49 protein-coding genes, 2 tRNA genes and 3 pseudogenes (1 of these 54 cut by a window edge) are annotated in these 53,609 nt (G+C 61.7%); 25 read left to right on the top strand and 29 right to left on the bottom strand.

The window, feature by feature from the left end; genetic code table 11:
* Positions 1-824: the beginning of an ABC transporter permease gene (locus tag AC0L17_RS16565; protein WP_473516615.1), read on the bottom strand. The gene continues 1,585 nt to the left of window position 1, outside the view; only the first 824 of its 2,409 coding nucleotides appear in the window; it begins with the start codon at positions 822-824; its stop codon lies beyond the left edge, outside the window.
* Positions 824-1,480, bottom strand: coding sequence for an ABC transporter ATP-binding protein (locus tag AC0L17_RS16570; protein WP_473516616.1), 657 nt, complete (start codon positions 1,478-1,480; stop codon positions 824-826). Before AC0L17_RS16570 ends, AC0L17_RS16565 begins: the two co-directional genes overlap by 1 nt.
* Before the next feature lie 152 nt (positions 1,481-1,632).
* On the opposite strand from AC0L17_RS16570, the pseudogene AC0L17_RS16575 reads away from it, so the two are divergent.
* Together AC0L17_RS16575 and AC0L17_RS16580 are read left to right on the top strand one after the other, a co-directional pair.
* Positions 1,633-1,833, top strand: a pseudogene (locus tag AC0L17_RS16575) (protein-L-isoaspartate(D-aspartate) O-methyltransferase); the annotation flags it as partial.
* Between the two features lie 224 nt (positions 1,834-2,057).
* A pseudogene (locus AC0L17_RS16580) lies at positions 2,058-2,939 on the top strand (hypothetical protein); the annotation flags it as partial.
* Between the two features lie 169 nt (positions 2,940-3,108).
* On the opposite strand, the gene AC0L17_RS16585 reads toward AC0L17_RS16580, so the two are convergent.
* Positions 3,109-3,477, bottom strand: a complete 369-nt coding sequence (locus AC0L17_RS16585) for a DUF2934 domain-containing protein (RefSeq protein ID WP_236369215.1) — start codon at positions 3,475-3,477, stop codon at positions 3,109-3,111.
* 109 nt (positions 3,478-3,586) lie between these two features.
* Here AC0L17_RS16585 and AC0L17_RS16590 point away from each other — a divergent pair, with 109 nt between their 5' ends.
* Together AC0L17_RS16590 and AC0L17_RS16595 are read left to right on the top strand one after the other, a co-directional pair.
* Positions 3,587-3,727, top strand: a complete 141-nt coding sequence (locus AC0L17_RS16590; RefSeq protein WP_473516617.1) for a hypothetical protein — start codon at positions 3,587-3,589, stop codon at positions 3,725-3,727.
* Positions 3,728-4,518: 791 nt separating this feature from the next.
* Entirely contained in the window at positions 4,519-4,743 is a 225-nt protein-coding gene (locus AC0L17_RS16595) for a hypothetical protein (RefSeq protein WP_473516618.1), read from the top strand.
* Positions 4,744-4,764: 21 nt separating this feature from the next.
* Here the strand turns inward: AC0L17_RS16595 and AC0L17_RS16600 are convergent, their stop codons facing one another.
* The 3 genes from AC0L17_RS16600 to AC0L17_RS16610 form a co-directional block, all read right to left on the bottom strand.
* On the bottom strand, positions 4,765-5,502 hold the full coding sequence (locus AC0L17_RS16600; protein ID WP_473516619.1) for a DUF4336 domain-containing protein: 738 nt from the start codon (positions 5,500-5,502) through the stop codon (positions 4,765-4,767).
* A 180-nt stretch (positions 5,503-5,682) separates the two neighbouring features.
* Positions 5,683-9,516: a hypothetical protein gene (locus AC0L17_RS16605; protein WP_473516620.1), complete on the bottom strand. Its 3,834-nt coding sequence runs from the start codon at positions 9,514-9,516 to the stop codon at positions 5,683-5,685.
* Positions 9,517-10,026: 510 nt separating this feature from the next.
* Positions 10,027-10,103, bottom strand: a tRNA-Met gene (locus AC0L17_RS16610).
* 329 nt (positions 10,104-10,432) lie between these two features.
* Between AC0L17_RS16610 and AC0L17_RS16615 the strand changes: the two genes are divergently transcribed.
* The gene (locus tag AC0L17_RS16615) at positions 10,433-11,398 is read left to right on the top strand and encodes a Gfo/Idh/MocA family protein (protein ID WP_023797942.1); all 966 of its coding nucleotides are present in this window, start codon (positions 10,433-10,435) and stop codon (positions 11,396-11,398) included.
* Positions 11,399-11,452: 54 nt separating this feature from the next.
* On the opposite strand, the gene mnmA is transcribed toward AC0L17_RS16615, so the two are convergent.
* A complete protein-coding gene (gene mnmA, locus AC0L17_RS16620) occupies positions 11,453-12,643 on the bottom strand; it encodes a tRNA 2-thiouridine(34) synthase MnmA (protein WP_473516621.1) in 1,191 nt (396 codons plus the stop codon).
* A 274-nt stretch (positions 12,644-12,917) separates the two neighbouring features.
* On the opposite strand from mnmA, the gene sciP reads away from it, so the two are divergent.
* Positions 12,918-13,193 (top strand): CtrA inhibitor SciP, encoded by a 276-nt coding sequence (gene sciP, locus AC0L17_RS16625; protein ID WP_006203587.1) that lies wholly within the window; start codon positions 12,918-12,920, stop codon positions 13,191-13,193.
* 416 nt (positions 13,194-13,609) lie between these two features.
* Here sciP and AC0L17_RS16630 read toward each other — a convergent pair whose 3' ends face one another.
* Positions 13,610-13,987, bottom strand: coding sequence for a flagellar export protein FliJ (locus AC0L17_RS16630; RefSeq protein ID WP_029349790.1), 378 nt, complete (start codon positions 13,985-13,987; stop codon positions 13,610-13,612).
* A gap of 450 nt (positions 13,988-14,437) precedes the next feature.
* Between AC0L17_RS16630 and ctrA the strand changes: the two genes are divergently transcribed.
* Positions 14,438-15,133 carry a response regulator transcription factor CtrA gene (ctrA, locus tag AC0L17_RS16635; protein ID WP_006203583.1) on the top strand — a complete coding sequence of 232 codons (696 nt, stop codon included), beginning with the start codon at positions 14,438-14,440 and terminating at the stop codon, positions 15,131-15,133.
* Between the two features lie 119 nt (positions 15,134-15,252).
* On the opposite strand, the gene AC0L17_RS16640 is transcribed toward ctrA, so the two are convergent.
* Complete coding sequence (locus AC0L17_RS16640; protein WP_027150933.1) at positions 15,253-15,621, bottom strand: response regulator; 369 nt, start codon at positions 15,619-15,621, stop codon at positions 15,253-15,255.
* A gap of 243 nt (positions 15,622-15,864) precedes the next feature.
* Positions 15,865-16,494 carry a histidine phosphotransferase ChpT gene (chpT, locus tag AC0L17_RS16645; protein ID WP_473516622.1) on the bottom strand — a complete coding sequence of 210 codons (630 nt, stop codon included), beginning with the start codon at positions 16,492-16,494 and terminating at the stop codon, positions 15,865-15,867.
* A 357-nt stretch (positions 16,495-16,851) separates the two neighbouring features.
* Here chpT and AC0L17_RS16650 point away from each other — a divergent pair, with 357 nt between their 5' ends.
* Both AC0L17_RS16650 and AC0L17_RS16655 read left to right on the top strand, forming a co-directional pair.
* On the top strand, positions 16,852-17,460 hold the full coding sequence (locus AC0L17_RS16650) for a DUF1134 domain-containing protein (RefSeq protein WP_023797936.1): 609 nt from the start codon (positions 16,852-16,854) through the stop codon (positions 17,458-17,460).
* Positions 17,461-17,609: 149 nt separating this feature from the next.
* The gene (locus AC0L17_RS16655) at positions 17,610-18,758 is read left to right on the top strand and encodes a coiled-coil domain-containing protein (RefSeq protein WP_473516623.1); all 1,149 of its coding nucleotides are present in this window, start codon (positions 17,610-17,612) and stop codon (positions 18,756-18,758) included.
* 29 nt (positions 18,759-18,787) lie between these two features.
* Here AC0L17_RS16655 and AC0L17_RS16660 read toward each other — a convergent pair whose 3' ends face one another.
* The 6 genes from AC0L17_RS16660 to AC0L17_RS16685 form a co-directional block, all read right to left on the bottom strand.
* On the bottom strand, positions 18,788-19,591 hold the full coding sequence (locus AC0L17_RS16660) for a TrmH family RNA methyltransferase (protein WP_473516624.1): 804 nt from the start codon (positions 19,589-19,591) through the stop codon (positions 18,788-18,790).
* Positions 19,592-19,900: 309 nt separating this feature from the next.
* Positions 19,901-20,239 carry an ArsR/SmtB family transcription factor gene (locus tag AC0L17_RS16665; RefSeq protein WP_473516625.1) on the bottom strand — a complete coding sequence of 113 codons (339 nt, stop codon included), beginning with the start codon at positions 20,237-20,239 and terminating at the stop codon, positions 19,901-19,903.
* A gap of 173 nt (positions 20,240-20,412) precedes the next feature.
* Positions 20,413-21,174, bottom strand: coding sequence for a HugZ family pyridoxamine 5'-phosphate oxidase (locus AC0L17_RS16670; protein ID WP_473516626.1), 762 nt, complete (start codon positions 21,172-21,174; stop codon positions 20,413-20,415).
* 38 nt (positions 21,175-21,212) lie between these two features.
* Entirely contained in the window at positions 21,213-22,403 is a 1,191-nt protein-coding gene (locus AC0L17_RS16675) for a CaiB/BaiF CoA transferase family protein (RefSeq protein ID WP_473516627.1), read from the bottom strand.
* Positions 22,404-22,409: 6 nt separating this feature from the next.
* Positions 22,410-23,171, bottom strand: coding sequence for a 3-hydroxyacyl-CoA dehydrogenase (locus AC0L17_RS16680; protein ID WP_091594631.1), 762 nt, complete (start codon positions 23,169-23,171; stop codon positions 22,410-22,412).
* Positions 23,172-23,342: 171 nt separating this feature from the next.
* The gene (locus AC0L17_RS16685) at positions 23,343-23,879 is read right to left on the bottom strand and encodes a GNAT family N-acetyltransferase (protein ID WP_473516628.1); all 537 of its coding nucleotides are present in this window, start codon (positions 23,877-23,879) and stop codon (positions 23,343-23,345) included.
* Positions 23,880-24,160: 281 nt separating this feature from the next.
* Here AC0L17_RS16685 and AC0L17_RS16690 point away from each other — a divergent pair, with 281 nt between their 5' ends.
* Positions 24,161-25,150 carry a glutathione S-transferase family protein gene (locus tag AC0L17_RS16690; protein ID WP_473516629.1) on the top strand — a complete coding sequence of 330 codons (990 nt, stop codon included), beginning with the start codon at positions 24,161-24,163 and terminating at the stop codon, positions 25,148-25,150.
* A 1-nt stretch (position 25,151) separates the two neighbouring features.
* Here the strand turns inward: AC0L17_RS16690 and AC0L17_RS16695 are convergent, their stop codons facing one another.
* Entirely contained in the window at positions 25,152-25,652 is a 501-nt protein-coding gene (locus AC0L17_RS16695; protein ID WP_287303515.1) for an NUDIX domain-containing protein, read from the bottom strand.
* A gap of 53 nt (positions 25,653-25,705) precedes the next feature.
* Between AC0L17_RS16695 and AC0L17_RS16700 the strand changes: the two genes are divergently transcribed.
* Positions 25,706-26,620, top strand: a complete 915-nt coding sequence (locus AC0L17_RS16700) for a metallophosphoesterase family protein (protein WP_023797927.1) — start codon at positions 25,706-25,708, stop codon at positions 26,618-26,620.
* On the opposite strand, the gene AC0L17_RS16705 is transcribed toward AC0L17_RS16700, so the two are convergent.
* The 4 genes from AC0L17_RS16705 to leuA all read right to left on the bottom strand — a co-directional run bounded on the left by AC0L17_RS16705 (position 26,610) and on the right by leuA (position 32,138).
* Positions 26,610-27,233: a hypothetical protein gene (locus tag AC0L17_RS16705; protein WP_473516630.1), complete on the bottom strand. Its 624-nt coding sequence runs from the start codon at positions 27,231-27,233 to the stop codon at positions 26,610-26,612. The two genes, AC0L17_RS16700 and AC0L17_RS16705, sit on opposite strands and share 11 nt — an antisense overlap.
* 125 nt (positions 27,234-27,358) lie before the next feature.
* Entirely contained in the window at positions 27,359-28,162 is an 804-nt protein-coding gene (locus AC0L17_RS16710; RefSeq protein WP_473516631.1) for an alpha/beta fold hydrolase, read from the bottom strand.
* Between the two features lie 102 nt (positions 28,163-28,264).
* Positions 28,265-30,037 carry a hypothetical protein gene (locus AC0L17_RS16715; RefSeq protein ID WP_473516632.1) on the bottom strand — a complete coding sequence of 591 codons (1,773 nt, stop codon included), beginning with the start codon at positions 30,035-30,037 and terminating at the stop codon, positions 28,265-28,267.
* A 424-nt stretch (positions 30,038-30,461) separates the two neighbouring features.
* The gene (gene leuA, locus AC0L17_RS16720; RefSeq protein ID WP_208602512.1) at positions 30,462-32,138 is read right to left on the bottom strand and encodes a 2-isopropylmalate synthase; all 1,677 of its coding nucleotides are present in this window, start codon (positions 32,136-32,138) and stop codon (positions 30,462-30,464) included.
* Between the two features lie 765 nt (positions 32,139-32,903).
* Between leuA and AC0L17_RS16725 the strand changes: the two genes are divergently transcribed.
* The 4 genes from AC0L17_RS16725 (at position 32,904) to AC0L17_RS16740 (ending at position 35,788) form a co-directional block, all read left to right on the top strand.
* Positions 32,904-33,836, top strand: coding sequence for a complex I NDUFA9 subunit family protein (locus AC0L17_RS16725; RefSeq protein ID WP_473516633.1), 933 nt, complete (start codon positions 32,904-32,906; stop codon positions 33,834-33,836).
* Positions 33,837-33,969: 133 nt separating this feature from the next.
* Positions 33,970-34,206, top strand: a complete 237-nt coding sequence (locus AC0L17_RS16730; protein WP_023797920.1) for a hypothetical protein — start codon at positions 33,970-33,972, stop codon at positions 34,204-34,206.
* A 308-nt stretch (positions 34,207-34,514) separates the two neighbouring features.
* Entirely contained in the window at positions 34,515-35,204 is a 690-nt protein-coding gene (locus AC0L17_RS16735; RefSeq protein ID WP_473516634.1) for a hypothetical protein, read from the top strand.
* Positions 35,201-35,788 carry an RES family NAD+ phosphorylase gene (locus AC0L17_RS16740; RefSeq protein WP_473516635.1) on the top strand — a complete coding sequence of 196 codons (588 nt, stop codon included), beginning with the start codon at positions 35,201-35,203 and terminating at the stop codon, positions 35,786-35,788. The genes AC0L17_RS16735 and AC0L17_RS16740 overlap by 4 nt, the downstream gene beginning before the upstream one ends.
* Before the next feature lie 19 nt (positions 35,789-35,807).
* Here the strand turns inward: AC0L17_RS16740 and AC0L17_RS16745 are convergent, their stop codons facing one another.
* Together AC0L17_RS16745 and AC0L17_RS16750 are read right to left on the bottom strand one after the other, a co-directional pair.
* The gene (locus AC0L17_RS16745; protein ID WP_287219980.1) at positions 35,808-36,197 is read right to left on the bottom strand and encodes a rhodanese-like domain-containing protein; all 390 of its coding nucleotides are present in this window, start codon (positions 36,195-36,197) and stop codon (positions 35,808-35,810) included.
* Positions 36,198-36,199: 2 nt separating this feature from the next.
* Complete coding sequence (locus AC0L17_RS16750) at positions 36,200-36,769, bottom strand: peroxidase-related enzyme (protein ID WP_128174323.1); 570 nt, start codon at positions 36,767-36,769, stop codon at positions 36,200-36,202.
* Between the two features lie 100 nt (positions 36,770-36,869).
* Here AC0L17_RS16750 and AC0L17_RS16755 point away from each other — a divergent pair, with 100 nt between their 5' ends.
* The gene (locus AC0L17_RS16755; RefSeq protein ID WP_473516636.1) at positions 36,870-37,094 is read left to right on the top strand and encodes a hypothetical protein; all 225 of its coding nucleotides are present in this window, start codon (positions 36,870-36,872) and stop codon (positions 37,092-37,094) included.
* A 164-nt stretch (positions 37,095-37,258) separates the two neighbouring features.
* On the top strand, positions 37,259-39,031 hold the full coding sequence (locus AC0L17_RS16760) for an SLC13 family permease (RefSeq protein WP_473516637.1): 1,773 nt from the start codon (positions 37,259-37,261) through the stop codon (positions 39,029-39,031).
* 896 nt (positions 39,032-39,927) lie between these two features.
* On the opposite strand, the gene AC0L17_RS16765 is transcribed toward AC0L17_RS16760, so the two are convergent.
* A complete protein-coding gene (locus tag AC0L17_RS16765) occupies positions 39,928-40,242 on the bottom strand; it encodes a hypothetical protein (RefSeq protein WP_473495364.1) in 315 nt (104 codons plus the stop codon).
* 271 nt (positions 40,243-40,513) lie between these two features.
* Positions 40,514-40,588 (bottom strand) — tRNA-Gln (locus tag AC0L17_RS16770).
* 502 nt (positions 40,589-41,090) lie between these two features.
* Here AC0L17_RS16770 and ppdK point away from each other — a divergent pair.
* Entirely contained in the window at positions 41,091-43,769 is a 2,679-nt protein-coding gene (gene ppdK / locus AC0L17_RS16775) for a pyruvate, phosphate dikinase (RefSeq protein WP_473516638.1), read from the top strand.
* A 91-nt stretch (positions 43,770-43,860) separates the two neighbouring features.
* Here ppdK and AC0L17_RS16780 read toward each other — a convergent pair whose 3' ends face one another.
* Together AC0L17_RS16780 and AC0L17_RS16785 are read right to left on the bottom strand one after the other, a co-directional pair.
* Positions 43,861-44,250: a DUF427 domain-containing protein gene (locus tag AC0L17_RS16780; RefSeq protein WP_473516639.1), complete on the bottom strand. Its 390-nt coding sequence runs from the start codon at positions 44,248-44,250 to the stop codon at positions 43,861-43,863.
* A 165-nt stretch (positions 44,251-44,415) separates the two neighbouring features.
* Positions 44,416-44,772: a hypothetical protein gene (locus tag AC0L17_RS16785; protein ID WP_023797902.1), complete on the bottom strand. Its 357-nt coding sequence runs from the start codon at positions 44,770-44,772 to the stop codon at positions 44,416-44,418.
* A 196-nt stretch (positions 44,773-44,968) separates the two neighbouring features.
* Between AC0L17_RS16785 and AC0L17_RS16790 the strand changes: the two genes are divergently transcribed.
* Both AC0L17_RS16790 and AC0L17_RS16795 read left to right on the top strand, forming a co-directional pair.
* Positions 44,969-46,597, top strand: coding sequence for a fatty-acid--CoA ligase (locus AC0L17_RS16790; protein WP_473516640.1), 1,629 nt, complete (start codon positions 44,969-44,971; stop codon positions 46,595-46,597).
* A 75-nt stretch (positions 46,598-46,672) separates the two neighbouring features.
* Complete coding sequence (locus tag AC0L17_RS16795; RefSeq protein ID WP_473516641.1) at positions 46,673-47,458, top strand: DUF1499 domain-containing protein; 786 nt, start codon at positions 46,673-46,675, stop codon at positions 47,456-47,458.
* Positions 47,459-47,547: 89 nt separating this feature from the next.
* Here AC0L17_RS16795 and AC0L17_RS16800 read toward each other — a convergent pair whose 3' ends face one another.
* Positions 47,548-48,303 carry a substrate-binding domain-containing protein gene (locus AC0L17_RS16800; RefSeq protein WP_473516652.1) on the bottom strand — a complete coding sequence of 252 codons (756 nt, stop codon included), beginning with the start codon at positions 48,301-48,303 and terminating at the stop codon, positions 47,548-47,550.
* 159 nt (positions 48,304-48,462) lie between these two features.
* Positions 48,463-48,597, bottom strand: a pseudogene (locus tag AC0L17_RS16805) (hypothetical protein); the annotation flags it as partial.
* Between the two features lie 146 nt (positions 48,598-48,743).
* Here AC0L17_RS16805 and AC0L17_RS16810 point away from each other — a divergent pair.
* The 5 genes from AC0L17_RS16810 to AC0L17_RS16830 all read left to right on the top strand — a co-directional run bounded on the left by AC0L17_RS16810 (position 48,744) and on the right by AC0L17_RS16830 (position 53,470).
* On the top strand, positions 48,744-49,784 hold the full coding sequence (locus tag AC0L17_RS16810; RefSeq protein WP_473516642.1) for an ABC transporter substrate-binding protein: 1,041 nt from the start codon (positions 48,744-48,746) through the stop codon (positions 49,782-49,784).
* 28 nt (positions 49,785-49,812) lie between these two features.
* On the top strand, positions 49,813-50,850 hold the full coding sequence (locus AC0L17_RS16815; protein ID WP_473516643.1) for an ABC transporter ATP-binding protein: 1,038 nt from the start codon (positions 49,813-49,815) through the stop codon (positions 50,848-50,850).
* Positions 50,847-51,734, top strand: a complete 888-nt coding sequence (locus AC0L17_RS16820; protein ID WP_473516644.1) for an ABC transporter permease — start codon at positions 50,847-50,849, stop codon at positions 51,732-51,734. Before AC0L17_RS16815 ends, AC0L17_RS16820 begins: the two co-directional genes overlap by 4 nt.
* A 70-nt stretch (positions 51,735-51,804) precedes the next feature.
* On the top strand, positions 51,805-52,518 hold the full coding sequence (locus tag AC0L17_RS16825) for an ABC transporter permease (RefSeq protein WP_473516653.1): 714 nt from the start codon (positions 51,805-51,807) through the stop codon (positions 52,516-52,518).
* A 97-nt stretch (positions 52,519-52,615) separates the two neighbouring features.
* Positions 52,616-53,470: a phosphorylase family protein gene (locus tag AC0L17_RS16830; RefSeq protein WP_473516645.1), complete on the top strand. Its 855-nt coding sequence runs from the start codon at positions 52,616-52,618 to the stop codon at positions 53,468-53,470.
* The last annotated feature ends 139 nt before the right edge of the window (positions 53,471-53,609 follow it).

A 53,609-nucleotide genomic window follows, 5' to 3' on the forward strand; every position in this document is an offset into this window, starting at 1 on the left:
ATCAGCAAAAGGACCAGCACGCGGGCCGGCAAGCCCAGTGCGCGCAGTGTGCGAAACACCGGGCGGCGCTGTTCAAAAGCCAGACCGATGGCGGAATGCACGATGAAGAGCCCCACCGCAAAGGCAAGAAAACCGAAAGCCGTCAGGTTCAGGTGAAAACTGTCGGTCAGCCTGGCAAGATCCCCCGTTTCGCTCGGCTCGCGCAGGGTCAGGCCGGGGGCTGTCACCTTTAGAGGGGCACGGCCAATCGGTTGGTCCGGCCAGAGCAAAAGACGAGAGATCTTGTCCTTTGCCCCAAGCAGGACCTGCGCCTGCCCGATGTCGGTGAGGACTGTGCCAGGCGGCAAACCCTCGGCCACGCGCACGGGAGGTGTCGCTTGCTCGGTTAGTCGTGCCGCGGTTTCCGGGGCTGCATAGAGCACACCGGGCGCCGTGATGAACGGCAATAGATCATCACCCACCGCAATATCCACCTGCTGCGCCTGCGGCGGCAAAGTCAGTGGGTCAATGCCAAGGACGCGCAAACGCACATCCCCAAACCGCATTTCACCTTCAATCACCGGCGAAGCCAGCCAGCCTGCTCGCCGCAGTCTCACAAACTCCTGTTGATCCATCCGGGCCCCGTCCTCACGCACTAGTTGCGCGAGCCGGTCCTGCCCAAGGATCGCCGCTGCACGGTCATAGCTCGCCCGCGCCTCACCGTTGATCGCCTGAACCGCTGACCACAGCGCCGTTGCCAGCGATAGCCCCAAAAGCAGCATCGCCAATTGGACAGGCCGCCTGCGCCAATGCGACAAGAGCGCTGTCAGCCCGGTCCACACCATCACACCAGCCGGCCCGCGTGCAGGTGAACGCGGGCATTCAGCCGGTTTGCCAGACGGTCGGAATGGGTGACCATTAACAGGGCGGCACCCGTTTCAGCCACCAGCGACAGCATAAGATCGAGTACAGCGTCCCCTGTTGCCTCATCGAGATTGCCCGTGGGCTCATCGGCCAAAACCAGCCGGGGCCGAGCGGCTAGGGTCCGCCCAATCGCCACCCGCTGTTGTTGCCCACTCGACAGTTGTTCAGGGTAGCGCGTTAGAACCTTGGCCAGGCCCAGCCGTTCAGCAAGGACCTTCAGCCACGCCGGATCAGGACTGCCGGCAAGTCGAGCCTGAAAGGCAAGGTTGGCTGCCACATCAAGCGAAGGGATCAGGTTGAACTGCTGGAACACAAGTCCGACTGTTCCCCGCCGCAGGGCGGCAAGGGCCGTATCGTTCAGCCCCACAATATTGATACCGCCAAGGTGGATTTCTCCCGCATCAGGGCTGTCGAGCCCTGCAACGAGGTGCAAAAGCGTGCTCTTGCCGCTGCCCGACTCGCCGGTCAGCGCAAGGCTCTTGCCCGCCTCCAGCGAGAGATCGATCCCGTGCAGAACATGCAACGGCCCCTCGCCAGTGGAGTAGAATTTGTCGATCCGGTGCAGCCTCAGCAGCATGTTACTATCTTACTCCCCCGGAGGTCCGCGTGCATCTGACACGGCGGGTGGATCGAGTGAGTGGTCGAACCACGGTGTCGGTCGTTACTGTGACAGACGAACAAGGCATAAAGCTATCTGGCAGCAGACTGGTTGAGGAAAGCCCCACCGTCATGAAGCCGATGGAAGAAGAGCACCTCGCCGTTCTACGCAGGCACATGGTCGAGGTGATTGCAATCCATACCGACCTTGCAAGCGAAGAACTCGGCAAGGCGACGCTCGATGAGCGGGTAAGGGCGGCGATGAGGCGGATGCCGCGGCATCTCTTCGTGCCAGCATCGGTTGCTCCTTATGCCTACCAGGGCATGCCGCTGCTCCGTTATGCCGGCGAAGGGAGTGGGGATTCGAGCTAACGCCGAGTTTGCAACCCGTAGGGACGCCTGCGAAGATCGAGCGGCTAGCAGCTGCTACATTGGCGGTTTAGCGGTCCGCCTGGCGACCTTCAGTCGCGAAGGGCAGTTGCGTTCTGGTTCGCGTGTGAACCATTAGGGCCGGCGGGACGTTTCTCCGCGAATCCAACACCATTGACGGCACGACCGTGGAGGAATCCAAGCATCAGCCTGCGCTGCAGAAACAAGACACCCCCGGTGCCTTGGCGAACTTTCCTTACGACCGGATGACGGTCGAACGATTTCGGGAGGAATTTCCGCGAGCGAGATGGAGCGACGAGCGCAGGAGCTGGTTTGTACCAGGCAAGACGGCAGCCCGCCGGATCGACCGCTGGCTGGCGCGTGAGGCCGAATTGCTGGCGATCCACGCCGACAGCAAGGGACGCGACGCCTTCGCTTTTGACCCGATCTCCAGTCGCTATCTCGAGATTGCCGACGACCTGCGCATTCGAACACCCTATTCCAAGACCGTCCTTCGGGAACTACACGAAATTCCCTGGGCAAGTTGGGACGATGACCTCCGCGCGTGGCGCGTGCCGTTTCGGTCCTATGAGGAACTGCGGCGCCGATGGCCGACAATCGAAGAGGCTGCCAAACGTAGCGAACCCGAGGAAAGGAAGCGACGACGAGAGGCGGAGAAGGACTCGGAGGCTCAAAGAGCCACACGGTTGCGATATGCGGAACGCCGCCGCCAACGCTATCCGTTGTCGGCTGAAGACTTGCCTCCGATGGGCCGCCCCGTCGCAACAGAGCAGTACGGCGTCGTCGTCTTTACCGATGTGTCAGGCGAAGTCGCCGAGCCGCCAGTATTGGCCGCCTTCTATCCACATGCGACGCGGACGGACATCGATTACGTGTGGGGAACGTGGTGCTCGGCGACGCTGACGGAACTCATCAGGACATGGCCGGCTCGTCGTGAGGCCGGACCGATGGAGCACGCCCGGGGCTGGTGGCGGCCGACGCTTGGCGAACTTAGAATTGCTCGCCGAAACGCACGCATCATCGAGCGTCGAAGGCGAAACCGCGTCTCAGTCCAATGTCGTGAAACTCAGACCGCGACCCGACCGGCCCGCTCTCTCCGCCAGGGGCGCGGGCTTTCATTTGTTTGGCCGATGCGGCGGTCCGCTGGCGGGGGGCCGAGGTTGAAAATCTGTGGTGATGTGTCGAGTACAGCGATGGGCTGCCTGAGAAAGCCGGCGGTTACCTTTCGGATGCCCTGAGGCTCCGCGCCGCCTCATCGAGTGCCAGCGGATCGTCACCGAGGCGGTCGATGAGGTCTTGAGCTTGGTCGCCGGTGATGCCTGTTCTCATCGCCAGTGCTTCCGCCGCCTCAACATCCGATTGACCAGCAGCGCGCTTGCCTTTCTTCTCTCGGCTTTGGGTCTGCGCGGGAGCTGGTACATCGGCACCAGATATTGCCGGTGGCCGAGCACCGAGCAAGCGATCTTCGGTCTCGATCTCCAAGATCGCCTGATTCCAATGGCGCTCATGCAAGCCGTGCGTATGGCCTTCTCGTTCCCATATCTCATAAGCGCGGCGCCTAATGCGTTCGTGTTTCTCGTCTGACATGTTCGTTCCTCCCGTTGCGTTTCTCCAACGCGTGGGGCTACGGAACGATCCGACCCTGCACGCCGATTTCGGACAAAAGAGGGACCGAAAGACTGGCTTCCGGAGGACCGTGCCTGCCGCGTTTTGCGACGCCGCGATGCGTGAGGTGGCCTTCGCCGAGTTCCAAGCCGCCTTCGTCAAGGGCCGCTTCTTCAACGGCCACATCCGAAATCACTTCCGCTACCGTCTGGTTGGACCCGCGGTCGACTGAGCAGCATCAGCGGACGATCTCTCTTTTGGCAGGGATGCGGCTCATTCGTCGCGGCCGTCCGGCCAGCTTTTGCGAGGGCAAGGTCGGACATCGGAACGAAAGGCGGATTCGCGAATTTCTACTGCTAGATAATCGGAATCGTCGCCCATGAGGCTCGCGACCCTCCACCTTGAAACTGCCAGATACGGCGATGTATATCGCGCGGAAAGGCTCGCGCGGTTGAGGCAGCAAATGATCCGGCACATCAAGCGCACTGACGCCTCGGCTCAAAAAGTCGAGCAAGCGCTGGCTAGTTTGGCCGAAGCAAACGCACCCATGGACCGGCTCGCGCGGCATCAGTAGAGCCGCGCTCAAGCGCGCCCCGCATCGGCACGATGTGCGGCGGTCGCTGCGTGTGGCGTCCTCTCCACATCCGTTTCGCGATGCCTGTCCTTTACCCCCCTTGGGGGCGCGGGCTTCATTCGTCCATGGTGGCTAAGACCAGAACGGCCCGAGGACGAACACGGCCATTAGCGCAACAAAAAGCAAAGCGGCGATCACGGCGCCCCACATGAGGACCCTTCCGGTGCCGCGTTTCTCTTCCTCGCGAGATAAGTCTCTCAACATCGCGCGAATCCTTTTGTGAAGTTCGATGACTTAGCAACGTGTTCTTGTCGACGCCGGTTCCCTCACGCGATCCCTCTACCAACGCGCGGCAAAGGTCCGGCTCGCCGCCACACCTTGCTTGATTTCGATGGCCTCTCGCTCACACTCTGATCCGGGCGCTCGCGCGGGCGTTCCGGTGGAAACACATGCTGGAAACAGGCGAGTTCGCCACAGTGATCGAACTTGCCGCGGCCGAAAGGCTTGACCGCTCCTTCGTATCCCACGTGCTCCAGTTGACGCTGCTCGCGCCCGATCTGGTCGAAGCCATACTCGACGGACGGCAGTCCATGGGGGTTCAGCTCCAGGCGCTCGTCAGGGGTTTGCCCGTCGAATGGGAACGGCAACGGAAGTTGATGGCTGCTTCCTGCTGACCATCTTCTCTGCGGCCGCCCTCAGAGAAGCCAGGCCAGCGACTGGCGAAGTAATGTCGTCCCATCCTTGTGGAACCACCGGCCATGGCTGAAGATCACGCGCTTTGGCTGAAACGCCACGAGGCGCTCCGCGGCGGCCTTCGCCTGCTCATGCTTCCGTTTGATGGTCATCCGCAGGTAAATGGGGGCCTTCCCCACAGGTGCCGTGACGCCTAAGAGGCGCGCCGCGGGCCTGATGATGAACGGCAGCTTTTCCGGCTCGAGATTCAGAACTAGATCCGTAAGCACCATAGTTCGGCTGTTCTTGTGATAGAACGCGATTTCGGTGAAGCCACCGGCTCCTGGAACGACAACCTGATCGAGATCTTTCGACCAAGCTTCCGGCGCCGCTGCGGCCAGATCGTGATCGATCCTGACGCCAGCCCGGCGGACCTTTGCCCGATGGCGCAAGCCCGGAGCGGCCCAAGTCGACGCTTCCCGCACATGGTTCTGCCACTCCTTGAGGAAGGTCCAGTGGGCACTGTTTGGTGCAACCAGATGCACTATCGGACCAATCTGCTCGAGCTGCTTTCTCAGCTCAAAAGCGAACCGTGTTGGTGAATGCAGCAGGAGACCGCCATTCCCGAGCTGGATAACCGTCATGCGCACCGGGACTGGAATGCCCATCACGCTCAGCGGTCCGCTGTCGACGATCCAGACCCCCGGAGCGACAGGCTTGGCGACATCAAGAGGAGGGTAGGTGGCGTCTTCGGGCTTCATGGTTGTGCTCCATTTAGCTTGGAGCTGGCGCAACACACTTCGAGAGGATCTGTTCCGGGGAACAGCGTGACGGCTTAGTTCGTCTGGCCAAGCAAATCATTATGTTGCAACGTACCAACGGCAGCTTTGCGCCTAATATCGGCCGGAGAGGTGAGCTTTGCCGCTTCCTGAGAGAAGACATCATTCGAACCGGTTGTTGCGCGCCCGATCTTCTTCCTGCTCGTGCCGACGTTCGGCGTCTATCCGCTCTTGGAGCCTCCTCTTTGCTTCAGCCAGGCCCTCAGCAAGAGCGGGGATATCGGCCCCGGGCAGGCCGTTCAGGAGCTTGAGGCGCTCTTCCAGCTTGGTCGCAAGCGAGCCGCTCCACCCTGAGGGATGGAGACGATTGACGAATTCGGCCAGAACTGGGCCTGGATCCGGTGCTCTTTCCAACAGATTCCCTGCGAGTGGTGTCCATTCGTGTGGCGCGCCCTGCTTCGGTCTGTTGAAGAGCAAAACCACCGATGCTGCCAACGGATAGCGCACCGTGGGATCGCGGTCGCACCAATTGATTACGATTTCGGCGGACAGTACATCTAGGACGTTCTTGTGGAAGCGTAGGAGATCGTTGAGAAGGCGTACGCTTGCCCGTTGCGACTTCAGATCGTCGGAAAACAGTTCATCAAGTGTCGCGAGTGGCTGGGCCTTCAGCAGGCCCTTTACTAGGTCACCGTAGTCGTGCCCGCTGACATTATGCCTTCCGGCCGCAACCATGAGCTTGCGGCAAAGCGCTTTCGCGACAGGAGCGCCTTCTTCTCCGACCAGAGAGGCTGTGACGACAGCTCCTAGCTCGTGGTCCTCGCGCGTCGTGCGGCTATCTTTTGTGCTGAATTCAAACCCAGCGAGTATCAGGCGTCCGGCCTCGCGGACCTCAGGCAGCGGCTGGCGCGTCGCGCTACCGTCCGAGTGCAGGCGCATCCAGACTATCTCAAGTCCAACCGCGCAGCCGTCGGGCTTACGCGCGATGGCGAGCACCAAATCACGGAAGTCCGGCCCCGGTACGTTGTCGGAGACACGGCCATATGCAAGACTGTAGTAAGTATTGATCTGTGCCTTACCGAGCTCAATCGCGCGATGCAGCCGCTCAAGAGCACGCGCGTCGATCTCTACTGTTGCCTGCAGAATCGGGAACCACGCGGCAAGGGCTGGGTGCTCCAGCGCTTCATTAAGGACGGCGTCGGCAAGCGCAGCGTCGCGCTTGTTTAGCCCGCCTAAGAAACCGCTCAGGAGCCGCAGGCTCGCGTTTTCGGTTGCTGCAAACTGTACAACGATAGTGTCCCACATCGCGCGCGGGCTTTCAGCGGCCTCCGCCAATGCCGCACCGAAGGGAGCCGCATTAGCGTTCTCGCCCATCAACTCCAAAAGCACAGTTTTGAACGTATCCTCGTCCGCCGCGACGTCATGGCCGAGCTCACGTATCGCCGCCGCCGAGCGCGCACCACGTTCAGCGTAGCACGCGGTCGGGTCGCTCCCGCCTTCGTCCTCGTCATCATCGTCATCATCGAAGTCGTCCAGGTCGAGGCTTCCGGCGCGCGCGCCGATGACAAGCCCGAGCACTTTGCTGACGAGATCCTTGGGCCGAAGAAAATCCTCCAGCGCCGTCAAGCGGTCGCGAATCTCAGGGTCCATATCCTTGCCGCCATAGGCGCGGGTCTGGCGTGCCGCGATCCAGCCGTCGCGCCAGAACGACGTGGCGTTGATCGCGCGGGCGAGTTGGTCCAACTCCTCCGCCCGACCCGTATCGCTCCAAAGGCCACGAAACTCCCGCGCGATGGCCTTCTGCACCTCCCCAGCCACTTGGCTGTCCGACAGGGCAAACTTTCCTGCGAGTTTCAGCACGCGGTCGAACCATGCGCGCACGTCCGCGCCGGTGGGGGGATAGTAGCCATAGTCCCGGGAGCGCGCGCCGAAGTCGAATTCATAGTGTGAGGAGAAGTGGCGTGTTTTCATCATCGCTTCGAGCGCTTTGATGCCGAGTGGGCGCACGGCCTCGTCCTGGGAGGCCAGCAGCGCTTCCGCGGCCTTCACACGCATCTCGACCGGCGCATGCGTGCCGGACAGAGCAATGTTAAAGAGCGATTCCACGACCCGCGTCGCTTCGTTGTCATTGGTATCGCCGCTTGGAAGCGCCGCGAATTTCACCAGCAAGGCGAGGGCGCGCTCGAAGAAGGCAGGTTCGTAAGCGAGCAAGCGCAAGAGCCGAACGAAATGCGTGCAGCGGCGGAGCGTGGTTTCATCGGCGCCCGACAATGCATTCGCCAGCGCGGCCAAGACGGTCTCCGGCGCGACCGGTGCGATGTTGGCAAACATCGCGCGGCCAAGCTCGGTGAAATTCGGCAGGTCGCTGAGCAGACCGTCCGGCGCCACCCACGTCTTCACGATGGCTTGGGCTTCCTTGCTGTCATCAAGATACCCGAGACGCCGCGAGAAGGAGCGGAGAAGACGTTCGGACGCATTGTCGACAAGCACCGACTTCACCTTGGCCGGCGCAATGGTCTGAAGTGCCCTCTTGGCGAGGCGATTGGCAATGGCATGCGGCAGCACCGCGCGCCATTCTGCACGCGCCTGCACGAGGTCCCGTTGCTTGAGCTCTGCCACCCCGGCGTACATCTCGTCGGCCGATTTGCCGACGATGCTGCCGAGGACTGGAAGCTCCGCTTCGCCGCCTTCGAGCGTCTCGCCGTCGAACGAATAGACCAGCGAGCACCCTTGCGCGACCAGAAGGAGCGAGGGGTCTGGGTCGTGGCGCTGCTGAAAGAGACGCTTGAACAGCTCTTCCTCGTTCAAGTCTGCAACGGTCTCGGTTTTCTCGATCCGCGAGGCCAGCGCCAGGGCAACCCGGGCATTGCCGCCGGAGAACTCCGCAATGGTGTGCGCATCGATCTGCGAGAGGTGGGGGTACCGCCGGCCCACCAGCTTCTCGATCAGAGGTACGGAAGACGTTTCCAAGACGAAGACGTCGGTGCCCTCCGGCTGGTCCTCCCGGATGTCGTACTCGATGGTGATCACGCTGATTGTCGAACTGCTCGACCGCGCGACCTCCGAAATCCGCCGGTGCAGTTCGGGCGTGCAATTATCGACCACCAGGATAGCGAGGGTCCGTCCGGCGATCAGGTCCGAGGCAAGCCCGGCGGGCGGCGGCTTGGGCTCGTCGGCTTCATTGGTGTAAATCGCAAGTGACGGATCGAGCGCGCCTTCGCCAACGCTTGCGTCAAACAGCGCCTCGGCGAGTCGCGTTTTGCCGACACCAGAAAGCCCGACAAGCCGCACCACATGCCCCGGCGTGGCAAGCACTTTCCGGATACGGTTGATGCCTTCGATAGCGGAAGCCCCGTCGCCTTCATCCTTGTCGCCCGTCAAAATGCGCGCCTTGTCATCGACGATGTAGTTTGCGTCCACGCCCGCAGGCGCAAACGACCATGAACCATGAGACTGCCATCCCGGCATCGCTTTGCCGATCCGCGCGCGCACCCACGGAATCTGCCCGGGATGATTCCGAACCCATGTCGCGATCCGGTTACGGTCATAAAAGTCGAGCGTGAGCTTGCCTTCGGCAGGCGTGCCCTTGATAGCTTCGGCCATCGCGTTGCGGCGGTCGGTCAGCGCCGAGTCCGATGTCGAGCCCGTAGAACTCACGATAATGTAGGCGCCGCCGGCATCAGCGAGCTCATTGATGACGGGCCGCAAGACGCCCTTCGGCTTCATCTCCTTCAGAATCTCAGCCCGCGGCATGTCCGGCTTCTTGACCTGCACGCCGGTTGCTGGCTTCGGCACGAAGCCGTCGATTGCCGTCCCGGCCGGGAGCGCCACGCGAACATCAAGACCGCCGTCGCTTGCGTCTTGATTTCCACCGTAGGTGATGGCGGACGTGGGCAGGCCTCCTCGACGCATCTCGGTCTCGCAGAGAAGGCCAACTAGGGTGCGCAAATCTGCGTCGCCAAGAGCGGCGATGTCGTCGCCAGTGATATCGAACATGGGAGCAAGCTAGGAAGCGCTCATCGGGCCGTCAATCGCAAAGAAGGACGGCCGACAACTCGTGCGAGTATTACCTGTGCGTCGCCTTTGCCAGACAGAGGGTTTGGTTACACCTGCTGAATGTCTGTTGTCGCGGCTAGGAAGCGTGGAGCTGCCGGTCGGCTTACGATCCCATTCCAGACATTTGAAGTTCGGCACCGGGGCCCTGCTCCTAGGCCGAAGCGGCTGACTAATTGGTCACCGATCGGTTTGCTTTCTGTGTTCTCCGCATAGCGACCTTGCACCAAACGACCCCCAAGCTTTCGAGCCGGAAAACCCTGTGATTTCAATGGGGGAAAGCTAGGGAGCAAAAAAGGCGCACTCCCCAGCTTTGGAGAATATGGGCTGACAGAGAGCAAAAAAGGCACCTTCACTACCAGCAACAGTCCCCAGCTTTCGGCCGAAAGCCAGCAGTTCTGCGGGGTTTCTGAGCCGCCAAGTCTACGCAGAGAACGTTCTGGGAGAATTGAGTGGTAGCGGGAGAGGGACTTGAACCCCCGACCCCAGGATTATGATTCCCGTGCTCTAACCAACTGAGCTACCCCGCCAGGGCGGCGAAAGGCCCGAAATCCGCCTCAAATCAGAGGGCATGTCGAAGCGTTCGCCAAGGTCGGGCGGATATAAGGTTGGGACGCCAAGCCTGTCAAGCATCGATGCAGCCGGTGTCGATGCAGCCGGTCTGGCACCACACTCTATCGCATCCTGTCGCGTCGCCAAGCTTCTCGGTCTTGAGACGTACTTTGTGTGTCCAGGCGCACGCACGTCGCTCTGATGGCCGAAAAGCTTTGCCGGGCAGACAATCGGGCACAGAAATGCCGGGTTGAGTTCGGCGGGGCGCGCCGCTATGTCTCGGCCACGAAATTCTAGAGTTGGAATGATGAAACCGCGCATTGCAGTCCTCGGTTGCGGATACTGGGGCAGCAACCACATCCGCACCCTCAAGGCGCTCGGCGCGCTGCACGCGGTCTCGGACGTCAACCCTGCCCGCGCCGAAGGTTTCGCCAGTGAGCAGGATTGCCTGGCGATCGAGCCGGAGGCGCTGTTTGTGCGCAGCGACATCGACGCCATCGTGATGGCGCTGCCGCCGCAGTTCCACGCCGATATGGCGGTGCGCGCCGTCCAGGGCGGCAAGGACGTGCTGGTGGAGAAGCCGATCGCGCTGACGGTGGCCGATGCCGAGCGTTCGGTGAAGGCGGCGGTCGACAATGGCCGCGTCTTCATGGTCGGTCATGTGCTGCGCTTTCATCCCGCCTTCGAGACGTTGAAGGCGCTGATCGACAATGGCGAGCTCGGCGAGGTCCGCTATATCCATTCGCACCGGCTCGGGCTCGGCAAATTCCACACCGAGAACGATGCGCTGTGGGACCTGGCGCCGCACGATCTGTCGATGATCCTGGCCATCACCGGCACGGAACCGATCGAGGTGCGTGGCGAAGGGGCAGCGCTCCTCGACAATCTCAGCGATTTCGCGCATCTGCACATGCGCTTTCCCAACGGTCTGCGCAGCCACCTCTTCGCGTCGCGGCTCAATCCCTACCGCGAACGGCGGCTGACCGTGGTCGGCACCAAGGCGATGGCGGTGTTCGACGATGTCGAGCCGTGGGAGCGCAAGCTCGCCGTCTACCGCCACGCGGTCTGGCAAGACAGCGGCCAATGGGCCTTCACCACCAACGAGCCGTCCTATGTTGCAGTGGGCGAGGGCATGCCGCTGACGCGAGAGCTCGAGCATTTCATCCAGTGCATCGAGACGCGGGCAGAACCGCGTACCAGCGGCGAGGAAGCCATCAGGGTGCTGCGTATCCTGACCGCCGGCACCGTTGCCCACACGGGATCGTCTTCCTGAGAGGAGTGCGGCTGTATCAGAGCCTGATCGATCCCGATAGATCGGGATTATCGTCTATTCGGCGGGAATCTGCGCCGGCCGGGCTGCCAGCCGCGTCAGCATCGCCTCAGCCTCGGCGCCGCGTTCGGAACGCTCGATGAAGCCGCCGCCGAAAACGCGGGCTTCGTTGCCGTCGTCGGAATAGAGCACGCAGGCCTGGCCGGGCGCGATACCGGACTCGCCGTCGACCAGTTCCACCGAAGTGATGCCGGCGTTGTGACGCAGCACAGCCGGGCGTGGCGGGCGTGTCGAGCGGACCTTGGCGAAAAGCTCCAGCCCGGCGGCCGGGATATCTGACAGCGCAGCCTCGCCCAGCCAGTTCATGTCGCGCAAATAGATCTTGTGCGTTTCCAGCGCCTCGCGCGGGCCAACGACGACGCGGGCCCGGTCGGCGTCGAGATGGACGACGTAGAGCGGCTCGCCCGAGGCAATGCCGATGCCGCGGCGCTGACCGATCGTGTAGCGCAAAATGCCTTCATGGCGGCCGAGCAGGCGGCCGTCGATATGGACGATGTCGCCCGGATTGGCAGCAGTCGGCTTCAGCTTGGCGATGATATCGGAGTACTTGCCCTGCGGCACGAAGCAGATGTCCTGGCTGTCCTGCTTGGCAGCGACCGTCAGCCCCATTTCCTCGGCGATGGCGCGAACCTGCGGCTTCGACAGGCCGCCGAGCGGAAAGCGCAGATAGTCGATCTGCGCCTGTGTGGTGGCGAACAGGAAATAGCTCTGGTCGCGATCCGCGTCGACCGGCCGGTACAGCGCGCGATGGGCGCCGTTGGCGCCGGAGCGGATGTAATGGCCGGTGGCCAGCGCCTCGGCGCCGAGTTCCTTGGCGGTCGCCAGGAGGTCGGCGAATTTCACCGTCTGGTTGCAGGAAACGCAAGGGATCGGCGTTTGGCCGGCCACATAGCTCTCGGCGAAGGGGTCGATCACCGCCTTGCGGAAGCGCTCCTCGTAATTGAGCACATAATGCGGAATGCCGAGCGTTTCGGAGACGCGGCGGGCATCGTCGATGTCCTGGCCGGCGCAGCACGAGCCGGCCCGGTGCGTAGCCGCGCCATGGTCGTAGAGCTGCAGCGTGACGCCGACGACATCATAGCCTTCATGCTTCAAAAGGCCGGCAACAACCGACGAATCGACGCCGCCCGACATGGCGACAACGATGCGGGTATCTTCGGGGCGTCCGGGAAGGTCGAGGCTGTTCATGGTTCTTTCGTTCTGCACGGCGCCTGGATGACGGCGCCTGAATGCCAATGGCCGGAATATAGGTCAAGCTTTCCGGGTGCGCCAGCTTCGCGAACCGGCCGATTTTTTTGAACGGATTCGGGCGCTTGCTGGGCAGATGCCTCAAATGCCGACGAAAAGACTAACGCGGCGTTCATGATCCTTACCTAGCTATTAGGGATCGCTTAGGCAAATTTTAAAGCTGTGGCGGTAATGTGGTGGGGATTGGGTCTTTGAGTTTTTAGTAGAGAGTACGATGACCGATCTTGTTAGACCGCGCGTCAAATATGTTATCGGGCCTGACGGCAGCCCCCTTACGATTGCCGATCTGCCGCCGACGAACACACGTCGCTGGGTTATCCGGCGCAAGGCGGAAGTGGTGGCGGCTGTACGCGGCGGGCTGCTGAGTCTCGAAGAGGCATGCCAGCGCTACAAACTGACCACCGAGGAATTCCTGTCCTGGCAGGCGTCGATCGATGAATATGGCCTTGCCGGCCTGCGCACGACGCGCATCCAGCAATATCGGCATTAGGGCTGGTTCAAGGATGTCAAAAGGCGCGGCAATCCGCGCCCTTTTTGCTTTGCCGACAGGGTTTTCTCTGCTTCAGACGGTCAGCACCACCTGCCGATCGGGCTGACAAAAGGCATGAGCAGCGCCTGCTTCCTGGAGCAAGCATTTTCGCGTCGACCTTGCCGCGTTCCACAAGCCTGCGCGGTCGGCCCCGAGCCGAACTCGGCCGGAACCTGGTGGGCTGCTCAATCAGATAAGGTCCTGGCCGGAATCGCCTGCGCCCGACATCAGGATGCCCAGGTGCGGGCGGTCGCGGAGCATCAAGGGGATTTGGCAGCGTAGGCCTGAAACTGGCAGTTGCTCGACCAATGAGCGGCGACATTCCAGATGGGCAACGACCTGATCGCTGGGTGCTGACCGGCCTTAAAGCTTTGTTTTCAGCCGATCATGGCGCTGCGGCCGCCGGTCTCGGCGTCGCGGATCTTGGTGTCGCGTGATTCGAGCATTTCTGCCTTGGAAAGCTCCGCTTCGGCTTCGCCGAGCAGTGATTCGGCAACGCTACGCTGCTGGGCGAGGTCGCTTTGCGAATTTCTGAGATTGTCGCGGCGCAAGCGTGCTGCCTTGGCGAAGGTCGGATAGGCAAAATGGTTGATGTCGGTGATGCCGGCTTTCTTTTCTTCGGCAGTGATCTGGAGTTCCAGTTCGACAGCCATGCGCTCGAATTCGGCGATCATCATGTCGAGTTGCAGCAACTGCCGCCGCTTCTCGTTCACCTGAAACTGCTTCAGCCGAACGAGGTTTTCACGTGACTTCATGATTCGGTACTCCTGGAAACGCACACCTGCACATATCGTCTAATCCGCCTGGCAAACTCAGGCTTCGACCCGCTTCCACCGACTTTACCAGAACTATGGGAAACAAATTCCTAAAGTTTTTTGCCGGCGGTAACCATTCGTTTACGGGCATTGTTAATCATACGGCTCAGGACTTAAGGCCGGGTAAAAATTCCGGCCCCGACGCGGAAGCACGGCTAGCGAGTCCCTGGAGTCACTTAGTCTGGCTTATTAATGTTTTGCATTAGCGGTTTGGTTCTTAGATTCGCTATTAGATTCAACAAGGTGTAGAAAAGGGTTAAAAAATCTGGTACCGTCGACGGCACGGAATTAGGTTTTGTTAACCATTCGATGGCAGCCTCTGCTCAGGCAATCACTGCTCCGGTCCTGGACGGGTCGTGAAATGGTCCGGCAGCAGAAAAGGGGAATGAAATGCGTGTTCTGCTGATAGAAGATGACAGTGCGACCGCACAGAGCATCGAGCTGATGCTGAAATCGGAAAGTTTCAATGTCTATACGACCGATCTTGGCGAAGAAGGGGTCGATCTAGGTAAGCTCTACGACTACGACATCATCCTTCTCGACCTTAATCTCCCCGACATGTCGGGATACGAGGTGTTGAGAACACTTCGCCTTTCCAAGGTGAAGACGCCGATCCTTATCCTCTCCGGCATGGCCGGCATCGAGGACAAGGTACGTGGCCTCGGCTTCGGCGCAGACGACTATATGACCAAGCCGTTCCACAAGGACGAACTGGTCGCCCGCATCCACGCCATCGTGCGGCGTTCCAAGGGCCATGCCCAGTCGGTCATCACCACCGGCGACCTGGTGGTCAACCTTGATGCCAAGACCGTCGAGGTCGGTGGCCAGCGCGTGCATCTGACCGGCAAGGAATACCAGATGCTGGAGCTGCTCTCGCTGCGCAAGGGCACCACGCTCACGAAGGAAATGTTCCTCAACCACCTTTACGGCGGCATGGACGAACCGGAACTGAAGATCATCGACGTCTTTATCTGCAAGCTGCGCAAGAAGCTCGACGCTGCTTCCGGCGGCCAGAACTACATCGAGACGGTTTGGGGTCGCGGCTACGTGCTGCGCGAGCCGGAAGACATCCGCGTCAGCGCCTGAGCTGACGACGTCGATCCGATCGATTTTTCCGACAAAAATCCGGCTTCGGCCGGATTTTGCGTTTTTATGTCGCAGACATTGAGCGCCGATTTCCGCGGCCATGCGCCAGCGGCGGCGAATCAGGCGGCAAATCTCAAGGTGCGGAAGCGCTCGAGAAGTTGCGGCCGAGTGAACGGCTTCAGCAGATAGCCTTGGGCGCCGGCGCGCTTTGCCCGCATGATCGAAGCGACGTCGACCTCAACCAGCAAAATCAGGATCTGGGGTTGTATCGGACTTTCCATGGCGCGTACGCGGCGAATGACGTCCTCGGCCTGCATGTCCGGCAAGGCGCCGTCGACAATGATGATATCCGGCATGTCGGCAGTGCACATCTCAACCGCATCAAGCCCGCTGGCAGCTTCGATGACCAGCATGTCGGAACCACCCAGGATGCGTTTTGCAACCCTCCTGATGACGCTCGAATCGTCGATGAACATGCAGCGTTTCATTTCCGGGCCCTCTTTGCCATGCGGCAATCCGGCAGCGTCGCGGTCTGGAAGGCACCGTATGGTCAATCCGGTAAAGAAGCTGAAAAGCCAATAGGTAAAATTCTTGAAAGAACAGCTTTTACGAAAACTTCTTTACCGATGCTTCGGTCGATCTAGCCTTTGGGGTTCATTTCATTCGACGGTGATGGTGCGGTAAATATTGTCTGAACAACGCTCGTCTGTTCATTCAATCAGCTTGGTAATTCAAGCAGCCGAGAGAACGATTTCTTCTGAGGTCGCGTGGATCGATATTGTCATGTTCGCCTCGCGCGCCAAAAGCAGTGTGTAGTAGGGCTGCACCGAATGCGCGTCGATCGGTTCTTCAGGCTTGTTGCCGGAATGGAGCTCCAGGAATTTGGGCGGCACGCGCAGCATCGGACCGCTCGCGGCGAGCGCAAAGCGTGGTTCCGTGTCGAGGTTTTCAAGCGTGACCGTAAGCTTGCCGCCACGCGGAATGGCAGCGTTGGCGACGAGAATGAGGTTGAGCAGCAGCTTTACCTTGTTCTTGGGCAGCAGCGCACGGGGTCCATTCCAGATCAGTTCCGGCTTCTCGTTCTTCAAGAAGGCGATCGCAACGGCCTCGGCATCGCCGGTGTCGATCATCATGCCGGCAGAACCGGCTGCGCCGAAGGCGATGCGGGCGAATTGCAGGCGGGCCGAAGCGTTTCTGGCGCTCTGGCGAATCAATTTCATGGCATCTTCGTCGGCGCCGCCTTCGTCGAGCAGCTCAAGCCCGTTGTTTATGGCGCCGACCGGCGAAATGATGTCGTGGCAGACCCGGCTGCACAAAAGCGCGGCGAGATCGGGTGCGGAAAGGGTGAAAAGCTCGGCCATCGGCGAAAGTCCCTGCAAAATTTCACTGGAGATGGCCGGGCGATCAATGATCACGCCTGTCCACACGAATCACGCTCGCTCTCCCAAGGCCTACTGAATACACAGCGCCTGAGCGTGCAGCAACAAATCCGGAATTGTCGCTATCGAAAATGGTGTGTTCACGCAGGGTGCGGATACTGCGGGCCGACGCGAAATCAGCGCGAAACCAGCCTACGAACCGCCATCTTCATGTGAAAGCTTAATGGTTGAAAAAGGATTACGGCATAGTTTGTCCTTAACAGTCATCCTTAACGGCCACCAAAGAGCCGCACGGATGCGAGGCGTCGGCGAAAGTGCTCCCTGACGGAGATTGGAAGCATGTTTTCCCGATACTACGACCGGAGTTTTTTCCGTGTCTTCACAGACCGGAGTTTTCTCCGTGTCTTCTCAATGGCGATCGCTCTCATGGGCCTTGTCGTCTTTTCAACCTCGCCTTCGCGGGCCCAGGAATACACCGCTCAGGAGATCGTCGATTCCGGTCATAAATTCTTCGGTGCGACGTCGGGCGGGCTCGCCACCGTCGTGGAGAAGATTTTCTCCTCCTATGGCCTGCCCAATGGCTATTTGCTTGGGGAGGAGGGCTCGGGCGCCCTGATCGGTGGCCTGACCTATGGTGAAGGCACACTCTACACCAAGAATGCCGGCGATCACAAAGTGTTCTGGCAGGGCCCGTCGCTCGGCTGGGATTTTGGCGGCGAGGGCTCGCGGGTGATGATGCTGGTCTATAATCTCGACGATGTGAACAGCCTCTACAATCGTTTCGGCGGCCTTGCCGGCTCCGCCTACCTCGTGGCTGGCGTCGGCTTCAACGTGATGAAGAACAACAATGTGCTGCTGGTGCCGATCCGTACCGGCGTCGGCGCCCGGCTTGGCGTCAATCTCGGCTACCTCAAGCTTACCCAGCGCGCCACCTGGAATCCATTCTGAGCAAGCGGTTGCCTCGTCACCGCGATCGTTTCCAGGATCGACGGTCTGAACAATGCTGCGGCAGACCCTTGCCGCGGCACTGGAATTCCGTCATGCGAACGTGGCACAAGTCCCTTACGGTTGTTTGCCGTTCATAACGGATAGTCACCTTGGTTCAGTCGGTCCTGTTCTTTGTCCTCGGCTTTCTCTGCGCCGGCTTTCTGGCGCTGATGATTGCTCCGGCCATCTGGCGGCGGGCCGTGATGCTGACGCGTAAACGCATCGAGGGCTCGATGCCGCTGACGCTGGCCGAGATCCAGGCGGAGAAGGATCGCATCCGCGCCGAGTTCGCCATGGCGACACGTCGGCTTGAGATGAGCGTCAAGGCGTTGCGCGAGAAATCGGCCGAACAGCTTGTCGAGATCGGCCGTGGCCGCGAAGCACTGAAGGAACTGGCGCTCGAGCGGAAGGACAAGGAACACGCCCTTTCCGCGCTCGAGGCCAAGGGCGAAGACCTTCGGCAGCGCAAAGACCAGTTGCAGCTTTTGTCGGATCGGCTTGCCCAAACCGAGCATGCCCTGGAAAAGCGTGTGCTCGAGCTGAAAAAACTGGAGCACATGTATGACGACGCCAGCTTTTCTTCCAGCAGCCGTCAGATCGAACTTGTGGCGCGCGAATCCGAATTGCAAAAGCTGGCCGATGATATTTCAGTGCTGCGCGGCCAGCGCAAGGAGGCGGACAGGCGCCAACAGGAGATCGCGGCCGAGAGCAAGGCCGCGCGAGACGCGTTGAAAGCCGAGAAGAAAAGGACCGGCGAACTGGACAAGAAGATCGAGCGCCTGCTCGCCACGCTTGCCGATCGCGAGGACAAGCTTGAACGCCGCGAAAAGGAAATCGCGCGGCTTCGCGAAAAGCTGAAAAGCGAAAGCGTGGAAAATGCGTCGGCAGCGGTGCGTCTCGTCGGAGCGCAAGGCGGTCAGGCCGATGTGGCCGTCAAGGGCGATACGGAAAAAGCTATCGCCAAGCTCGATAGCGACCGGGAGCAGTTGGAGGCGAGATTGACGGCACTGGCCAGCGAGAACAAGAGGCTGAAAACGGATCTTGCCGCCGACTCGGCATCCAGATCCGAAGGCGCCAGCGCTGCGTTGCGCGAGCAGATGAGCGACCTGGCGGCGCAGGTCGTAGCCCTGACGGCGAAGCTCGACGGGCCGGAATCGCCGATCGCAAAGGTTCTTGCGGCACCCAACCCACCGGGAAGCGGTGAACGCAGCCTTGCCGATCGGGTGCGGGCGCTGCAGCAGGCCGAATCGGCGCATTGAGCCCAGGCAGTGATGCTGACTTCTGCGGCTCAGGTCCTGCTTGCCGAGAAATGATGCAAGGCGATGGCTGACGCGGCGGCGACATTCAGGCTGTCGAAGCCTTCTGTCATATCGATCCGCACCGTCCGCAGGCGGGCGAGCAGCATCTCGGGCAGGCCTTCGCCTTCAGTGCCGAGATAGAGTGCCAGCCGTTCGGTCCTTTTCGCATCGCGGATGTCGGTTTGTCCGCGCGGCGACAATGCGAATTGGCCGAAGCCCAGCCGATCGAGCGCCGCGGTAAAGCCGACGGTCTCAGCGAAGGAGGCAAAAGGAATTTTCAGCGCGGCGCCGACCGAAACGCGGATCGCCTTGCGGTACAGGGGGTCGCAGCAGGTCGCGTCCAGAAACACGGCATCGGCGCCGAAGGCGGCGGCGTTGCGAAAGATCGAGCCCATATTGTCATGGTTGGCGATGCCGACCAGCACGACGATCAACGCGCGGGCGGGCAGGGCATCCAGCAAGGCCTCTGCAGGCTGCGCCTCGCCCTTGCGGCCGATCGCCAATATGCCGCGATGCATGTGAAAGCCGGCAATCCTGTCCATGACCTCGCTGGCCGCCGTGTAGACCGGAAGGTCCGCGGGCGCCTTGCGCAGGGTTGCGTCGAGGCCTGCCAGCCGGTTTTCGAGCACCAGCACCGATTCGGCGGTAAAGCGTTTGGCTGCGAGCAGCATTTCGAGCACCACCTTGCCTTCGGCAACGAAACGACCCTGCCGGCCGGCAAGATCGCGCTCGCGAATGTCGAGATAGGCGGCGACGCGCGGGTCTTGCGGGTCGTCGATACGAATGCTGCGCATGCTTGCCTCAACTGACCCGCATCGGCCCGATCGTGGTGGGTTTGCGACAGCACGACGCGTGGATCCAAAGTGTCAGAGCGTACCTTCTGCGTCCAAGTGAACGCAAGTCGCTCAAAAGCGCGTCGCGTTCGACCGACCTCAACCGGCCTCTCGCGACGCGCTTTAGGTTGTTGTTTTATGCATGTCGTTATCGCAAAACCGCTGCACGGGCATGCATTTGCGCGACATGCATCAGGAGTCGTCAGCGAGGCAAGGGGCGCTCGGACCAGTTATGCATGTTGCCGGCTTTGGGCGACATGCATTGGCCGGTCAAGTCCCGGAGCGACGCGGGCGGTATGCCATCTGCGATGGCTCACCCTCGCCGAAAATGCCGTCCAGCGTGTTGAGAAGTTCGCGCACGGCATCGGATTTGCAGGAATAGTAGATCATCTGCCGGTCGCGCCGGGTCTCGACGAGATCGAGCGCCCGCAGTTTGGCCAGATGTTGTGACAGGGCGGATTGGCTGAGCAGAACCTTTTCGGCGATAGCGCCGACCGACATTTCACCGTCGGCCAGGTAGATCATGATCAACAATCGTTTCTCATTGCCCATCAGCGTCAGAAACGAAGCCGCTGAGTCGGCATTGGCGATTAGCTTTTTCGAGACCATCGATCCCCCATACCTTCCTGCTCCTCCGGCGCTATGGGGGCAATAGCGTCTGATTCCATAGGCTCACGTGCGAATGTGCGCTGGCGATTCAACGCTACCAGGAAAGCGTAGAACATCTCGCACAAACCTCAAGACTTGCTTTCGACCCGACGCGATTAACTGTCGGACTGTGTTTAATCCGCCACTCGGCCGGTTTTTGCCATGTCGACCAGAACATGCCTGAGCTCGCGCGCCGTCCTCAATGGCTCGGGAAAGAACACCCGGCAGATATCGTCGCCCAATGCCAGGTCCATGCCGTCGGCGTCAAAGCCGGTGACGACCCAGCCGTCGCCCGTCGCCTTGGCGAAGTGGCGCGCGTAGACGGCAATTGCGTCGCTATGGTCGGCATTCATATGGTCGAGGGCGGATTGTTCGCCAGCGGCAAGCTCTTCGACGATCGGCGCGGTCGTGACCAGATCGGCGCGTTCGAGCACGTAGGCCTTGCCAAAGCCGCCGTTGAGACTGGCGCGCTCCAGCTCAAGGCGGAAGATCGAGAAGTCGCCAAGACCGGCATAGAGCTTCGCCTTGGGGTTGCGGTTGAGATAGCGCCGTTCGGCGCCGGCGTGCTCGTCGGATCCACGCTCAAGCCGTGCCGCCCGACTGACGAGCGTCAACCGTGGGTGCGCCAGCGGGTCGCCCCTGCCGGGCTCGCCGACAAGCAGCGAACAGCGCGGGTCGGCAAGGATCGCGCCGGTATGGGCGGACAACATCGATACCAGGATCAGCGGCGTGCCGTCGATATCGGTGGCGACACCAACCCTGCTGGCCAGCGGCGAACCGGTCCCGGGCTCGATCACCGCCAGCGCGCCGAAACGGGCACTGCGGATCAGCGTCTTCGCCAGCCTGATCGCTTCGGCGTCGGTCTCGCGGATCACGTCCTTCTTTCGATCGTTCAAATCCACACCGTCTTAAGCTGAGCTTTGCTCTCCAGTTATCAACCTATCACACCGGATTTGACAAGGGCCCCAGATTTGAAAAGGGCCTCAGTTTCGCTTTCCGAAAGGCCGAAGCGTGCCAGCACCGTCGCCGCCTGACAATCGTGATCGGCCGGCATGGCGGCAAGCGTCGGCCGGGAGCGCGAAAAGCGCGGCGCCGGGGCGGGCCGCTCAAGCGCACCCGACATCACAAAGGAGTTGCGAGCGCGATTGTGCGGATGATCCCTGGCTTCCCGCAGCGACAGAACCGGTGCGACGCAAGCATCGGTTGCAGCAAAGAGACGGCCCCAGTCGTCCCGTGATTTCTGCCCGACCCGATCGACAATGGCGGTCCGCATCTGCGGCCACAAATTCCTGTCGTATTGGCCGCGTACAAAAATCTGGTCGAGCGGCAGCAGTCTTGCGAATTCGGCGAAGAACCGGGGCTCAAGGCAGCCGACGGCGAGGTGCCGTGCGTCTGCGGTCTCATAGGTGTCGTAAAAGGGCGCGCCGGAATCGAGCAGGTTCGCGCCACGCGTGTCACTCCACAGGCCCGCCGCCATAAGGGCGTGCACAGGTGTCGCCAGCATTGAAGCGCCCTCGGTCATCGCGGCGTCGATCACCTGACCCTTGCCGGAGCGCGAGCGCTCAAACAGGGCGGCCAGTACGCCGGCGACCAGCATCATGGCGCCGCCGCCGTAGTCGGCGACAAGGTTGAGCGGTGGGACCGGCCGGCCGCCTTGCTGGCCGATGGCATGCAGCACACCCGAATAGGCGAGGTAGGTGATGTCGTGGCCGGCACGTCCCGATAGCGGACCGTCCTGGCCGAACCCCGTCATGCGGCCGTAGATCAGGGCCGGATTGCGCGCCAGTACCGCATCCGGCCCGAGACCAAGCCGCTCCATGACATCGGGACGAAACCCTTCGACCAGCATGTCGGCCTTCTCGGCAAGGCGCAGCACCAGTTCGGCGCCTTCCCAGCGCTTCAGGTCAATCCGCAGGATGGAGCGGCCGTGACAGTCGATGTCGTATTCGTCCGGCAGCGCCAGAAACGGCTGGCTCGACCCAGCCCGCTCGATGCGCAGCACCTCGGCGCCCATCTCCGACAGCATCAGCCCGGCCAGCGGCACCGGTCCAAGTCCGGCCATCTCGATCACCGTCAGGCCGGCGAGCGGGCCGGTCTTCGCCTGAAGGGCGACTTCGGCACTCATGGTCGGCTACTTCGGCGCCATGCGGATGGCGCCATCGAGGCGGATGGTCTCGCCGTTGAGCATCTGATTTTCGATGATATGCAGCACAAGGGCTGCATATTCTGAAGGCTCGCCGAGACGGGACGGGAAGGGCACTGCGGCGCCGAGCGTATCCTGCACCTCTTGCGGCATGCCGGCCATCATCGGCGTCTTGAAGATGCCGGGCGCGATGGTGCAGACGCGAATGCCCGACCGGGCAAGGTCGCGCGCCACCGGCAGCGTCATGCCGACGACACCGCCCTTGGAGGCTGAATAGGCCGCCTGGCCGATTTGACCGTCATAGGCGGCGACCGATGCCGTGTTGACGATGACGCCGCGCTCGCCGCCGTCCAGCGGCTCAAGCTTCGCGGCCTGGTCGGCGACGAGGCGGATCATGTTGAAGGTGCCGATCAAATTGACCTCGATCACCTGGCGGTACTGGTCGAGCGGGTGCGGACCGTCCTTGCCGATCGTCTTCATGCCGATGGCGATGCCGGCGCAATTGACCAGGATACGGGGTTCGCCGAACTTTTTTACCACTTCCGCCACTGAAGCAGCACCGCCGTCGGCGCTGCTTACGTCGCATTGGATGGCGATGCCGCCGATATCGGCCGCAATCTTCGCCGCACGCTCGATGCCGAGGTCGAGGATGGCAACGCCGGCGCCCTTCGCGGCCAGTGCACGTGCCGTCGCCTCGCCGAGGCCGGAGCCGCCGCCGGTGACGATCGCAATCTGGCCGTTGGGGTTCATGTCGGCGTCCTCCATCTAAAGCGCGTCGAACTGAACGGACTCAATCGAAGCGCTTTAAATCTCTATTTTTATGCATGTCGTTACCCAAAACCGCTGCGCACTTTTGGGCGACATGCACCATCGGCCACATGCTACGAAGCCTGACAGTGTGGCGCAACAGCATCCGGATGGTCACGCCATCGCGGCGATTTGCGCGGCAATCCTTGCCTGATCGGCGTGGCAAACCTCCCCCACCAGCCGTGCCATCGCGCCCGGCACGATCTCATGCGACAACAGCCGGTCAGGATCGACCGGGCGCGGCATCGAGATTTGCCCACGCGGGATTCTCTTGAAGCCGAGCGGGCCGTAATAGGGCTCGTCGCCGACAAGCATCACCGCCGGCATGCCGGCCTTGGCGGTGGCCTCCAGCGCGATCGCCACCAGCCGGCGGCCAATGCCGAGATTCTTGTAGGCCGGCCGCACGGCAAGCGGTCCGAGCATCAGCGCGCGGCCGGCGCCGGCCGCGATGCGCGTCATGCGCACAGAGGCGACAACGATATCGCCATCGACGGCCACGAAGGACAGAGCGCGTTCATGCGGGCCGCCCTCACGGATCTTGTAGGCGCCCAGCACGAAACGGCCCGGCCCGAAGGCTTCGTCGTTGATGGCTTCGATTTCGGGGTCATGCGCCGGAGTTTCCGGCAGGTATTTCACGTCGGCAAGGCTCATGGTCTGCGTTCCGGTAGACGGGGAAAGGTTTGCTGCAAACGGCAGCGTTCGCCAGTCAGCGCTTCATCAAGCGCGGGCGCCCTTTCGTCGTCGGTCGAACCGGATCAAAGCAAAGTCAAACATGCGGATTTTCCGCTAGCATCAATCTTCAGCCACCGCAATCGGCCGTTTGCTGCCGCCATTCGTCTGCCGCACCGGGAGATTGACGAACTGTTCAACGCCTGGCGATTTCCGCATCGTCGGTTTGTGCCTAAATCCCTACAAAGAGGAAAGGACACCACATGGGATTGCTGGTCGACGGCAAATGGCAGGACAGCGGGTACGATACCAGGGCGAGCGACGGCGAATTCGTGCGGGCGCAGTCGCAATGGCGCGACTGGGTCACGGTTGACGGCAGGCCGGCCGAAGGCCGCACGCGCGGGTTCAAGGCCGAGCCGGGGCGCTACCATCTCTATGTCTCGCTTGCCTGTCCCTGGGCACACCGGACGCTGATCTTTCGGGCACTGAAAAAGCTCGAGGACGTGATTTCCGTCTCGGTCGTCCATCATTTCATGGGCGCCAACGGCTGGACCTTCCTGGCCGAGGACGGCGCCACCGGCGATACGCTCTACGGCCTCGACTTCCTGCATCAGGTCTACACCAAGGCCGATCCCGCCTATTCCGGCCGCGTGACGGTGCCGGTTCTGTGGGACAGGCGAGAACAGACAATCGTCTGCAACGAGTCCTCCGAGATCATTCGGATGCTCAATTCAGCCTTCGACGAATGGGGCGATGCCAGCCTCGATTTCTATCCGAAAGCACTGCGCGGCGAAATCGACGCGGTCAACGCTCTGGTCTATCCCTCGGTCAACAACGGCGTCTATCGCGCCGGCTTCGCCACCACGCAAGCGGCCTATGAGAAAGCGTTTGGCGAACTGTTCTCGGCGCTCGACCAGCTCGAGGATCGCCTATCTCGCCAGCGATATCTCGTCGGTGACCGCATCACCGAGGCCGATTGGCGGCTGTTCACCACGCTGGTCCGCTTCGACCCGGTCTATGTCGGCCATTTCAAGTGCAACCTGCGCCGCATCGCCGACTATCCGAACCTGTCGAACTATCTGCGCGACCTCTATCAGGTCCCGGGCGTCGCCGGCACGGTGAGCCTGCACCACATCAAGGCGCACTATTACGGCAGCCACGAAACGATCAACCCGACGCACATCGTGCCGGTCGGGCCGGAACTGGACTACGCGGCGCCGCATGATCGGGCGCGGTTCAGGAAGGCAGCGTGATCTACCAGTAGGGCGATGCCGCGGCGCCGCTGAAATTCTCGGCAACCCGCCGCAACGTGGCCGGCGTGGTTGCTTCCGGCAGGCGGTCGAGCGGAAAGAAGCCGGCTGCGGCGATCTCGCGGTCCGGCAGCTTCGGCGCCGTCTGGTTGAACTGCTCGACCAAATATAGGCCGACATGGTCGCGACGGCTGGCCCGACGGTTGAAATGCATCGATTTCAGCACCGGCGGCGCGGTCAATGCAATATTGCCCTCCTCGGAGAGCTCGCGCGCCAACGCCTCGATCATCGTCTCGCCCAGCTCGACGCCGCCGCCGGGAAGCTGCCAGCCCGGTACATAGGTATGGCGAATGAGGAAGACGGAATTGGACGTGCGATCGTGGATCAAACCACGCACCCCGAGCGTCATCGGCCGCCGCAGCACGAAGTACAGATGAAACAGCCTTGCCCTGAGACCCGGCCAGCCGGTCTGGCGGAAAGCTTGCTCCGGATCGGGCCGCATCATCACCCACGAAACCGTGGGTGGAAAGCAGCGCGCGCGTCGCTTATGAAGGAGGGATGTTCAGGCTCGCGCATATTTCCGATATCCACTTGGGACCGCTTCCCGGTGTAACCTATCGCGATCTCGCCTCCAAGCGGGTGGTCGGTTACGTCAACTGGCAGCGCAATCGCCGCCGCCACATGCGCGACGCCGTCATCGACACCATCGTCGCCGATATCAAGGCGAGCGCACCCGATCACCTTGCCGTCACCGGCGATCTGGTCAATCTGGCGCTCGATGGCGAGATCGAGATGGGCAAGCACTGGCTGGAGACGCTGGGCTCCCCCGACGATGTGTCGGTCGTTCCGGGAAACCACGACGCCTATGTGCCCGGTGCTTTCGACAAGTCCTGCCGGTCGTGGACGGCGTGGATGACCGGCGACGGCGTCAATACGCCGGTCGACCGCGAAGCCTTTCCCTATCTGCGCGTGCGTGGCAACGTCGCGCTGATCGGTGTCACGACGGCGCGGGCGACGGCTCCGTTCATGGCCAACGGCTTTTTTCTGGAAGACCAGGCGGAAAGGCTGCGCGACGTGCTCGATGCCACGGCCAAACGCGGGCTGTTCCGGGTGATCATGATCCACCATCCGCCAGTACGCGGCGCCGTTTCGCAGCCCAAGCGGCTGTTCGGCATTGCCCGCTTCCAAAAGGTCGTTCAGCGGCACGGGGCCGAGCTTGTGCTGCACGGCCATTCGCACGAGCCGACGCTGTTCTCGATCAATGGGCGCGGCGCCAAAATTCCAGTGGTCGGCGTCGCTGCCGCAGGGCAGGCGCCAGGCGGCAGGCGTCCAGCGGCGCAATATAATCTGCTGGAGATCGATGGTGAAATAGGCAACTGGCGGCTCAGGCTGACGCGACGTGGCCTGACCGGGCCGGCCATCCCGCCTGCCGATCTCGAGGTTGTGGAGCTTGGCGCGGACGCTATGGCCTGAAACTCAGTCCCATCGCGACGAGGCGGTCCCAGAACAACACGATCGATACCGCCAGCCCGACCAGGGCGCCGGCAGCGATCAGGCCGAGACCGGAGAGAAAGGCTGACCAACGCTTGCGGCGCTTGATGGATCGCAGCGGCGGCTCGGCTTCCGGGACCAAGGCACGTTTCAGGCCGGCGACAGCCTGCTCGACCCCGCCTTCCAGCATTCTCTGGCGTTCGATGACGCGCTCCGCGACGTAGCGCGTCACCTGATCGGCAACCGGTTTCATCTCGGTCGATTCGGCGATCACCACGCGGCCGATGCGCGTGTCCTTGAGGAAGCGATAGGTGCGGCGGTCGCGCCCCATGGCGACATGGCTGACGGCGTCGATCCAGAGCCGCGGCTGCAGCCCGGACGAGACGGCGAAGTCGAAATTGTCCATGTCGGCGGGCACGTCGGCGAAGATCGGCGCGAGTTCGGCGGCAAGCAATTCCAGCCGCATGCGATGCGCCTCGCGCATGTCGACCACGACGTCGTCGCGGTCGGCGAAGGCGTTTTTCACGTCGCGGATGGCGTCGGACAAATTTCGCGACTGATCGGCCTGGCTTATGGTCTCGGCTGCATCCTTCATCGGCGTTGCCTCGCGGGTTTGGTTAACACCGAATTAACACAGTCGCTGGCAAAATGCAGCAAAATGCACTTGTGAGATCGATAGGCGGCTTGCAAAATCAGGCCCGAAGCCGCGCTTTGACGGGATCAGCCCGCTGCGGGAGCGGCGTTTGGACGAAGCGGCCTGCTGCGGCGTTTCATGTTGTGGCGGACGATCTCGGCGATCAGGCCGGGCGCTTCCTCGACCAGCATATGGCCGGCCTCCGACACGTGGTGCAGGTGGAAATGCGCCGGCAGACCATCGGCCTGGCTGAAGGGCAGCACCGCGTCATCGGTCCCCCAGACCACAATCACCGGCATAGCCAGGGTTTCGAGCCGTTCGCGCGGGATGACACCCTGCCGATCATCCCTGGTCATGGCGGCCGCGATCTCGACAAGTTTGTGCAACTGGCCGGGACGGGCACGCATGTCGCCAAGCACATCCACGATGCGCTCCGAGGGCGGGCTTTGCGGTCCGGACATGGCGGCGAGGCAGGCGCGAATTTCACTTTTGCCGGCTGCTGCGGCGTAACGGCGCAACAGCGGGCCATTGATCTCAGTGCCAAACCCGCCCGGCGCCAGAAGCGTCAGCGAGGCTATCCCCACGGGTTCGGCCAGTGCCATCAGCACAGCCGCCGCCCCGCCCATCGAATGGCCGACGAGATGCACCCTCCTGATTCTGCGTGCGGCGAGGTCTGCCAGAACAGCCCGGGCGGCCGCCTTGGCCGGACCGCCACCCGGGAAATCGAGGGACAGCCCATGGCCCGGAAGATCATAGGCCAGCGTCCGTGAATCAGGTGCCAGTGTCGAAATCACCTCGTGCCAGTCGCCGTGGCAACCGCCGAAGCCATGCAGAAATACAACCGTCTTCGGGCCGGCGCCCCGTTCGGCAGCGTAAAGCGATGAAATCATGAAATACTATGGTTTACGCGAATTCGGATGTGGCGGGATTGCGTCTTGTACCAGGTTCGATGGCCAGTAAGTTTTCGCGATCGCCCGTTCTGGTCGCAAGGACTAGCTGGCATTGCCGAGCCCGGCGGCACGCAAAGCCTCGACCAGCCGCTCGGTCAGATCTGCGGGGTATCTCCGCTCGACAAAAGCCGCGCGCGGATCGGCAGCGAATTTCGGGAACTTGACAGTCAACTCGTCCAGAAGTTCGTGCGCCAGTTGATCGCGGCCGGCGACCTTGGCAGTGATCAGCCGCGCTGCCAGATAGTGCGATTTCGTCGGCGTCGCCTGCAACGCATCGCTGGCAAGCGCGGCCTTGTTCATATCGCCAGCCATGAACTGGCCGACGAAAAGCCCGTAATCCCACCAGGTCGGATGGGCGCTGGAGGTTTCGGCGGCGTGAGCAAGGATCGGCGTTCCCTCCCTGTACCTGCCGGCGAAAATCAGCCCGTAGGCGTAAGCTGCCGCCATGCTGAGGTCGTAAGGGTTGAGTTCGTAGGCCTTGCGCATCCAGCGGATCGATTCCTCCGAATTGCCGAGGCGGGAATTGAGATAGCCATAGGCACGGTGGGCATAGGGGCTGGTCGGCCCCATCTGCACGGCGCGACGCGCCAGCGACATCGCCTGTTCGATCGTTGCGCCGGCTGGATAGGCGTAGTGATCTGTGCCCGCCTCGAGATGCAGGGTCGCCAGCTCCGAAAAGACGAGCGACGATTTCGCATCCCGATCGACCAGGAATTCGAGGCAGCGATAGGCAGCCTCATGGGTTTTGGCGCCCTGGTCGAGATAGTATTTGTCGTTGAGCAGCAGACATTCCGTCAGGCCGGTCTGAAGGCCGCTCTGTTCGATATAGTTGTAGATCGCGCCCGAGGCGGGAACGGCCGAACTCAAAATGCCGGCGACACTGTCCTCGACGGTGGAGGGTGTGCTGTCGGCGGCAGTCAAGTTGCGTGACAGCAGGACCCGCCCGGTCGCGACGCTTTGAAGCTCCAGCGTGACATCGCCTGCCGTTGGCCCCGGCAAGACATCGAATACGAAGCTGATCGCATCGGCGACAGGATCGGGCGGGCCGTCAGCATCGCGACCGATGAAGCTGACCGTGTCGAAGCGGCTGAGGCCGGCGCGCAGCGATGCGGCGACGCGGGCAGCCGAGGCACTGTTGGTTTTCACCGCAATGTAGACGAGCGGAAGGCTTTCAGCCGGAGCCCATGGCGCAATGCTGCCGGTTGCCACCGCATTTTCAATCGTCGGCGCGGCATCGCTTCCGGCCAGCAATGCGCTGCCTCCCTGACGAAGGATCAGCACCCCCAGCATGGCGATGACGAGAGCGATCGCCAGCCAGAAGAACTGGAGATGGCGCAGCAGCGAGGGTGCCGGCTGGCGAACGACGGGGGACGATGCGGCAGGTGCGGCCATGCCGGGTTCTTCGGGCGATTCCGGCAAGGTGGCCGCCGCTTCGACGTGTTCCGCCGACGCCGGCTCGACCGGCAGGCGGATCGCGTTGAGTTCATAGGATGGAACATAGCCGCCACGCGGAATGGCAATGCGGATCGGCTCGGCAACACCCTCATTGGCAAAGTAATGCTGCAGAAGCTCGCGCAGCCTGCCCGCCTGCACCCGCACCACGGCGTCGGTCGACGGATCGAAATCGCCGTCCTTGCCGAAAACATCCATCGCGATGGAAAAGCCCTTGAGCTTGTCGGCTTCGCCTGCCTGCTCGCGCTCGACCAGATAGCGAAGCAGCTTACGCGCTCGTTCGGATCTCCCGAACGTTTCGCTGGCTAGCAATCGCTCCAGCGTCTCGCGCACTGCGGGGGCGGCAGGCGTGGCATGCTGCAAGTGTCGATCCTCTCGAAGTCGGCACAGGTTAAGACGCAATCATATAGCGCCTGCACTGCCATACAAGCATGCATCCATTATGCGATCGCGTACCACACCGGATAATTTTCCAGTGGTTAATGGTGCGAAAGACTGGAGCAGGATGATACCATCCGGGCTCATCTTGCTCCAGCTCATAGCTTTCGACATCTGGTCTGGAGCGGTTCAGCTTTTTGATAGAACCGCCGAACCGCTCTAAAGCGCGTCGCATTTGACCGGCCTCACGCGACGCGCTTTAGGTTGTTGTTTTATGCATGTCGTTATCGCAAAACCGCTGCACACCCTCGGTTCAAGCCCGAGGGCATGCTTTTGCGCGACATGCATCAAGCATTTGTTTTACGCAATTCCGGACGGAGAACCGCTACGCACTTTTCCTGGAATTGCTCTAGTCGACCTTTCGGCCGACGATGCGATTGGCGGCGGAAACCACGGCTTCCAGCGAAGCGGCGACGATATTGGTGTTGATGCCGGCGCCAAACAGCTTGCCGCCGGGATGCTCCATCTCGACATAGGAGATGGCCGAGGCATTCGAGCCGCGCTGCATGGAGTGCTCCGAATAGTCGAGCACAGACATCGGCACGCCGACATGGCGCGACAGCGCGTCGACAAAGCCGTCGATCGGGCCGGTTCCGGAGCCTGATATCGTCACCTCCTTGCCGCTGTCGAGGATGATCGCCTCCACCGCGCGCCGCCCCTTGATCTCGATATCGGGATAAGTGTGGTGGTCGAGGAATTTCAGCCGCGCGTCGGGCTGATCGACGTAGGTTTCGAGAAAGCGCTCGTAGATGCGCTTGGCCGGCACCTCCTTGCCTTCGGCGTCGGTGATCGCCTGGATCGCTTGACTGAACTCGATCTGCAGGTTGCGCGGCAGATTGAGGCCGTAGTCCGCCTGCAGCACATAGGCGATGCCGCCCTTGCCGGACTGCGAGTTGATGCGGATGATCGCCTCGTAGTTGCGCCCGACATCGGCCGGGTCGATCGGCAGATAGGGCACTTCCCAGTACGGCGTGTTGGCCTTGCGCAACGCCTTCATGCCCTTGTTGATGGCATCCTGGTGCGAGCCGGAAAAGGCGGTGTAGACGAGCTCGCCGACATAGGGATGCCGCTCGGGGATCTTCAACTGGTTCGAATATTCGTAGACGTCCTTCATCCGGTTGATGTCGGAGCAGTCGAGCTCGGGATCGACGCCTTGCGTGTACATGTTGAGCGCCAGCGTGACGATGTCGACATTGCCGGTTCGCTCGCCATTGCCGAACAGCGTGCCTTCGACGCGGTCCGCGCCCGCCATCAGGCCGAGTTCGGTGGTGGCGATCCCGGTGCCGCGGTCATTGTGCGGATGCAGCGAAATGAGCAGGTTCTCGCGGTTGTCGAGATTGCGGCACATCCATTCGATGCGATCGGCATAGATGTTGGGTGTCGACATCTCGACCGTGGACGGCAGGTTGATGATCAGCTTGTTTTCCGGCGTCGGCTTCATGATTTCGGTGACGGCGTTGCAGATTTCCAGCGCCACTTCGAGCTCGGTGCCGGTAAAGCTCTCCGGCGAATATTCGAAGCGATAGAAGCCGCCGGCCTTCGCTGCCATGTCGGTGATCATCTTGGCCGCATCGGTGGCGATCCGCCTGATGCCGGCGACGTCCTTCTCGAAGACGACGCGGCGCTGCAGTTCGCTGGTCGAATTGTAGAAATGCACGATCGGGTTGGTGGCGCCCTGCAGCGCCTCGAAAGTGCGGGTGATCAGTTCCGGCCGGCACTGCACCAGCACCTGCAGCGAGACATCGTCTGATACATTGCCCTCTTCGATGCACCAGCGGGCGAAATCGAAGTCGGTCTGCGAGGCCGACGGGAAACCGATCTCGATCTCCTTGAAGCCCATATCGAGGAGCAGGGCGAACATGCGCGCCTTGCGCTCGTGGCCCATCGGATCGATCAGCGCCTGGTTGCCGTCGCGCAGGTCGACCGAGCACCAGATCGGCGCCTTGTCGATGACTTTCGAAGGCCAGACCCGGTCGGTGAGACCGACGGTCGGGTAGGGTTGGTATTTGCGGGCTGCCTCCGGCATGCCCCGGGCTGCCTCCGGCATGCCCCGGGCTGCCCCCGGCATGCCCCGGGCTGCCCCCGGCATGGCCCGGGCATCCTGGCCCATCTCCCCGCTGTCTGAGCGGATCTCTTCTCGTGCGTTCATTGTCGTCTCTCCCGGCGGCTCGCGGGATCCGCCTTCAGGCGGATTTGGTGCCGAGCGGCGCCTTTATCAGATGTTCATTCGCTAGATGTGACTTGCCAATTTTGGGACTGGCCCAATTTTGAGACTGGCCAAGGAGCATGCGCGTGAGCGGCGGTTCGACCGCCGGGCGCTCCTTCAGCGAACCCGGCGATCGCCGATAAGGCCGAGAAGCAGCAGAGCGGAAGCAAGCGCGCGCACGGTCTCGCCAGCAAAGCCGGTCTGACGGGAAGCGACGGAGGTGGCGCGGTTGGTCATGGCGGTTTTCATACAGGAGCAGCCAAAGCGAGGCAAGTGGGGCCGAACGACAGTGTCGTAAGCACACGAGTTGTCCGGATTAGATAGCACGTGAGTTGTCCGGTTTTATTACGAGCGGATGGAGGCTGGGGATGAGACGGACAGCATGGCAACCCAGCGTCGAACACTCGCGCCCACAGCGACATCGGCCGTCTCTCGATCGAACCCGGTGCCGACTGGAACAAAAAACGTTCCTGCGTTGTTCTCCAACCGTCCCGATGTTCGAAGGGGCTGGGTTATACGCCGGCCAGAGGCGATCCTTGCGGCAGGCGCTCGGCGGGCACGCAAAGCCAAGGGATGGCGAGGCAAATGGATCCTGACGATCTCAACACAGAACGGATCGTCACTGTGTTCGGCGGGACAGGTTTTCTCGGGCGCCGGATCGTGAAGCGGCTCCTGGAAAGGGGTTTCACGGTCCGCGCCGCATCCCGCCACCCGGCTCGTGTGGGCCAGGTTTTTTCCTCGACGGCAAGGCCGCCCGAAGCCGTCGAGGCGGACATATTGGATGCGTCCTCGATCGGCACGGCCATTGCCGGATCACAAGCGATCGTGAACGCCGTCAGTCTCTACGTCGAGCAGGGCGCCCAGACGTTTGAGCGCGTGCATGTGGAAGCCGCAGCTGAACTTGCCGCCGCGTCGCGCGCTGGCGGGGTCGACCGGTTCGTCCAGATTTCGGGGATCGGCTCCGATCCTCAATCGGATTCGAACTACATCAGGGCACGTGGGCGCGGAGAAGAGGCGGTGGCGAGCGCATTTCCCGGCGCCATCATTGCGCGTCCCGCCGTCATGACGGGACCTGACGACGTTTTCCTCACGACGATTGTCAGGCTGATACGTCTCCTGCCGGTTTATCCGCTGTTCGGCGATGGCGGCACACGGCTTCAGCCGGTCTATGTGGAAGACGTCGCAGACGCAGTCAGCCGGCTGATCAGCGGGCGAAACCACAAGGGCTCATCGATATTCGAATTCGGCGGCCCGCGCATCTACACCTATAAGGAACTGCTGCGGGAGATCGCCCGACAGCTCGATGCCCACATCAGGCTGATGCCGGTGCCGTTTGCGGCGTGGGACGCCTTGGCCGGCGTCGCGGAACTCCTTCCGGGAGCGCCGATAACGCGCAACCAGGTCGATCTTATGCGGCACGACAATGTGGCCGCAATCGGCGCGCCGGGCCTGAAGGAACTCGACATCGCGCCGCGCGACATCGAGGAGGTGATCCGCTTGATCGAACGGCGCGCGTGAGGCTGCTCGGGCCGGTCTCCTGTTTATTTAGCAAGACTCTCCTGCTTGGCAGGACTCTACGATCCTGCCGGGAACCTTATCGCCATGCGGCGGGTTGGTCGAGTTTGAACCAATGAAGAAGAGGAAAAGAACCATGGCCAGATGCGATCAATGCGGGAATGACTACGACAAGGCTTTCGAAGTGACGCTGGCTGAGGAAAGCTATACGTTCGACAGCTTCGAATGCGCGATCCAGAAACTTGCGCCGCTCTGCCCGCATTGCGGGTGCCGGATCATCGGACATGGTGTCGAACAAGATGACATCATCTACTGCTGCGCACATTGCGCCGCGGAGGAAGGTGCAAGCGCGCTGACCGATCGCGCGCCTTGATGATTTTGGTCCCGCTTCGTCAAGTTCGCTCCACCATCTGCTGGGTCCACGCGAGATAGCCGGGTGCGATCGCGTTGATGGTGATGGGTGACGCGCTCAGCGGCAGTGGAGCACGCCAGCCTGCGCAGGGCCACATGCGGCTCGAGATGGTGCAATTTTCCCGGCAGCGAGCGGCTATTCCAGATTGATACAACCTCGCCCTGGCGGGACGGAAGGTGCAAAGCTTGGCAAGATTGAAACTTGTCAAGGTTGTCAAGGTTGACAAAGTTGCTCGCAGCGCCATATTGTCTCGTCAGGAGGCAGAACCCATGGCAGACAAAACGCGAGCCGAGGCACCGGCCGTCACCGGGAAGACAGGGGGCCCGGGCGTGCTGACAATGTTCACGATGAAGGGTGACCCGATCAAGGCGCTGTCCGGGTTCAAGCTGCCGGCCGGCGCACATGTGGCGATCGTGTCCGGAAAACCGGAGTCCGTCAGCGCGATCAGGAAGTCGGTGCGCGGTCGTGTGGTTCGCATCACCGAGGTTGTCGAGCGAGCCCCGCAGCATGCTCAGGTCGAGCGCAAGCCGTTAGTGGACAGGTCCGCATTCGAGCCTGACGCGCGCAGCCGCGCGATGCTTGAAGGTGTCCGTATTGCACAGCAGGATCTGCGCGACGCAGGCGGTGCCTATGACCTCGATCAGGTCCGCACCCTGTTGCACGGCGTCTCCCGGCAGGCGATCGACAAGCGAGTGCAGGACGGCTCCTTGCTTGCCGTTCCCGGCCCCAGCAACCGTCGCAGCTACCCGACGCTGCAGTTCAACCGCGACGGCACAGTTGTACCCGGGCTTAAAGCCGTTCGTGAGGCTTTGCAGACCAGCAATTCCTGGGCGGTGCTCAACTTCCTTTCCCAGCCGGATGCAAGGCTGGGCAATCGCAAACCCATCCAGCTTCTCAAATCCGGCCAGATCGAGCTCGTGCTTGAAGCCGCGAGGCGGCACGGTGAGCAGGGGGCGTGAGCGGGCCACTTCCTCCCGCAGACCTGGACAGGCGCCTGCCCGAACTGGTGAAGCTACCGGCAGGGCAGGAGGTTCACCGCTTCTACACGGCCAAGTGGGAGCCGATCTTCTTCGACAGGTCGACCGAAGGGCGGTTCAATGCTCCCGACGCCTCCTATGGGGTTCTCTACGCCGCAAAGGAGATCAACGGCGCGTTCGCCGAGACGTTTCTGCGAACTCCTGGGCACACGCTCATCGACGCGGATCTGCTGCAGCGGAAGGCGTACGTTCGCCTCATCGTCCAAAGAGACTTGAAATTGATCCGGCTTGCCGGGCCCGGTCTCGCCCGCCTTGGGGCGACCGCAGAAGTCGCCCATGGCGGACTGCCCTACGACGTGCCGCAGGTTTGGTCGGCCGCATTGTCGGGTCATCCAATTGGCGCTGATGGAATTGCCTACCATGCCAGGCATGACGACGCCGAAGTCTGCTACGCGCTGTTCGAGCGATCGGCAGATGCAATCGCGGAGGCGGCACGCGAGATCGATCTCGACCAGGATTGGTTCTGGCGGGTCGCCGAACGCTACCGTGTCGGCCTGGCCCCATAGGGCGTGCCGGTCGTCGAGCCTAGCTGTCCTTCCTCGGTCTCTCGGCGACGATATTGCCGCGCTTCTTCCACTCCGAGAAGCCGCCGCGCAGGCTGCGCGCGTCAAGTCCCATCTCCTGCGCGACCTTGGCGGCGAGCAGCGAGCGCCAGCCGGACGCGCAGTAAAACACAAAGGTCCTGGGCTCGGCGAATATCGGCTTGTGGTAGGGGCTTTCCGGGTCGATCCAGAATTCGAGCATGCCGCGCGGCGCATGGAACGCGCCGGGGATCATGCCCTCGCGCTCCAGTTCCCGCGGATCCCGGATGTCGACCATGACAACGCCGTCGGGAATGGTCGCCATGTCCGCTGCCTCGACCGAGCGGACGACCGCATCGGCGTCGGCCAGCAGGTCCTTGTATCCCTTCGGCATGGTCAGCGCCCCATCGCGTAGAACTCGTCGTTCGGCCTCATGCTGGTGACGTTGGCCAGCCGGTTTGACATGGCGAAGAAGGCGGCGATGGCCGCGATGTCCCAGGCGTCCTCGTCGGTGAAGCCATGCATCTTGAGGTCCGCGATGTCCGCGTCGCCGACCTCGTAGGCGCGCGCGGAAACCTTCATGGCGAAATCGAGCATCGCCATCTGGCGCGGGGTGATATCGGCCTTGCGGTAGTTGGTGGCCACCTGATCGGCGATCAGCGGGTTCTTTGCGCGAATGCGCAGGATCGCGCCATGGGCGACCACGCAGTACTGGCACTGATTGGCATTGCTCGTGGCCACGACGATCATCTCCCGCTCGGCCTTGGTGATCGGGCCGGGCTTGTCCATCAGCGCGTCGTGATAGGCGAAGAAGGCGCGGAACTCGTCCGGCCGATGTGCAAGCACGAGGAAGACGTTGGGCACGAATCCCGACTTCTCCTGCACGGCGAGTATCCGTTCGCGGATGTCGTCGGGAAGGCCGGCGATCTCGGGAACGGGGAAGCGGCTTATGGCGGGCGCGGTCATTTGTGTTCTCTCCCTTGCACGGCCGTCAATTCGACCAGCTTTAGGCCATCGAACGCTTTTCGGCGAGCCTCATGGAAGGGCTGGAAGTGCCGAGGATGCGGTGGTCTCGCAGTCGCCGCGCGAGTTCCAATCGCTGTGGACGATGCGGGACTCCTGCGTCGACTATGTGCGCACGCGCGATCACATCGTCGGCGGGGTGGAGGCGGTGTATCGCATGGTTGCGGAGAGCGGCGGGTCGATCGCGGCCGAACATTGCAAAGCGCGCACTAGCGAGAATGACAGCCATCGCTATAAAGTCGGAACGGCCAGCCGCCGGCCAGGTTGAAAGGCGCCGCCCCAGGACCATGGCAGCGAGAGTCAGGAACATTGCTCGACACGGGCTTATTGGCAAGCACGGAACCGTGCTAGCAAAGCCGTGACCAGCGAAAGCAACAAAAGGGCGGTTTGGCCGTTCTGATCAGCCGCACAAGCGGCGGGGCATCCGAAGACATGACTACGCCGCAAATTCTGTCGTTCGCCGTTATCTTCATAATGATGGCGGCGCTCGTATGGGGTCGGTATCGATATGATCTGGTTGCAGCCGCGGCACTGTTGTCCGCACTCGCGGTTGGCATCGTGCCTTTTGACGAGGCCTTCAGCGGGTTCAGCGACGATATCGTGGTCATTGTCGGCAGTGCCCTGCTGGTGAGCGCAGGCATCGCACGCTCGGGCATCATGGAAGTCGCCATCAGGCGTTTCGCTCCGAACCTGTCGGGTGTTCGCTCGCAACTGGCGCTGCTGGTCATCGTGGTCACGATCCTGTCTGCCTTTGTAAAGAATATCGGTGCGCTCGCGATCATGATCCCGATAGCTTTCCAGTTCGCGCGCCGGTCGAGCGTTTCACCGTCGATATTCCTGATGCCTATGGCGTTCGGGTCGCTGCTCGGTGGACTCATGACGCAGGTGGGGACATCTCCCAATGTCGTTGTGTCGCGGGTGCGGGAGGAACTGACCGGCACCGCCTTCACAATGTTCGATTTTACGCCTGTTGGAGCCGCCCTGGCCGCCGCCGGAACGATCTTCCTGGTGTTTTTCTATTGGCTGCTGCCGGTGCGCGAAAAGCTCGGCGGGTCGGTGAATGAAGCTATCGATATCAAGAATTACCTGACAGAGGCCCGCATTGTCCGCGATTCCACTGTGCTCGGCAAAACCGTCGCAGACCTCATGAAACTTTCCGGCGGCGATGCTATCGTGACGTCGATCCTGCGCAACCGGACCATGCGGATGACGCCACTGCCCGACGTTGTCCTCAAGATGCACGACATTCTGCTGCTCGAGGGCGACCCAGGGGCGCTGGATCGCCTTGTCTCCCAGGGCAAGCTCAGCGTTACGGGCAGCAGGGCCGGCGGGGATGATACGGCCGGCGAGTTGGTCGCTATCGAAGCCGTCATCGGTGAAAACTCCCCGTTGATCGGCTGGACGGCCCAGCGCCTTGCCCTCTATCACCGCTTCAATGTCAACCTCCTGGCTGTCAGCCGTCACGGCGAGCGCCCCGACCGCAGGCTGGCCGAAATCCAGCTGAGGCTGGGCGACGTCATCGTGCTGCAGGGCAATGCAGCGACGATACCCGAGATACTGCGTGAACTCGGCTGCCTGCCGCTGGCAGAAAGGGCTATCCTGCTTGGCAGCGTCCGCAAAGGTGTTGTGCCGGTAGCAATCCTTGCTCTCGCCATGGTGGCGACTGCGCTCGGGCTGCTCCCGGTCTCCGTCGCTTTCTTTACGGCCGCGGTCGCGATGGTGCTTTTCAAGGTCATCCCGGTCCGGGACGTCTACCAATCGCTGGATGGGCCAATCCTCGTCATGCTTGCCGTTCTCATTCCGGTGAGCGATTCGCTACGCAGTACAGGGGCGACAGGCGTCATTGCCGGCGAGCTTGCCAAACTGGGGACCATTCTTCCGGCGCCCGGCGCATTGACGCTCATCCTTGTCGCCGCCATGGCCGTTACGCCATTCCTCAACAATGCCGCCACCGTTCTGGTCATGGCGCCCATCGCCGCCGCGTTTGCCGGCGATCTCGGCTACAGGCCGGAAGCATTTCTGATGGCAGTCGCCATTGGCGCCGGCTGCGATTTCCTCACCCCGATAGGCCACCAGTGCAACACGCTCGTCATGGGGCCGGGCGGCTACCGTTTCAGCGACTATCCGCGCCTGGGACTGCCGCTGTCGTTCCTCGTCGTCATTGTTGCCGTGCCGATGCTTATGATCGTCTGGCCAATGAACTGATATGCGGCGGACGGATCAATCCTGGCGAGACTCGGAGCCCCATGGCAGTACGTAGGCCGCTCCCGGTCAAGCAATATGGATCGCTCGTGACAAAGGCTTTGCGCCTATCGAGGCCAAGGATTTTGGCAAAGCGAGACGCCGGAGGGGCTCTGACGAAGTATCAAGCAACAGTCGATGAAGAGCTTGCCACAATGGGCACCTGAAAATTGGGGTCTGCTCCCGAATTTCTTGAAAGCCGGGCAGCCAACGCCGGCACGCTTCGCTGCCCTGCGGCCATAATAATTCTCGCGATATGGATTGGCCCCAAGGCGGACATCTACCGGTAACTATCTGGGTCCTTGGCCTTCCCGGCCTTGCAACTAACTTTACTCAGAAGAGCCTTACGGTAAGCGCCATTAAACACACGGACAGCTCGTTCGAATTTAGCGGGAGGCGCCAAGTGTTTATCTAGCGCCTCGTTCAACAGGAGGGGGACAGCCATCATGGCTTTTCCACTTTCGCTTGGTCTCAGCGCCGGGCACCTTTTCAATAGGCCATAGATGTTACCTGAAATTTCTGCAGCCCGATGCAATTTGCCATCTGCCATACGTGCCAAGTAATTGATGTTTTGCTCTCCCTGCCCGGCCGAAGCAGTCGATATTGTGAAGCAGATTCCTGCGATGACCGTTACCAAAATGCGGCTCAAACGTTTCCCCTCTTCTTGCAGTCAATTCGCCCTACTTATCACGCGTTATCATAGCTTGGCCTGATTTCAAAAGCTCACCAATCGGCGCCAGCGGGATTACCACTAAAGCCCAGTTGCGGACCTCGATGGGCGAACAGTTTATTTGGTGGGACAAGCTCAAATTGCTCGGCTCATAGCCATTAATTGCATACAAGCACGGAAATTCTGGGTGCTATTCGTCCATCGAAAATGTGAATCGAACTGGATTTGTTTTGATTCCCGGCGGCCAACACCGTTTCACGCCATGTGCAAGGATCGGAGCAGCCTTCGCCATCGACTCTGAGTGAGGCTCGTAAGCGACCACAGCAACAGTCTGTGCCTTGTCGGCTTTATCCAGCGTGACCTCAAAAGTCATTTTGAACGGCGTCGCGATATCGACCGGAATGACTAAGCAGCCTCCAATTTTCTCGCTGAGAAGAACCTCTAATTCGCTAGCCCGTGCAGTGCCGGCGCAAATAATTAAACCCAATACGACGACTGCGCGCATTCTGATCTCCCTTTGATCAACGGCAGCTTTAAACCATTAGGCGGAGCAGCGCCGTTCTCCACCGTGTCGCGGACTGGAAAAGCGGCAAGGTTTGGGCGACACCACTTCGCGAAATCCATAAGCAGTTCCAGCCTCTCAATGGCGATTTTATCGAGGGCCTTCCCGCTGATCCTGGCGCGGTCGAATGGCACCTAAGCAGGTGACCTGGACTGCCCTACATCAAGAAATTGAAATCTCTGTAAGTAGCTGATTTTGCCATATAAAATAATGATGGCTGGGGCGCCAGGATTCGAACCTGGGATTGTCGGTACCAAAAACCGATGCCTTACCACTTGGCTACGCCCCAACAGCGGGGAATATGCCCGCTGCGCGCGGCCTTATAGGACGAGCCGACGGAAAGCTCAATGCCGAGAATGGCCGAGAACGGCAAGTGCGCGGAACTGATTCACCGGTCCCCGCAGATTGGCGTCGCATATCATCGCCTGCTGTCGGGCGATGGCATCTATTCACCCCAACCGCCATTTCACTGCCGGCCGGATCGACGTGGGAACCGCCTGCCGGGGAATGAGAAGATCGGCTCGACGTGCCGCCGGCATTTTCGACGGCGCCCAGCGTTTCGAGTTCTCCGGTCAGTCACATGGCGTTATCGCTAGTTCCTGTTTTGTCCTCTTCAACCGGCCGTCGAGCCGCAAGTCTTTTTGTTATCGCTTTTTCTTAATCGATTGTAGAAGCCGGCTGGCTTGCCGACGGCTTGCCTTTCGCACTGCAGCATCATATCGCTCGTGCAGGGACACGGCGGAACTTCGGCTTCGTCAATCTTTTCAATCTCCTGCAACCGGAGAGCAAGCATGACCAAATGGGTCTACACCTTTGGCGACGGCGCTGCAGAAGGCCGTGCCGGCGACAGGAACCTCTTGGGCGGCAAGGGCGCCAATCTGGCCGAAATGTGCAGCCTGGGCCTGCCGGTGCCGCCGGGGTTCACCATCACCACCGACGTCTGCAACGCCTACTACGCCAACGGCCGCACCTACCCGGCCTCGCTGGAGGCGGACGTCGCGGTCGCATTGGATCATATCGGCCGGCTGACCGGGCGCCGCTTCGGCGATCCCTCGAAACTGCTTTTGGTGTCGGTGCGTTCCGGTGCCCGCGCTTCGATGCCCGGCATGATGGACACCGTGCTCAATCTCGGCCTGAATGACGAGACGGTCGAGGCGCTGGCCGCCGATTCAGGCGACGCCCGCTTTGCCTATGACAGCTACCGGCGTTTCATCCAGATGTATTCCGATGTCGTCATGGGCCTCGACCATGAGGTGTTCGAGGAAATCCTCGAAGACCAGAAGGGCGGGCTCGGCCATGAACTCGATACCGAACTGAGCGCCATCGAATGGCAGGGCGTGATCGCGCTCTACAAGGCCAAGGTCGAGGAGGAACTCGGCAAACCGTTTCCGCAAGATCCGAACGAGCAACTCTGGGGTGCGATCGGCGCCGTGTTTTCGAGCTGGATGAACAACCGCGCCATCACCTACCGGCGCCTGCACGACATTCCCGAAAGCTGGGGCACCGCGGTCAACGTCCAGGCCATGGTCTTCGGCAATATGGGCGAGACCTCGGCCACCGGCGTCGCCTTCACCCGCAATCCGTCGACCGGGGAAAAGATGCTCTATGGCGAGTTCCTGGTGAATGCGCAGGGCGAGGATGTCGTCGCCGGCATCCGCACGCCGCAAAACATCACCGAGGCGGCGCGCATTGCCGCCGGCTCCGACAAGCCGTCGCTGCAGAAGCTGATGCCGGAAGCCTTCCAGTCTTTTGTCACCATCTCCGACCGTCTGGAAAAGCACTACCGCGACATGCAGGATCTCGAATTCACCATCGAGCGCGGCAAATTGTGGATGCTGCAGACGAGGTCCGGCAAGCGCACCGCCAAGGCGGCGCTCAAAATCGCCGTCGAAATGGCGCGCGACAAGCTCATTTCAAAGGAGGAGGCGGTCGCCCGCATCGATCCGGCCTCGCTCGACCAGTTGCTGCATCCGACCATCGATCCGAAGGCGGCACGCGATGTCATCGGCATCGGTCTGCCCGCATCTCCGGGGGCGGCCACCGGCGAGATCGTCTTTTCCTCCAACGATGCCGAAGAGCTCAAGACGCAAGGCCGCAAGGCGATTCTCGTGCGCATCGAGACCAGTCCCGAGGACATCCACGGCATGCATGCGGCGGAAGGCATCCTGACCACGCGTGGCGGCATGACCAGCCACGCGGCGGTGGTGGCGCGCGGCATGGGCAAGCCTTGTGTGTCGGGCGCCGGCTCGCTGCGCGTCGACTACAGGGCCGGCACGCTGATGGCGATGGGGTCGACGTTCCGCAAGGGCGATATCATCACCATCGACGGCGGCAACGGCCAGGTGCTGAAAGGCGCCGTGCCAATGCTGCAGCCGGAGCTCTCGGGCGATTTCGCCGCCATCATGGAATGGGCCGATGCCGTGCGCCGCATGAAGGTGCGCACCAACGCCGAAACGCCGCTCGACGCGCGCATGGCGCGTTCCTTCGGCGCCGAAGGCATCGGGCTTTGCCGCACCGAGCACATGTTCTTCGAGGGCGACCGCATCGTTGCCATGCGCGAGATGATCCTGGCCGACACGGAAAAGGGCCGGCGAATGGCGCTCGCAAAACTCTTGCCCATGCAGCGCTCGGATTTCCTCGAATTGTTCGAGATCATGGCCGGCCTGCCGGTGACGATCCGCTTGCTCGATCCGCCGCTGCACGAATTCCTGCCCAAGACCGAGGAAGAGGTGGCCGAAGTCGCCGCCGCCATGAACCTGTCGCCCGACAAGCTCAGGCAGCGCACCGAAGCCCTGCACGAATTCAACCCGATGCTTGGCCATCGCGGCTGCCGGCTTGCGGTTTCCTATCCCGAAATCGCCGAGATGCAGGCGCGCGCCATTTTCGAGGCCGCCGTCGAAGCCGGCAGGAAGGCCGGCGCGCTGGTGGTCCCGGAAATCATGGTGCCGTTGGTCGGCCTGGTGAAGGAGCTCGACTACGTCAAGCTGCGGATCGATGCCGTCGCCAGGAGCGTGATGGAGGAAACCGGCGTCAAGATCACCTATCTTACCGGAACGATGATCGAACTGCCGCGCGCCGCGATCCGCGCCCAGGCCATCGCCGAGGCGGCCGAATTCTTCTCTTTCGGCACCAACGATCTGACCCAGACCACTTTTGGCATCTCACGCGACGATGCGGCCTCGTTCCTGGAAACCTATCGCCAGAAGGGCATCATCGAGCAGGATCCGTTCGTGTCGCTCGACATCGAGGGCGTCGGCGAACTGGTGCGGATGGCGGCCGAAAAAGGCAGGGCAACGCGGCCGGATATCAAGCTCGGCATCTGCGGCGAGCATGGCGGCGATCCGGCGTCGATCCATTTCTGCGAGGAGATCGGCCTCGACTACGTGTCTTGCTCGCCCTATCGCGTGCCGATCGCCAGGCTGGCTGCCGCGCAGGCGGCGGTGCAGGCTGCAAGGAACGGTCGCGGGTAAGGGGGCCGGCATCGGCCGTGCCACCCAATGATCGGCGGGACAGGCCGCGAGCCGTCCCTGCTCAGGCTGGCCCTGCTCAGGCTGGCCCGGCTCAGGCTGGTTTGGCTTCGACCGTCACCTTGTTGGGATAGAACGCGCCGTGATCGCGGATTTCGATCATCTCGTCGAAAGGCCGCTCATAGGCCCACATCGCATCCTTGCCTGCTTCCGCGGCAGGCAGCACGCTCCAATAGCTCGCATCGCCCTTGAACGGGCAATGAGTCGACGAGTCCGTCTTGCGAAGCTGGTCGAAATCGATGTCTTCGAATGGAATGTAGAGGATCCCGGGGTAGGGGGATTCGGTCAACAGCTTGGCCCTCCTGGACGAGGCAATGACAGCGTCGCCGGCGCGTACGGTCACAGTTCCGCTGTACGGCTCGATGGTAATGACTTTATCCGGGTTGCGCTGAAAGCCGGGTGACGGATTGGCGGTCTGGTCCATGACGGTTCTCCTTGCACGACCTAAGGTGTGTAGGGTGTGCCCGCTGTGCAAGGGCGCTGTCGAATGCGGGGGCTCCATCGCCTTTTGGCGTTGCCGGATCTCTCGTCAAATCGAGCTTGGCTATGACCGATCAGGGGCCGATGACCGATCAGGGCTGATGACCGATCAGGCGGCAGCCTGAAAGGCGTCCATCAGCCCGGCATAGGCGGCGGCGATACCGGCGACAGGATTGGTGCTTCGCGACGCGGTTTCGACCTTGAGCGCACCACCGCCGGTCGGCAGGGTAAGAAGCAGGAACTGGCGGTTGCCGCCATCGCCGACGCAAGCCGCGGCGACGTGCTGGCTTTCGCCTTCGTTCTGAACGCACATCTTGAACAGCAGCGTGCCGCCGACCGCCTCAAGGGCGCCGCCGACGACTTCGACGAATTCGTCCTCGGAAACGGTTTTGGCGTCCGGCACCAAATCGGCCAGGCTTTCGGCAAGCGAATCTTCGAGAGCTTTGTCGTCGAGCTGCGCGTCCATGCGAACCTCTTTCATTCGCCAATCACACCCCTACCATTAATCAAAGTTAATGTCGACAATGGCCGGATTGTGGCGGTTTTCCCTGCCTTTTCGAACAATGGGCTGCTTCTGCCCGGTCATGGCTGGACAATCCGCGTGTTCGTCCCACAATGGAGCGAAAACCAGTGGGGGAACGAAAACCAATGGGAGGAGAAGAATGCTCGGACTGATGCAGGAATGGCCGCTGCTTTGCCACAAGCTTATCGACAATGCAGCCAGGCAGCACGGCGAACGCGAGATTGTGTCGCGCTCGATCGAGGGCCCGATCGTCCGGACCACTTACGTCGAAATTCATCGCCGCGCCTTGCGGGTCGCTGAGCGGCTCGAGCGTGATGGCTTTGGGCTTGGCGACCGCATCGCCACATTGGCCTGGAACACGGCGCGCCACATCGAAGCCTGGTACGGCATCATGGGTGTCGGCGCGATCTATCACACGCTTAATCCGCGCCTGTTTCCCGAGCAGATCGCCTGGATCATGAACAATGCCGAGGACAAGGCGATCTTCGTCGATCTGACATTCATGCCGCTGCTTGAAAAGATCGCCGGCGCGGTCAAATCGCTCAGAAAGGTGATCGTGCTGACCGACAAGGCGCACATGCCGCAGACGGCGCTGCCGAATGCTGTTGCCTATGAGGAATGGCTTGACGAAGCCGACGGCGCCTTCACCTGGAAGACGTTCGATGAAAACACCGCCGCCGGCATGTGCTACACCTCGGGCACGACAGGCGATCCGAAAGGCGTCCTCTACAGCCATCGCTCGAACGTGCTGCACGCCATGATTGCGGCGATGCCCGATGCGATGGGCCTCTCCTCGCGCGACACCATACTGCCGGTTGTGCCGATGTTCCACGCCAACGCCTGGGGCCTTGGCCAGAGCGGCCCGATGATCGGCGCCAAGCTGGTCATGCCTGGCTGCAAGATGGACGGCGCCTCGATCTACGAGTTGCTCGACACCGAAAAGGTGACGTTCAGCGCCGCCGTGCCGACAGTGTGGTTGATGCTGCTGCAGTACCTGGAGGAGACCGGCAAGAAACTTCCCTATCTGAACAAGGTCGTTATCGGCGGCTCATCCTGCCCGCGTGCGATCACGGCAAAGTTCCAGGGCAATTACGATGTCGAGGTCATCCATGCATGGGGCATGACCGAAATGTCGCCGCTCGGCACGCTGTGCACCATGAAGCCGGGCTATGCCGGGCTTGAGGGCGAAGCCCGGCTCGACGTCCAGGGCAAGCAGGGTTTTCCGCCTTTCGGGGTCGAAATGAAGGTCACCGACGACGACGACAAGGAACTGCCTTGGGACGGCAGGACATTCGGGCGCCTGAAAGTCCGCGGACCGGCCGTCGCGCGTGCCTATTATGGCGGCATCGGATCCGAACAGTTCGATGAAGAAGGCTGGTTCGATACCGGTGATGTCGCCCATATCGACCCAGGCGGCTACATGCAGATCACCGATCGCGCCAAGGACGTCATCAAGTCGGGCGGCGAATGGATCTCGACCATCGAGCTCGAGAATCTCGCGGTCGCTCATCCGGATGTGGCGGAGGCGGCCGCCATCGGTATCCAACATTCGAAATGGGGCGAACGGCCGTTGCTTGTCGTCGTCCGCAAGCCGGGCCGCGAGCCGACCAAGACGGATATCCTCGCCTTCATGGACGGCAAGGTGGCGAAGTGGTGGATGCCGGATGACGTCGCCTTCGTCGGCGAGATTCCCCACACCGCTACCGGCAAGATCCAGAAGACAACCTTGCGCCGGCAGTTCAGGGACTATCGCCTGCCGACGGACTGACTGACATGACGTCTTTCGCCTTCAAGCCGCCGCTGAACGGCTTAAGCGCCGGTTCGGGGTGAAGCAGTGCTGAAAATGATGAAAACTCCCGAGCGACAGACGTCGAGGGCGGCCGGGTGGTCGCGGCGGACAGGCGCTTTTTCGGCGGTCCTGCTGCTGACCGTTCTCGTCGGCCACCGCTATCAGCTTGTTGAAACGCCGGCTTTCCTTTGGGTGCTCGGCATTGTCGCGCTGCTTGCCGCCTTTGCGCTGTTGTTCGCCGGCCTTGCCTTTTCGAGAATTTGGAATTTCGGCGACCGTGGCGGTCGCGATCTCACCGTCGGCGCGGTGCTGGCATTGCTGGTGCTTGTTCCTTTTGGCATTGCCGCCTATTGGGCAGCGACTTCTCCACCGCTCAGGGACATCTCGACGGATTTCGATGATCCGCCGGTGCTCGACACCAGCACCCGGACCGGGGATATGAACGCGCTTTCGCCGCCGACCCCGGGCGAGCGGCGGCTGCAGACCGAGACCTATCCGCTGGTCACCGGACGCAGCTACAATCTGCCTTTCGATCGGGTCCTGGAAGCCGTCGAAACCGTGCTCGGTCGTCGGGACTGGCAGCTTGCGGCGCCGTTTCCGCGTGCGATCGGGCAAAGCGAGGTGACGATCAACGCCCTGGCCAGGAGCTTCATCCTCAGCCTTCCCGCCGACGTCGCCATCCGTGTGACCGACGATGGCGATGCGGTCCTCGTCGACATGCGTTCGGCCTCGCGTTACGGCCGCTACGACCTTGGCGACAATGCGGCCCGCATCGTGGATTTCCTGGCCGAGCTGGATCAGGAAGTCGCCGGCCAGGTCGGTACGGCCCCGGCCGAGTGACGTCCAGAGCATTTTTACAGCCAAGGCGGAATCGCTTTGACGCCACAGAAATGCGGCTGATACAATCAGTGGTTGAGTATGCGAACAGGCTATTCGGCCGGCTCGAATTCACCCTTGAGCAAAATTGTCTCCACCGGCCCAAGCGGATTGATGATCCGGCTCTCCAGGACTTCGACAAGCTTGCGTCCGACAGCCGCCATATCGACGGAATGAACTTCGATCTTTGCCGGCAGGAAGCGTGCCAGCCGCGTGCTGTCACGCGTGACGATGTGGACGTCGCTCCCCGGCGCAAGACCTCTTTTGCCAAGAGCGTGCAACGCCCCCAGAAGGCCGAGTTCGTTGGCGCATGCCAAGCCTGTCGGCGGATCTGAGCAAGCCAGCAAGCGATCGAACCAGGCTGCGCTCGATTCCATGGTGAACATGCCATGACCGATCAGCGCTTGGTCGATCGCAATGCCGGCCTCGGCCATTGCCCTTGCATAGCCGGAAAAACGCATGGCACTCGCCTGATCCTCAGGAACCAGAAGTTGCAGTGCAATGCGTCGGCAGCCCTTGTCCATGAGCCGTCGGGTTGCCTCGTAGGCAATCTGTTCATTGTCGACATCGACATAAGGATACGCGGTATCCAGGTCGGTTCTTCCAAACGCGACGAATGGCATGCGTTGATCCAGCAGCAGTTTTACGCGCGGATCACCCGACACCAGGCGTGTGATGATCAGTCCGTCTGTGCTGCGCGCCTGAAGCTGCCGCTGAACGCTCTCGACGGGATCGTCGTCGGGCGTGGTGGAATAGATGGACAGACTATAACCGGCTTTTCGCGCCGCCAGCGTCATGCCTTCGATCAAAGGCAGCTTCAACAGATCGGACAGATGGTCTCGGGTCTCCATCGGGAGTACGGCCGTCAGCGTCAGCGTTCGACCGGTCTTGAGCGCACGACCATGATGGTTTGGCAGATAGCCGACCCGCTTGGCCGCCTCCTTGACGCGGGCAATGGTCGAGGGCTGCACTTCCGGCCCATCCTTCAGAGCGCGGGACACCGTGGTCACCGAGAGGGAAAGTTCCGCCGCGATCTGCTTTAGATTGGCCATTGTTCGCCCGACTTCATTTGCGAAAGCGCCGGCTGACTTGCTGACCGCCATAACGTTACCGGATTCGACATCCCGGTCAATCCGAACGCCCGTGGCAAGCAGCTTGACTCCTGCGTGTTCTGATGCAATCGTAACGTTACGATTACGAATAAATGGCCATTTCAGGCAATATTTGATGACGTTGGGGAGGAGAACCTATGTCCTGGCTGCGCATTTCCTTAACAGCATTCGCCATCTCGGCTGCGGTGCCCGTCCACGCGCAAACACTCACCATCACGACCGCAGGCGGCGATTATGGCAACGCCATGAAAGAGGCCATGTGGGGCCCTGCTGCAAAAGAGCTTGGCTATGATGTCCGCGAGGAGACCCTGAGCGACGGCCTGGCCGCCTTGAAGATGCAGGTCACCTCGGGGGCAATTGCGACCGACATTATCCACCTCGGCTCGCCGGAAGGCGCGCAGGCCGCCGCACAATCGCTGCTCGAGCCGCTCGACTACAAGATCATCGATGCCAAATCCGTGCCCGAGGGTGCCGCGTCCGACTACTGCTATCCGTTCGATTCCTATGGCACCGTCCTGTCGTGGAACACCAAGACCTATGGCGACAACCCGCCGAAGACCTGGGCCGAGTTCTGGGACGTTGCCAAATTCCCGGGCCGCCGCGCATTGCGCGCCAATGCGCAGGACTCGATCGAGATCGCGCTTCTCTCCGATGGCGTGGCGCCGGCGGACGTCTATGCCGTGCTCAGCACGCCGGAAGGGCTGGAGCGTGCCATCAAGCGGCTTGAAGCGATCAAACCGGATGTCGCCGTGTGGTGGACCTCGGGAGCCCAGTCCGCGCAGCTGCTGAAGGACGGTGAGGCGGATCTGGTCGTTACCTGGAACGGCCGGGCAGAGACCGTGAAAAAGGATGGCGGCGCGGCAGACTACACGTTCAAGGGTTCGGTCATCGGCACGGACTGCCTCGGGGTGCCGAAGGGCGCGCCGAACAAGGAAGCCGCGATGAAGCTCATCGCAGCGATGACGCAGCCCGCGCGTGTTGCGAAGCTGACCGATTTCATCGCCTACGGCCCGGTCAATCCTGCGGCCTATGAGGGTGGCCTGATTCCCGAGGACCGTCTGAAGACGCTTGCGACCGCGCCTGAAAATGCCGGCACCTCGGTGTTTTCGAATTCACAATGGTGGGTCAAGAACGGCGAGGCTGCCCAACAAGCCTTCGACGAGATGATGGCCCGCTGAGCCTCGGCTGACAAGGCTGGAGCAGATGATGAAGTCGCTCCCGATCACCATCGACAGCGTCAGCAAGGCTTACGGGTCCTACGTCGCGCTGGATGATGTCTCGCTCGACATTCAAGCTGGCGAATTCCTGACGCTGCTGGGGCCATCGGGATCGGGCAAGACCACGCTGCTCATGGCTTTGGCCGGTTTTGTCCGGCCGGATTCCGGCAGGCTGTTGTTGGGCGATCGCGACATCACCCGCCTGGCGCCCAACAAACGCGACATCGGCATCGTATTCCAGAATTACGCCTTGTTTCCCCACATGAATGTCCTGGCGAATGTCGCGTATCCGCTGGCGCTGCGCAAGACGCCGAGAGCGGAGGCGCGTCAGCGGGCGCTTGCCACCCTGGCCCGCGTCAAGCTGGATGGCCTGGCGGAGCGCAATGTTGCCGCACTGTCCGGCGGCCAGCGTCAACGGGTGGCATTGGCGCGGGCAATCGTCTTCGAGCCGCGCGTGATGCTGATGGACGAGCCGCTGTCGGCGCTCGACAAGAATCTGCGCGAAATCATGCAGTACGAGATCCGGCGTCTGCACGATGACCTGGGCATCACCACAATCTATGTGACCCACGACCAGCGCGAAGCGCTGATCATGTCCGACCGGATTGCGGTGATGAATTCTGGCCGCATCCAGCAGATCGATACGCCGCAGCGGATCTATGATCGTCCGTCGACCCGCTTCGTCGCCGAGTTCATGGGCGAGGCCAACATCGTGGCGCCGGGCTCGGTGCGCAGGATCGATGGCGCCGAAGCGTCACGCGAGACCCTGATGATTCGCGCCGAAAGCTTCCATCTTGATGCCAAGCTCGCCGGGGCAGACGCAGTGGCTCTCGAAGGAATACTGCGCGCCAAGGCGTTCCGCGGCGAGAACTGGCTTTTGACGCTGGCGCTTGACGGTGGCCAGGAGGTCCTTGTCTGCATTCCGGCAGCGCTGGCCGGCGGCTGCGCCGAGCTTGCCGCCGGTCAGCGGATGACCGCCTATGCACCAGCAGCGAAGGTTCACGCCATACCGGGAGCGCTGGCGTGACCGTCACCGCGGATCCAGCGCTGCTGGCAGATGCGCGCCGCGAGCGGCGGTTTTTTCTTTCGCTTTCGCTGCCGGCGCTGTTCATCGTTGGACTGGCGGCGATACTGCCCATCCTTTGGATCATCCGGCAATCTTTTTTGACCACAGGCGGCGAGTACACTGTCGGCAACTACGCCAAAGTGCTGTCGAGCGGACTGACATGGTCGGCGCTCGTCACCACCCTCGAACTGTCCCTCGGCACGCTGGCGATCTGCATTCTTCTGGGCACGCCGCTGGCACTCGCCTTGGCCAGCGCCAGGCCAAGGGTGGCCAATTTGCTGATGGCCTTCGTCATGCTGCCGTTGTGGACCGCTATCCTGGTGCGCACCTATGGCTGGCTCGTGCTGTTGCGGCGTGATGGCCTGGTCAACGCGGCCTTGACTGGTTCGGGCCTGACGGCGGAGCCTTTTCCGCTGGTCTATAATTTTACCGGGACGCTGATCGGCATGGTTCACTACATGCTGCCGATCTTTCTGCTGCCGGTTTACGCCGCGATGCGCGATATCGACCCAAACCTCGTTCGCGCGGCAGCGAGCATGGGAGCCACGCTCGGGCAGGTCATCCGCACCGTCATCATGCCGCTTTCGGCCGGCGGCATCTTCTCGGGTTCGGTCATCGTGCTCATCTATTCCATCGGTTTTTTCATCACGCCGGCGGTGCTTGGCGGCGGCAAGGTAAATCCTCTCTCTACCCGGATCGAGCGTGCGCTATCGACCTTTCAGGATTGGGGGTCGGCAAGCGTCCTGGGCATTCTGCTCCTCGTTCTGATGGCGCTGATCGGTGTGATGCTGCTGGCGGCACGCCGCCTGCTGGCCCAGAACACGGTGGCAGCCGCCCATGCTTGAAGCCTATCCGCAAAACCGGCTCGCCCGCATTGTCCTGTGGAGCTTTGCTGCTCTGGTCATGGCATTTCTGATGTTGCCGACGCTCGTGGTGGTGCCGCTTTCGTTTTCGGCGTCTAGCCTCCTCGAGTTTCCGCCGCACGCCTACTCGTTGCGCTGGTACGAGAATTTTTTCGGCTCGGCGACGTGGATGGCTGCACTCAGGACCAGCCTGATCCTCGGGACATTGACGGCGCTGATCGCGGTGCCTTTTGCGCTGCTCGCCTGCATCTCGATGAATCGGCTGGGCGGCAAGACCGCAGCGTCCATCCAGAGCATCCTGCTCACCCCCTCGGTCACCCCGGGGATCCTGCTGGCGATCGGCCTCTTCTTTGTGCTGGCGGCGCAACGCCTGGTCGGAACGCTGTTCGGTGTGCTGGTCGGACATGTGGTGCTGGCCGTACCGGTGGCGTGCATCGTGTTGTTGCCCGCCCTGGCTCGTTTCGACTGGAACCAGGTTCAGGCGGCGCGCAGCCTCGGCGCGAACTGGGCCAGGGCTATTGGCGAGATAATCGTCCCGCAACTTCGGCTCAGCCTGTTGTCGGCGACATTGATGGCCTTCCTGACGTCGCTCGATGAGTCCGTGATTTCGATCTTCATCGCAAGTGGTCGCAACAGCACGATGCCGAAGCTCATGTTCATCTCGCTGCGCGATCAGATCGATCCGACCATCGCGGCGATCTCGACATTGTGGACCGCTATTGTTGTGGTCGTCGTCGTGATCGTGGCGCTTCGCCAAAAATCCTGACTGAGCCAAAAATCCTGACGAGACTGGAAGCATGCCCCAAAATCATCACGCAGCCGGTGCTCCGGCGGATCGATCGACTGACATACCTCAGCTAGGCTTGGCCATCATCACCGGGTCGGCAAACTGGGGGCTTGCCTTCCCGGAAGACGTCGGGGTCGAGGGCGTGCGCACGCTGCGGCGCGACATGAGTTTTGAAACGCCTTTCGGTCGTTCCGACAACTGGAAGTTGCTCGAGTTCGATGCCTCGATTTCAGCCGAAGGCAGAGCAAAGCGGGCGTTGTGCATGTATTCGCACGGCAATCCCCGCGACCATATCGACCATTCCTGCCATCGCCGCGCGTTCTGGGTGTTGATGCAAGCGGGGGTGCGGCAGGTCCTCGCCTGCTCGACCGTTGGCGCCGTCAACAAGGCGATCCAGCCCGGCGACATGGTGGTGCCCGCCGATATCATCGAACTGACGCAGACCCCGTTTTCACTGCTTCCGGACCGCCAGAGCTTTGACTGTTCGGGCAAGCAGATCGTATGTCCAAGATGTGCGGCGGTTCTGGTCGAGACGGCCCGCCGCCATTGGCCGGCCGAATGCCGCGTGCATGGCATCGAACAGCAGCTGGTCGCTGCCCATTGTTATGGGCCGCGGCTGACAACGCCGGCCGAAGCCTTGGCCTATCGCGGCATGGGGGCGGACGTGCTCAACCACTCCATCGCCCCTGAGGCGACCCTGGCGCGCGAGATCGGCGCCTGCTTCGTGCCCTGTGCATTCGTCACGGCGGGTTTCAACGACTATATGGACCGCAACCGCCAGAAATTGCTGCAGGAGGACGTGCTGCCCAATCTCTCCATGACAGCCTCGCTTGTCGCGCTGGAGACCGCCGCGCGACTTCCGGGCGATCCGCAATGCTCTTGCCAGGGTCTGAAGTCGCCTCAACCGGAAGAGCGTTCCAGCCGGTTCTGAGGTTTGAGGAGCGGAGTGCGCGTTCTGGCGGGATCTTTAGAGACTGTTTCGAAATTCGCTCCGGCGAGTCATATGGTGGTGGTTTCGAGAACCGGCGCGCAGCGGACATTAGAGCGCCGCGCGTCCAATTGGACGCGCA

The sequence above is a fragment of the Mesorhizobium sp. WSM4829 genome (genome assembly GCF_055811475.1).

Excerpts from the sequence above, each read along its gene's own strand:
- AC0L17_RS16570 (WP_473516616.1), bottom strand. The coding sequence starts at position 1,480 with ATGCTGCTGAGGCTGCACCGGATCGACAAATTCTACTCCACTGGCGAG.
- AC0L17_RS16585 (WP_236369215.1), bottom strand. The coding sequence starts at position 3,477 with ATGTCAGACGAGAAACACGAACGCATTAGGCGCCGCGCTTATGAGATA.
- AC0L17_RS16595 (WP_473516618.1), top strand. The coding sequence starts at position 4,519 with ATGCTGGAAACAGGCGAGTTCGCCACAGTGATCGAACTTGCCGCGGCC.
- AC0L17_RS16600 (WP_473516619.1), bottom strand. The coding sequence starts at position 5,502 with ATGAAGCCCGAAGACGCCACCTACCCTCCTCTTGATGTCGCCAAGCCT.
- AC0L17_RS16605 (WP_473516620.1), bottom strand. The coding sequence starts at position 9,516 with ATGTTCGATATCACTGGCGACGACATCGCCGCTCTTGGCGACGCAGAT.
- AC0L17_RS16615 (WP_023797942.1), top strand. The coding sequence starts at position 10,433 with ATGAAACCGCGCATTGCAGTCCTCGGTTGCGGATACTGGGGCAGCAAC.
- mnmA (WP_473516621.1), bottom strand. The coding sequence starts at position 12,643 with ATGAACAGCCTCGACCTTCCCGGACGCCCCGAAGATACCCGCATCGTT.
- sciP (WP_006203587.1), top strand. The coding sequence starts at position 12,918 with ATGACCGATCTTGTTAGACCGCGCGTCAAATATGTTATCGGGCCTGAC.
- AC0L17_RS16630 (WP_029349790.1), bottom strand. The coding sequence starts at position 13,987 with ATGAAGTCACGTGAAAACCTCGTTCGGCTGAAGCAGTTTCAGGTGAAC.
- ctrA (WP_006203583.1), top strand. The coding sequence starts at position 14,438 with ATGCGTGTTCTGCTGATAGAAGATGACAGTGCGACCGCACAGAGCATC.
- AC0L17_RS16640 (WP_027150933.1), bottom strand. The coding sequence starts at position 15,621 with ATGAAACGCTGCATGTTCATCGACGATTCGAGCGTCATCAGGAGGGTT.
- chpT (WP_473516622.1), bottom strand. The coding sequence starts at position 16,494 with ATGGCCGAGCTTTTCACCCTTTCCGCACCCGATCTCGCCGCGCTTTTG.
- AC0L17_RS16650 (WP_023797936.1), top strand. The coding sequence starts at position 16,852 with ATGTTTTCCCGATACTACGACCGGAGTTTTTTCCGTGTCTTCACAGAC.
- AC0L17_RS16660 (WP_473516624.1), bottom strand. The coding sequence starts at position 19,591 with ATGCGCAGCATTCGTATCGACGACCCGCAAGACCCGCGCGTCGCCGCC.
- AC0L17_RS16665 (WP_473516625.1), bottom strand. The coding sequence starts at position 20,239 with ATGGTCTCGAAAAAGCTAATCGCCAATGCCGACTCAGCGGCTTCGTTT.
- AC0L17_RS16675 (WP_473516627.1), bottom strand. The coding sequence starts at position 22,403 with ATGAGTGCCGAAGTCGCCCTTCAGGCGAAGACCGGCCCGCTCGCCGGC.
- AC0L17_RS16680 (WP_091594631.1), bottom strand. The coding sequence starts at position 23,171 with ATGAACCCCAACGGCCAGATTGCGATCGTCACCGGCGGCGGCTCCGGC.
- AC0L17_RS16685 (WP_473516628.1), bottom strand. The coding sequence starts at position 23,879 with ATGAGCCTTGCCGACGTGAAATACCTGCCGGAAACTCCGGCGCATGAC.
- AC0L17_RS16690 (WP_473516629.1), top strand. The coding sequence starts at position 24,161 with ATGGGATTGCTGGTCGACGGCAAATGGCAGGACAGCGGGTACGATACC.
- AC0L17_RS16695 (WP_287303515.1), bottom strand. The coding sequence starts at position 25,652 with ATGATGCGGCCCGATCCGGAGCAAGCTTTCCGCCAGACCGGCTGGCCG.
- AC0L17_RS16700 (WP_023797927.1), top strand. The coding sequence starts at position 25,706 with ATGTTCAGGCTCGCGCATATTTCCGATATCCACTTGGGACCGCTTCCC.
- AC0L17_RS16705 (WP_473516630.1), bottom strand. The coding sequence starts at position 27,233 with ATGAAGGATGCAGCCGAGACCATAAGCCAGGCCGATCAGTCGCGAAAT.
- AC0L17_RS16710 (WP_473516631.1), bottom strand. The coding sequence starts at position 28,162 with ATGATTTCATCGCTTTACGCTGCCGAACGGGGCGCCGGCCCGAAGACG.
- leuA (WP_208602512.1), bottom strand. The coding sequence starts at position 32,138 with ATGCCGGAGGCAGCCCGCAAATACCAACCCTACCCGACCGTCGGTCTC.
- AC0L17_RS16725 (WP_473516633.1), top strand. The coding sequence starts at position 32,904 with ATGGATCCTGACGATCTCAACACAGAACGGATCGTCACTGTGTTCGGC.
- AC0L17_RS16730 (WP_023797920.1), top strand. The coding sequence starts at position 33,970 with ATGGCCAGATGCGATCAATGCGGGAATGACTACGACAAGGCTTTCGAA.
- AC0L17_RS16735 (WP_473516634.1), top strand. The coding sequence starts at position 34,515 with ATGGCAGACAAAACGCGAGCCGAGGCACCGGCCGTCACCGGGAAGACA.
- AC0L17_RS16745 (WP_287219980.1), bottom strand. The coding sequence starts at position 36,197 with ATGCCGAAGGGATACAAGGACCTGCTGGCCGACGCCGATGCGGTCGTC.
- AC0L17_RS16750 (WP_128174323.1), bottom strand. The coding sequence starts at position 36,769 with ATGACCGCGCCCGCCATAAGCCGCTTCCCCGTTCCCGAGATCGCCGGC.
- AC0L17_RS16760 (WP_473516637.1), top strand. The coding sequence starts at position 37,259 with ATGACTACGCCGCAAATTCTGTCGTTCGCCGTTATCTTCATAATGATG.
- AC0L17_RS16765 (WP_473495364.1), bottom strand. The coding sequence starts at position 40,242 with ATGCGCGCAGTCGTCGTATTGGGTTTAATTATTTGCGCCGGCACTGCA.
- ppdK (WP_473516638.1), top strand. The coding sequence starts at position 41,091 with ATGACCAAATGGGTCTACACCTTTGGCGACGGCGCTGCAGAAGGCCGT.
- AC0L17_RS16780 (WP_473516639.1), bottom strand. The coding sequence starts at position 44,250 with ATGGACCAGACCGCCAATCCGTCACCCGGCTTTCAGCGCAACCCGGAT.
- AC0L17_RS16785 (WP_023797902.1), bottom strand. The coding sequence starts at position 44,772 with ATGGACGCGCAGCTCGACGACAAAGCTCTCGAAGATTCGCTTGCCGAA.
- AC0L17_RS16790 (WP_473516640.1), top strand. The coding sequence starts at position 44,969 with ATGCTCGGACTGATGCAGGAATGGCCGCTGCTTTGCCACAAGCTTATC.
- AC0L17_RS16795 (WP_473516641.1), top strand. The coding sequence starts at position 46,673 with ATGATGAAAACTCCCGAGCGACAGACGTCGAGGGCGGCCGGGTGGTCG.
- AC0L17_RS16810 (WP_473516642.1), top strand. The coding sequence starts at position 48,744 with ATGTCCTGGCTGCGCATTTCCTTAACAGCATTCGCCATCTCGGCTGCG.
- AC0L17_RS16815 (WP_473516643.1), top strand. The coding sequence starts at position 49,813 with ATGAAGTCGCTCCCGATCACCATCGACAGCGTCAGCAAGGCTTACGGG.
- AC0L17_RS16825 (WP_473516653.1), top strand. The coding sequence starts at position 51,805 with ATGTTGCCGACGCTCGTGGTGGTGCCGCTTTCGTTTTCGGCGTCTAGC.